This is a genomic window from Actinomyces urinae, from assembly GCF_900119695.1.
In the GTDB taxonomy this organism is placed as follows: Bacteria; Actinomycetota; Actinomycetes; order Actinomycetales; family Actinomycetaceae; genus Gleimia; species Gleimia urinae.
Genome location: NZ_LT632547.1, coordinates 1,326,445 through 1,384,115 on the forward strand (window position 1 = coordinate 1,326,445; position 57,671 = coordinate 1,384,115).

At 56.6% G+C, this 57,671-nt stretch carries 50 protein-coding genes and 4 tRNA genes (2 of these 54 only partly in view); 31 read left to right on the top strand and 23 right to left on the bottom strand.

Annotated features, from left to right (window positions below; all coding sequences use genetic code 11):
• A protein-coding gene (gene pgm / locus BQ7114_RS07365) for a phosphoglucomutase (alpha-D-glucose-1,6-bisphosphate-dependent) (RefSeq protein ID WP_072343877.1) crosses the window boundary here: on the bottom strand, positions 1 to 1,542 show its 5' portion. 135 nt of this gene lie to the left of the window's left edge; 1,542 of the gene's 1,677 nt are visible here — the first part of the coding sequence; its start codon is at positions 1,540 to 1,542; its stop codon lies beyond the left edge, outside the window.
• A 143-nt stretch (positions 1,543 to 1,685) separates the two neighbouring features.
• On the opposite strand from pgm, the gene BQ7114_RS07370 reads away from it, so the two are divergent.
• Positions 1,686 to 2,558 (top strand): DUF5926 family protein, encoded by an 873-nt coding sequence (locus BQ7114_RS07370; RefSeq protein WP_072343888.1) that lies wholly within the window; start codon positions 1,686 to 1,688, stop codon positions 2,556 to 2,558.
• A gap of 42 nt (positions 2,559 to 2,600) precedes the next feature.
• Positions 2,601 to 3,461, top strand: coding sequence for a glycosyltransferase family 2 protein (locus BQ7114_RS07375; protein WP_083431791.1), 861 nt, complete (start codon positions 2,601 to 2,603; stop codon positions 3,459 to 3,461).
• Here the strand turns inward: BQ7114_RS07375 and BQ7114_RS07380 are convergent.
• Complete coding sequence (locus BQ7114_RS07380; RefSeq protein WP_143236828.1) at positions 3,394 to 5,640, bottom strand: hypothetical protein; 2,247 nt, start codon at positions 5,638 to 5,640, stop codon at positions 3,394 to 3,396. The genes BQ7114_RS07375 and BQ7114_RS07380 overlap by 68 nt on opposite strands.
• 69 nt (positions 5,641 to 5,709) lie before the next feature.
• Between BQ7114_RS07380 and pheA the strand changes: the two genes are divergently transcribed.
• On the top strand, positions 5,710 to 6,684 hold the full coding sequence (gene pheA, locus BQ7114_RS07385) for a prephenate dehydratase (protein WP_072343898.1): 975 nt from the start codon (positions 5,710 to 5,712) through the stop codon (positions 6,682 to 6,684).
• Here pheA and BQ7114_RS07390 read toward each other — a convergent pair.
• Positions 6,681 to 7,499, bottom strand: coding sequence for an RDD family protein (locus tag BQ7114_RS07390; RefSeq protein WP_072343904.1), 819 nt, complete (start codon positions 7,497 to 7,499; stop codon positions 6,681 to 6,683). The two genes, pheA and BQ7114_RS07390, sit on opposite strands and share 4 nt — an antisense overlap.
• A gap of 33 nt (positions 7,500 to 7,532) precedes the next feature.
• Between BQ7114_RS07390 and BQ7114_RS07395 the strand changes: the two genes are divergently transcribed.
• The gene (locus tag BQ7114_RS07395; protein ID WP_072343908.1) at positions 7,533 to 8,513 is read left to right on the top strand and encodes a stage II sporulation protein M; all 981 of its coding nucleotides are present in this window, start codon (positions 7,533 to 7,535) and stop codon (positions 8,511 to 8,513) included.
• A 14-nt stretch (positions 8,514 to 8,527) separates the two neighbouring features.
• On the opposite strand, the gene BQ7114_RS07400 is transcribed toward BQ7114_RS07395, so the two are convergent.
• The 6 genes from BQ7114_RS07400 to BQ7114_RS07425 are packed head-to-tail and all read right to left on the bottom strand — an operon-like array spanning position 8,528 to position 14,767.
• The gene (locus BQ7114_RS07400; RefSeq protein ID WP_072343913.1) at positions 8,528 to 9,814 is read right to left on the bottom strand and encodes a DUF58 domain-containing protein; all 1,287 of its coding nucleotides are present in this window, start codon (positions 9,812 to 9,814) and stop codon (positions 8,528 to 8,530) included.
• Positions 9,811 to 10,767, bottom strand: a complete 957-nt coding sequence (locus BQ7114_RS07405) for an AAA family ATPase (RefSeq protein ID WP_143236829.1) — start codon at positions 10,765 to 10,767, stop codon at positions 9,811 to 9,813. Before BQ7114_RS07405 ends, BQ7114_RS07400 begins: the two co-directional genes overlap by 4 nt.
• Positions 10,764 to 11,915, bottom strand: a complete 1,152-nt coding sequence (locus BQ7114_RS07410; RefSeq protein ID WP_072343919.1) for a DUF4350 domain-containing protein — start codon at positions 11,913 to 11,915, stop codon at positions 10,764 to 10,766. Before BQ7114_RS07410 ends, BQ7114_RS07405 begins: the two co-directional genes overlap by 4 nt.
• Positions 11,912 to 12,538, bottom strand: coding sequence for a hypothetical protein (locus BQ7114_RS07415; protein ID WP_072343922.1), 627 nt, complete (start codon positions 12,536 to 12,538; stop codon positions 11,912 to 11,914). The genes BQ7114_RS07410 and BQ7114_RS07415 overlap by 4 nt, the downstream gene beginning before the upstream one ends.
• 1 nt (position 12,539) lies before the next feature.
• Positions 12,540 to 13,709: a glycerophosphoryl diester phosphodiesterase membrane domain-containing protein gene (locus tag BQ7114_RS07420; protein WP_083431792.1), complete on the bottom strand. Its 1,170-nt coding sequence runs from the start codon at positions 13,707 to 13,709 to the stop codon at positions 12,540 to 12,542.
• 29 nt (positions 13,710 to 13,738) lie between these two features.
• Positions 13,739 to 14,767: a diacylglycerol/lipid kinase family protein gene (locus tag BQ7114_RS07425; RefSeq protein ID WP_072343929.1), complete on the bottom strand. Its 1,029-nt coding sequence runs from the start codon at positions 14,765 to 14,767 to the stop codon at positions 13,739 to 13,741.
• A gap of 138 nt (positions 14,768 to 14,905) precedes the next feature.
• Here BQ7114_RS07425 and serS point away from each other — a divergent pair, with 138 nt between their 5' ends.
• The 6 genes from serS (at position 14,906) to BQ7114_RS07455 (ending at position 22,417) form a co-directional block, all read left to right on the top strand.
• On the top strand, positions 14,906 to 16,180 hold the full coding sequence (gene serS / locus BQ7114_RS07430) for a serine--tRNA ligase (RefSeq protein WP_034508618.1): 1,275 nt from the start codon (positions 14,906 to 14,908) through the stop codon (positions 16,178 to 16,180).
• Positions 16,173 to 17,078, top strand: coding sequence for an HAD-IIB family hydrolase (locus BQ7114_RS07435; protein ID WP_072343932.1), 906 nt, complete (start codon positions 16,173 to 16,175; stop codon positions 17,076 to 17,078). The genes serS and BQ7114_RS07435 overlap by 8 nt, the downstream gene beginning before the upstream one ends.
• Positions 17,079 to 17,316: 238 nt before the next feature.
• Positions 17,317 to 18,708: an ABC transporter substrate-binding protein gene (locus tag BQ7114_RS07440; RefSeq protein WP_143236830.1), complete on the top strand. Its 1,392-nt coding sequence runs from the start codon at positions 17,317 to 17,319 to the stop codon at positions 18,706 to 18,708.
• A gap of 65 nt (positions 18,709 to 18,773) precedes the next feature.
• Positions 18,774 to 19,760 (top strand): carbohydrate ABC transporter permease, encoded by a 987-nt coding sequence (locus tag BQ7114_RS07445; RefSeq protein ID WP_072343935.1) that lies wholly within the window; start codon positions 18,774 to 18,776, stop codon positions 19,758 to 19,760.
• Positions 19,753 to 20,697 carry a carbohydrate ABC transporter permease gene (locus BQ7114_RS07450; RefSeq protein WP_072344990.1) on the top strand — a complete coding sequence of 315 codons (945 nt, stop codon included), beginning with the start codon at positions 19,753 to 19,755 and terminating at the stop codon, positions 20,695 to 20,697. The genes BQ7114_RS07445 and BQ7114_RS07450 overlap by 8 nt, the downstream gene beginning before the upstream one ends.
• Positions 20,698 to 21,073: 376 nt before the next feature.
• Positions 21,074 to 22,417, top strand: a complete 1,344-nt coding sequence (locus BQ7114_RS07455; protein ID WP_072343937.1) for an AGE family epimerase/isomerase — start codon at positions 21,074 to 21,076, stop codon at positions 22,415 to 22,417.
• Between the two features lie 95 nt (positions 22,418 to 22,512).
• Here BQ7114_RS07455 and BQ7114_RS07460 read toward each other — a convergent pair whose 3' ends face one another.
• Positions 22,513 to 23,652, bottom strand: a complete 1,140-nt coding sequence (locus BQ7114_RS07460; RefSeq protein ID WP_072343940.1) for a zinc-binding dehydrogenase — start codon at positions 23,650 to 23,652, stop codon at positions 22,513 to 22,515.
• 114 nt (positions 23,653 to 23,766) lie between these two features.
• Here BQ7114_RS07460 and BQ7114_RS07465 point away from each other — a divergent pair.
• The 3 genes from BQ7114_RS07465 (at position 23,767) to BQ7114_RS07475 (ending at position 26,043) form a co-directional block, all read left to right on the top strand.
• Positions 23,767 to 23,853 (top strand) — tRNA-Ser (locus BQ7114_RS07465).
• 223 nt (positions 23,854 to 24,076) lie between these two features.
• Positions 24,077 to 24,166, top strand: a tRNA-Ser gene (locus tag BQ7114_RS07470).
• A 299-nt stretch (positions 24,167 to 24,465) separates the two neighbouring features.
• Positions 24,466 to 26,043 carry an SLC13 family permease gene (locus BQ7114_RS07475; protein ID WP_072343943.1) on the top strand — a complete coding sequence of 526 codons (1,578 nt, stop codon included), beginning with the start codon at positions 24,466 to 24,468 and terminating at the stop codon, positions 26,041 to 26,043.
• A 91-nt stretch (positions 26,044 to 26,134) separates the two neighbouring features.
• On the opposite strand, the gene BQ7114_RS07480 is transcribed toward BQ7114_RS07475, so the two are convergent.
• Positions 26,135 to 28,882: an ExeM/NucH family extracellular endonuclease gene (locus BQ7114_RS07480; protein WP_195906738.1), complete on the bottom strand. Its 2,748-nt coding sequence runs from the start codon at positions 28,880 to 28,882 to the stop codon at positions 26,135 to 26,137.
• A gap of 324 nt (positions 28,883 to 29,206) precedes the next feature.
• Here BQ7114_RS07480 and BQ7114_RS07490 point away from each other — a divergent pair, with 324 nt between their 5' ends.
• On the top strand, positions 29,207 to 29,599 hold the full coding sequence (locus BQ7114_RS07490) for a rhodanese-like domain-containing protein (RefSeq protein WP_083431794.1): 393 nt from the start codon (positions 29,207 to 29,209) through the stop codon (positions 29,597 to 29,599).
• A gap of 96 nt (positions 29,600 to 29,695) precedes the next feature.
• Positions 29,696 to 29,768: transfer RNA gene (locus tag BQ7114_RS07495), tRNA-Arg, on the top strand.
• A gap of 142 nt (positions 29,769 to 29,910) precedes the next feature.
• Here BQ7114_RS07495 and BQ7114_RS07500 read toward each other — a convergent pair.
• The 3 genes from BQ7114_RS07500 to BQ7114_RS07510 form a co-directional block, all read right to left on the bottom strand.
• On the bottom strand, positions 29,911 to 31,242 hold the full coding sequence (locus BQ7114_RS07500; protein ID WP_072343946.1) for an MFS transporter: 1,332 nt from the start codon (positions 31,240 to 31,242) through the stop codon (positions 29,911 to 29,913).
• A gap of 35 nt (positions 31,243 to 31,277) precedes the next feature.
• Complete coding sequence (locus BQ7114_RS07505; RefSeq protein ID WP_072343948.1) at positions 31,278 to 32,006, bottom strand: glycerophosphoryl diester phosphodiesterase; 729 nt, start codon at positions 32,004 to 32,006, stop codon at positions 31,278 to 31,280.
• A gap of 434 nt (positions 32,007 to 32,440) precedes the next feature.
• Positions 32,441 to 33,310, bottom strand: coding sequence for a fructosamine kinase family protein (locus BQ7114_RS07510; RefSeq protein ID WP_072343951.1), 870 nt, complete (start codon positions 33,308 to 33,310; stop codon positions 32,441 to 32,443).
• Between the two features lie 180 nt (positions 33,311 to 33,490).
• On the opposite strand from BQ7114_RS07510, the gene BQ7114_RS07515 reads away from it, so the two are divergent.
• Genes BQ7114_RS07515 through BQ7114_RS07525 form a run of 3 tightly spaced genes read left to right on the top strand, consistent with a single transcriptional unit; the run spans position 33,491 to position 35,450 of the window.
• Positions 33,491 to 34,387 (top strand): ABC transporter ATP-binding protein, encoded by an 897-nt coding sequence (locus BQ7114_RS07515; protein ID WP_072343954.1) that lies wholly within the window; start codon positions 33,491 to 33,493, stop codon positions 34,385 to 34,387.
• Positions 34,384 to 35,226: an ABC transporter permease gene (locus BQ7114_RS07520; protein ID WP_083431795.1), complete on the top strand. Its 843-nt coding sequence runs from the start codon at positions 34,384 to 34,386 to the stop codon at positions 35,224 to 35,226. Before BQ7114_RS07515 ends, BQ7114_RS07520 begins: the two co-directional genes overlap by 4 nt.
• Positions 35,226 to 35,450, top strand: coding sequence for a helix-turn-helix transcriptional regulator (locus BQ7114_RS07525; protein ID WP_034508659.1), 225 nt, complete (start codon positions 35,226 to 35,228; stop codon positions 35,448 to 35,450). Before BQ7114_RS07520 ends, BQ7114_RS07525 begins: the two co-directional genes overlap by 1 nt.
• 129 nt (positions 35,451 to 35,579) lie before the next feature.
• Here BQ7114_RS07525 and BQ7114_RS07530 read toward each other — a convergent pair whose 3' ends face one another.
• Positions 35,580 to 36,566, bottom strand: coding sequence for a diaminopimelate dehydrogenase (locus BQ7114_RS07530; RefSeq protein ID WP_072343957.1), 987 nt, complete (start codon positions 36,564 to 36,566; stop codon positions 35,580 to 35,582).
• A 378-nt stretch (positions 36,567 to 36,944) separates the two neighbouring features.
• Between BQ7114_RS07530 and BQ7114_RS07535 the strand changes: the two genes are divergently transcribed.
• Positions 36,945 to 38,462: an MFS transporter gene (locus tag BQ7114_RS07535; protein WP_083431796.1), complete on the top strand. Its 1,518-nt coding sequence runs from the start codon at positions 36,945 to 36,947 to the stop codon at positions 38,460 to 38,462.
• 78 nt (positions 38,463 to 38,540) lie between these two features.
• On the opposite strand, the gene gluQRS is transcribed toward BQ7114_RS07535, so the two are convergent.
• Together gluQRS and BQ7114_RS07545 are read right to left on the bottom strand one after the other, a co-directional pair.
• A complete protein-coding gene (gene gluQRS / locus BQ7114_RS07540) occupies positions 38,541 to 39,452 on the bottom strand; it encodes a tRNA glutamyl-Q(34) synthetase GluQRS (protein ID WP_072343960.1) in 912 nt (303 codons plus the stop codon).
• A 39-nt stretch (positions 39,453 to 39,491) separates the two neighbouring features.
• Positions 39,492 to 40,253, bottom strand: a complete 762-nt coding sequence (locus BQ7114_RS07545) for a hypothetical protein (RefSeq protein WP_072343963.1) — start codon at positions 40,251 to 40,253, stop codon at positions 39,492 to 39,494.
• 80 nt (positions 40,254 to 40,333) lie between these two features.
• Between BQ7114_RS07545 and BQ7114_RS07550 the strand changes: the two genes are divergently transcribed.
• From BQ7114_RS07550 to BQ7114_RS07570, 5 genes are all read left to right on the top strand, one after another.
• The gene (locus BQ7114_RS07550; protein ID WP_072343966.1) at positions 40,334 to 40,735 is read left to right on the top strand and encodes a fluoride efflux transporter FluC; all 402 of its coding nucleotides are present in this window, start codon (positions 40,334 to 40,336) and stop codon (positions 40,733 to 40,735) included.
• Positions 40,732 to 41,145 (top strand): fluoride efflux transporter FluC, encoded by a 414-nt coding sequence (locus tag BQ7114_RS07555; protein WP_072343969.1) that lies wholly within the window; start codon positions 40,732 to 40,734, stop codon positions 41,143 to 41,145. The genes BQ7114_RS07550 and BQ7114_RS07555 overlap by 4 nt, the downstream gene beginning before the upstream one ends.
• A 113-nt stretch (positions 41,146 to 41,258) precedes the next feature.
• Positions 41,259 to 42,248 (top strand): methionine ABC transporter ATP-binding protein, encoded by a 990-nt coding sequence (locus BQ7114_RS07560; RefSeq protein ID WP_072345007.1) that lies wholly within the window; start codon positions 41,259 to 41,261, stop codon positions 42,246 to 42,248.
• Positions 42,245 to 42,949: a methionine ABC transporter permease gene (locus tag BQ7114_RS07565; protein WP_072343972.1), complete on the top strand. Its 705-nt coding sequence runs from the start codon at positions 42,245 to 42,247 to the stop codon at positions 42,947 to 42,949. Before BQ7114_RS07560 ends, BQ7114_RS07565 begins: the two co-directional genes overlap by 4 nt.
• 100 nt (positions 42,950 to 43,049) lie before the next feature.
• Complete coding sequence (locus tag BQ7114_RS07570) at positions 43,050 to 43,886, top strand: MetQ/NlpA family ABC transporter substrate-binding protein (protein ID WP_072343974.1); 837 nt, start codon at positions 43,050 to 43,052, stop codon at positions 43,884 to 43,886.
• An 85-nt stretch (positions 43,887 to 43,971) separates the two neighbouring features.
• Here BQ7114_RS07570 and upp read toward each other — a convergent pair whose 3' ends face one another.
• Entirely contained in the window at positions 43,972 to 44,610 is a 639-nt protein-coding gene (gene upp / locus BQ7114_RS07575) for a uracil phosphoribosyltransferase (protein WP_072343977.1), read from the bottom strand.
• An 81-nt stretch (positions 44,611 to 44,691) separates the two neighbouring features.
• Between upp and tadA the strand changes: the two genes are divergently transcribed.
• The 4 genes from tadA (at position 44,692) to BQ7114_RS07590 (ending at position 48,205) form a co-directional block, all read left to right on the top strand.
• On the top strand, positions 44,692 to 45,330 hold the full coding sequence (tadA, locus tag BQ7114_RS07580) for a tRNA adenosine(34) deaminase TadA (protein WP_230206005.1): 639 nt from the start codon (positions 44,692 to 44,694) through the stop codon (positions 45,328 to 45,330).
• A 25-nt stretch (positions 45,331 to 45,355) separates the two neighbouring features.
• A tRNA-Ser gene (locus BQ7114_RS07585) sits at positions 45,356 to 45,441 on the top strand.
• A gap of 101 nt (positions 45,442 to 45,542) precedes the next feature.
• Entirely contained in the window at positions 45,543 to 45,692 is a 150-nt protein-coding gene (locus BQ7114_RS08920; protein WP_154665479.1) for a hypothetical protein, read from the top strand.
• A gap of 152 nt (positions 45,693 to 45,844) precedes the next feature.
• Positions 45,845 to 48,205, top strand: a complete 2,361-nt coding sequence (locus BQ7114_RS07590; protein ID WP_072343980.1) for a glycogen/starch/alpha-glucan phosphorylase — start codon at positions 45,845 to 45,847, stop codon at positions 48,203 to 48,205.
• Positions 48,206 to 48,291: 86 nt separating this feature from the next.
• Here the strand turns inward: BQ7114_RS07590 and BQ7114_RS07595 are convergent, their stop codons facing one another.
• The 4 genes from BQ7114_RS07595 to BQ7114_RS07610 all read right to left on the bottom strand — a co-directional run bounded on the left by BQ7114_RS07595 (position 48,292) and on the right by BQ7114_RS07610 (position 51,887).
• Complete coding sequence (locus BQ7114_RS07595) at positions 48,292 to 49,176, bottom strand: NAD(P)-dependent oxidoreductase (protein WP_072343983.1); 885 nt, start codon at positions 49,174 to 49,176, stop codon at positions 48,292 to 48,294.
• A gap of 27 nt (positions 49,177 to 49,203) precedes the next feature.
• Positions 49,204 to 50,637 carry a four-carbon acid sugar kinase family protein gene (locus BQ7114_RS07600; RefSeq protein WP_072343986.1) on the bottom strand — a complete coding sequence of 478 codons (1,434 nt, stop codon included), beginning with the start codon at positions 50,635 to 50,637 and terminating at the stop codon, positions 49,204 to 49,206.
• A gap of 204 nt (positions 50,638 to 50,841) precedes the next feature.
• A complete protein-coding gene (locus BQ7114_RS07605; protein WP_072343989.1) occupies positions 50,842 to 51,537 on the bottom strand; it encodes a FadR/GntR family transcriptional regulator in 696 nt (231 codons plus the stop codon).
• A gap of 158 nt (positions 51,538 to 51,695) precedes the next feature.
• Positions 51,696 to 51,887, bottom strand: a complete 192-nt coding sequence (locus BQ7114_RS07610) for a PspC domain-containing protein (RefSeq protein ID WP_070619194.1) — start codon at positions 51,885 to 51,887, stop codon at positions 51,696 to 51,698.
• A 211-nt stretch (positions 51,888 to 52,098) separates the two neighbouring features.
• Here BQ7114_RS07610 and BQ7114_RS07615 point away from each other — a divergent pair, with 211 nt between their 5' ends.
• Together BQ7114_RS07615 and BQ7114_RS07620 are read left to right on the top strand one after the other, a co-directional pair.
• Positions 52,099 to 52,857: an ABC transporter ATP-binding protein gene (locus BQ7114_RS07615; protein ID WP_072343992.1), complete on the top strand. Its 759-nt coding sequence runs from the start codon at positions 52,099 to 52,101 to the stop codon at positions 52,855 to 52,857.
• On the top strand, positions 52,854 to 55,367 hold the full coding sequence (locus tag BQ7114_RS07620) for an ABC transporter permease (protein ID WP_072343995.1): 2,514 nt from the start codon (positions 52,854 to 52,856) through the stop codon (positions 55,365 to 55,367). Before BQ7114_RS07615 ends, BQ7114_RS07620 begins: the two co-directional genes overlap by 4 nt.
• An 80-nt stretch (positions 55,368 to 55,447) precedes the next feature.
• Here the strand turns inward: BQ7114_RS07620 and BQ7114_RS07625 are convergent, their stop codons facing one another.
• A complete protein-coding gene (locus BQ7114_RS07625) occupies positions 55,448 to 56,077 on the bottom strand; it encodes a superoxide dismutase (RefSeq protein WP_072345012.1) in 630 nt (209 codons plus the stop codon).
• 244 nt (positions 56,078 to 56,321) lie between these two features.
• On the opposite strand from BQ7114_RS07625, the gene BQ7114_RS07630 reads away from it, so the two are divergent.
• Positions 56,322 to 57,671: the 5' portion of a DUF7059 domain-containing protein gene (locus BQ7114_RS07630; protein ID WP_072343998.1), read on the top strand. 159 nt of this gene lie beyond the right edge of the window; 1,350 of the gene's 1,509 nt are visible here — the first part of the coding sequence; its start codon is at positions 56,322 to 56,324; the stop codon falls past the right edge of the window.

The window sequence follows — 57,671 nt, forward strand, 5'->3', positions numbered from 1 at the left end:
CTTTGTAGTCACCTTCAAACCGCCAATAGCGTTGCCATCGCCCGGAGCATTCACCAAACGAGCCGTGATTTCCTCACCCGCAAGCTCCTGCGCCGCCACGTCCTCCGGCGCCAACTTCGCAAGCTTCGCCTTCTCTTCACGCGTAGCCGCATTGTCAATACGCGAGTAGGAGGACGCGCCGAAACGCTCCACCTGCTCTCGATGCAACTGCGACGGAGTTTTACCCGTCACCGCGATAATCTCTGCAGCCAGCAGGCACAGCAAGATGCCGTCCTTATCCGTGGTCCACACCGTGCCGTCCTTGCGGAGGAATGAAGCGCCCGCAGACTCCTCGCCACCAAAACCGATCGTGCCGTTCATCAGGCCAGAAACGAAGTACTTAAACCCGACCGGAACCTCAATCAGCTTGCGGCCAATGCTCTCAACCACGCGGTCAATCAGAGCAGAGGACACCAGCGTCTTGCCCACCGCCGTGTCCTTGCCCCAACCCGGACGATGCGTGAACAGGTACTCAATCGCAACCGCCAAATAATGGTTGGGGTTCATCAGACCATCCGGCGTCACAATGCCATGCCTATCCGAATCCGCATCATTACCAGTAGCAACATCAAACGGAGTCTTACCGGACGCATCCGGCTTCATGCGTTCACGAACCGACGCCATCGCGTAAGGGGAGGAGCAGTCCATGCGGATCTTCCCGTCCCAATCCAGCGTCATAAACCGCCACGTCGGATCCACCTTCGGGTTAATCACCGTGAGATCCAGCCCGTAACGCTCCGAAATCGCGCCCCAGTAATCCACGGACGCGCCGCCCAGGGGATCTGCACCGATACGCACACCCGCCTCGCGAATCGCATCAATGTCGATCACGTTTTCGAGATCATCAACATACTTCTTCAAATAGTCATAACGATGTACGTGCGGGTCCTCAAGCAAATCCTGCGAACGAGCGCGCTTTACCTTAGACCAGCCGTCCGTCAAAATCTCATTAGCGCGGTTCGCAATCCAGCCCGTCGCATCCGAATCTGCCGGACCGCCGCTTGGAGGGTTGTACTTAAAACCACCATCACGAGGCGGGTTGTGTGACGGCGTAACCACAATGCCATCAGCCAACCCCGGGCCGGACGTGCGCAGACCCTGCGGCGAACCTGCTCCGTTAGCCACGAGAATCGCGTGCGAAACCGCCGGAGTGGGCGTGAACGATCCTCGCGAATCTATCTGAACATCCACACCATTTGCCACCAGCACCTCAAGTGCCGACCTCCAAGCCGGCTCTGACAGCGCGTGGGTATCGCGACCGATAAACAACGGACCGTCAAAACCTTGACTTGCGCGGTACTCCACGATCGCCTGCGTCGTTGCAACAATGTGCGCTTCATTAAACGCGCCATCAAGCGATGAGCCGCGGTGCCCGGACGTGCCGAACACGACCTTTTGCGCGGGGTTATTTACATCGGGCTCAATCTCGTAATAAGCGGATAGAACCTCATCAACATCAATCAAATCTTCTGGTTTAGCCAGTTGGCCAGCTCTTTCATGCATACCTATAAGTGTGGCAGGTGTCACTGAAAATTTCATCCGTATTCCAGCAGATAAACATCGCCGGCCCCGCATGCTTTGTTTATTGGCTTCACGCCGGTAACTTTGGGCTAGATCAAAACCATTCACCAACTTAGGAGACCCACATGGGAAAGAAATCACGACGCAAAAAAGTAGCGCCCGGCAAACCGATTCGCCCCATCATCGCGCACGTCGCGCGCCCCTTCGAAGGTATGAGCGCCGAAGCTGACCTCGTTGCCATGCGTGAAATAATCCCCGCCGCCACCCTTGCAGCGCAGACCACGGAAGAATACGGATCCGAACCCTTCCTGTTCGCCTCCATCCTTCCCAACGCCGTTCCCGCTCTCGTACGCGAAGACGGACAGATCCTCATCGGCCTGCAAACCCGCTCCTCCAGCCGCGACATCGGCCACGACCTCGGCGTCGCACTCAATGCCGCCCTGGTACGCAAAACCAAAATTGAGCAAGGCGAAGCCAAATATGGCCCCGTGCCAGTGGACGTGCGTGACGCCGGCCCGCGCATCCCCGACATGATCGAAAGCACCCAACCGATGGAGCTACAAAACGACCTCGGATACTGGATTGCTGACGGCCAGCGCGACGAAGAAGTTGAAGCCGCCATCGCGCAAACCTCCGCCGAACTTATTCCCACGCGAGCCATTCCCGGCGTGGCCAACACCTACTGGCACGACATGGGCAAACACTTTGTGCGCTGGATCCGCCTCGAAGACGAAGACAAACTCTTCACCGCCCTCGCCCGCCTCCAAGCCGCAGGTGAACTCACCCTTGCCGGCGCACACTTCATCGGCGCATTCCGCGCCCTCGGCCTGTCCATCCCCGTATTCGAATTCGGAAACGAGGTAGACCCCGGCACCCTCACTGAACCTGTAAAGCAACTTGAACGCAAACTCGAAGCTGCGCTCGCGGCCACCCAGCCGCTAACGGACGACGAAAAACGCGCTCGTGCAGGCCTCGTATCCCGTCAAGTATCCCTGTAAAACTGGTCAAACCACGGGGTGGGAACGGACTAAACTAGACGCATGAGTAACTCCGGTCCCGCCCCCTCAACCAGTCGCGTCAGCGAATCACTCAAACAACAACCCGAAAAGCACAAAGTTGCGGTCATCATTCCCGCCCGCAACGAAGCGCGCCGAATCTCCCACACCGTGCGCGCATGTCGGGCGCTACCGGGCGTTGACCTCCTCATCGTTGTAGACGACGGATCTGAAGACAACACCGGCGACCACGCGCGTCAAGCCGGAGCCGTCGTAGTGCGACACTCCGTTACCCGCGGCAAAGCCTCCGCCCTTGAAACCGGAGTCAAAGTTGCCGCCATGCGCGACCTCGCCAATGGCCTACCCCGGCACCTGCTATTCCTCGACGCTGACCTGGGGGAAAGTGCGCTGGAAGCAACCTCCCTCATTGATGCCGTGCAACGCGGGATCTGCGACTGCGCCATCGCCACACTACCCAAACAAAAAGGAGCGGGCGGACACGGATTCGTAGTTGGGCGCGCCCGCAAATCAATTCGCCGCGCCACAGGCTGGCACGCCAACGCTCCACTTTCCGGGCAGCGCTGCATCACCCGCAAAGCCGTTAACGACATCATGCCTTTTGCCCCCGGATGGGGCGTTGAAGTAGCCATGACCATAGACCTTCTAGTCAAGGGCTACACCGTGCAAGAAATCCCCTGCGACTTCACGCACCGTGCCACCGCCAACGACCTCATGGGGTACATGCATCGCGCCGACCAATTCAAAGACGTCTGGAAAGCCACGGCGCTGCGCCGCATACACCGCCACCGAATTCCCGTTCGCGAGCGTGTGCAGGCAGCTATACGTCAAACCGCGGGCTCTCCGTACAATGCGTACGAGAAATTTGTAGACGACGAGCAAGAATAGACACCAGCGCGGGGCCCGCGATCGCAACGGTGTCCACCACAATCAGCAAACCTGAATCATTAATCGGTACGGCCACCAGCGCACCCACCGCTATGCCCGCCGCCACTGCGGCTAAACCCGGAGGAGTGGCTTCACGCAGGGTTTCCAAGTGCGGATTCGATGAGGGGGCCGGGGGGATCTGGCCGGTTTCGAGCGAGTTTTTTTGAGTATCTGCGGGTTGCTTTTCGGTGCCCTCGCGGGCTTCGAACAGCCTGCGGGCAAAACGCGCTCCAACCACCACGAGGATCGCCGCTGCTGTGACTGCCGCTAAAATCAGCGGATTTCCTGCGAACGTTGTTGCCATATCGCGGGCCTTGTCCGCTACCAAAGTGAGCGTTTCTGGCGAACCAAAATTCTTCCAGAACAGGCCGATGTGCGAGGGCGAAGTCGACCTTGCATCCAGGGCTCCCGCAAGAATCATTGCCACGATTGTCAGCACAACCCACCAGGCGGCGTGCCTCCACCTCGGGCGAATACCACGCACCATCAAATACGCAATCCCAAACCCGGCGATAATCCCCGCAGGTCCTCCAAAATCAGCGCCCCAAAACGGGAGCGCATCAATCGCCAGCACGCCCGCGCCCATAGCGGCAACGCCGCGCGCCGCCTCCTGCCTCTTCTGTGGGAAACGATCCGCAATCCAGGGCAGCGTTGCTATCAGCGCTGAAGCCAACAAGATCACATACGACCGGTTAGAAATGCCGTAAAACCGCCGGGATGCGAGCGTCATCGAACCGAAGAAACCATCGCGCTGCAAATGCGCACCCGACGCGATATCCACCGCCACCAGCAGCACAGTCAGCGCCGCAAGGACCGCCACCGGCTGACTCGACGAACGCGCCAACCCCAAAAGCGCCGCCGCGATGGAAAACACCAGCAAAATCGACAACAGCGGGTTAGTGGAAAGTCGCCACCACGGAACCAGGTTTGCGATCATTGCCGCCGGAACCACTGCGAAAGCCAGCGCATTCCACACTGCGATATTGCGCCAAATCCATGCCGGCCCCTGATCTTTTGCCGGCTTGCGCACAAAATGCGTCAGACCAGCCAGCATGCCAACCAAAAGGAACGCACCCCACCCAGCAAAAAATGGCGTCAACGAACCTCGCGCCGCCAACGCGTGGGTGGCCTCATCCATCAACTGGGCGTGCGCGGTGCTCATCGACTTTGGCTCCACCTGGACCGGCCCACCCGCAACCAAATCACGCACATCGCCCAACGTTGCCAAACCCGCCGAACGAGTCGCCGATGAGTAGAAGAGGCCCGGCGTAGCTGTTTCCGGGGCAGACGCGGGGCCGGTTGCTGAGGTTTCGGCGCCGGTGGTGGTTGGGGCAATCACAGCGCCAAACTGCAGCGCCGGGCCGGGCTCACTGCGACCAACAGAAGCGAGCACCAAGCGCACCGTGCCAGGATTCTGCCGCTCAAACTGCGTGTACGCCGCCAAAACCGCCTCGATCCGCGCATTCACCTCGTCTACCGACAAACCCGTAGGGCCAGCCGTAGTAGAAGTGCCGCCACCGTCAGCAACGTCAGAGGCACTGCCGGAAGGATCATTAGCGTTCGTTCCCGCTTTAGCCCACCCGGCATCAACAAACACATTGCCGTGCGACTCGTGAAGAGCCTGCAACACAACCGCGCCCAACTCATCCGCCCTGCCCGGCGCGGGCAACCATCTAGCGACCTCGCCGCTCTGGCTCGCAAGAGACAGGGCGGCTCCCGGACCAATCCCAACTCCGGCAGCCGGCTCGGCCGGCCACTTCACGTCCCGAGTTATCTGCTCAAAATCTGGCACCTTCGCCCTGCTGGGCGTGCCCGCCCCGTCCTCAACAATCACATCTAACAGCGGCCTGCAGGCACTACCGTCGGCCTGTCTGCCCTCATAATCAACCGCATTTCCAGGCGTGCGCATCGACATCCAACCATCAACCGGACACGTATCCGGATTCGACGTGCGCGTATGCAGATTCATCACCGCGGCGCCACGGTCCTCCAGTGCGTTCAATACGCCCGGCGACACATTACCGGCCTCAACACCCGCGACGCCCACAAACAACGTGCGAACCGGTTCCTGCGCCACCGCAAACGGTGACGCCACCAAAAACGCGAGAGTGAAAGCCGTAACAAACCTCAAAAAACGCACCAAAACCACCTGAAAATAAACAAGAACAAAACTAACTGTATAAGGTGAAAGCCGAGAAAAGGAGGCGCCGTGCACACCCACACCAACACGTCAAGCGCGCAAACGAAGCCACTCAAAATTGCTTTCCTTGGCCCATTCGGCACATTCACCGAACAAGCCCTGTGGCAAATCGCGCCCCAAAACGCTGAAGCGGTGCCGTGCACATCCGTGCCCCAAGCGCTCGACCTCGTGCGAAGTGGGCAAGCAGACCGGGCCGTCGTGCCCATCGAGAACTCCATCGAAGGTGGCGTCAACGCAACCATCGACTCGCTCTCACACGGATCTCCCCTCGTAATCGAAGCCGAAATGGTAGTCGAAGTATCCTTCGAACTCGCCATAAAACCTGCCGCTGATGGAAGCATCCCCAACATCCAACGCATCGGCACACACCCTCACGCATGGGCGCAATGCCGCAAATGGGTAGCCGCCAACTACCCCGATGCCGTACACGTGCCCGCCACCTCCACGGCAGCAGCCGCGCGCCTCATCGCCGAAGACGAAAACCCGGGCTTCGACGCCGCACTATGCGCCAAAACCTCCGTAGAACGATACGGCCTGCGTGCCCTTCACTCCAACGTCGCAGACAACCGGGGCGCAGTTACGCGCTTCGTCCTGGTTGCGCCCCTTGGAAACGTTCCTCCAGCCACCGGCGCGGACAAAACCACCGTGCAAGTGCGCCTACCCGACAACGAGGCCGGAGCCCTGCTCTCAATGCTTGAACAATTCGCAGCGCGTGGCGTCAACCTCTCGCGTATCGAATCACGACCAGCCGGAGGGCCCCTCGGCTCATACGAATTCTCCATAGACATCGAAGGCCACATCAGCGAAGAACGCGTAGCTGCCGCCCTCATCGGCCTGCACCGCACCTGCCCGCAAGTACGCTTTATCGGCTCCTACCCGCGCGTTGATGGGCAGCGCCCAACCATTAAAGTTGGCACCAAAGACGAAGACTTTGTAAATGCGCGGGCGTGGATAGCCGGCCTGATGAACGGAACCAACAACTAGACGCGCAAAAAAGAGCTTGCCAGCCTGCGATTACGCTCCAAGCGGGCGGCCTCACGGCGAGTACGCTCCGCTAACACGGCCGCAATAAACTCCTCGTCACCAACCCCCGGTGGCGGGCCCGGAAAAACATACTCGCGAAGCTCGCCCGCGATACCCGCCAACAACCTGGTGCGGGCCTGCTCATCAAACTGGGCGCCGCGCATCAACAACGAGCGAGCATTACGCGCCAGCTCCGGGGGCAACCTGCGCAAATCCGCACTTTGAATCCACGAGGGGGTAGCGGGAGCCTCATTCGCGTGAACAATCGCGTCAGCACGCTTACTCGCAGCCTCAACCGCACGCGCGCCAACCCGCTCCTTAATCACCACAGTGCCTGCAGCTAAATCACCCAAACGGCGATTCTTTGGATCAATCAGTGCGGCGGCTGCAGCAAGACCGCCCATCGTTGCCCAAATCTCAACCAGGCCGACCATCGCCCTAATCGCCGCCTGCTGCATACCAACGCGACGCAAATCCGAACGCACGACCCTGGTGCCAACCACAAAACGGCCCACAGACTTCCCGCCGGTAGCCGTCTCAATCAACACGGGAGCCACGAACACAGCGAACACAACTAACAAGATAAACAGCGCTTCTTGGGCGGCGGTGGTATCAGAAAACAACAAGTTAAACTGGGCGACCGCCACCCAAATCAAAATGGCTACCGACAACCCCACATCTATGAGGGCTGACACCATGCGCAAGCCAATGCCCGCAGGCACCACGTCCAGCGCCACGCCCTCACCAGTTATAACCGTCGTCGCCTGACTATCCATGACACAAACGATACCTTCTAGTAATCTTGGCGCATGGATTTGGACGCATTCGTCAGTGCAAACAAAAGTACTTGGGCCAGGCTCACAGTGCTTGCAAACAAGACCGTACTAACCCCAGACGAAGCTCGCGAACTCATCGACCTTTACCGCAGCACGTCCACACACCTGTCCATGATTCGAACAGGAGCGCCCGACCCTCAACTCGTCAAAGAGCTCTCCGCCCTTCTCATTCGCGCTCGCGGCAAGATGGCCGGCAAAAACAGGCGCGTCCTCACCTCTATCGCCGAATTCTTCACCACCACCTACCCTGCCGCTCTCTACCGATTTTGCGCCTGGTGGATCAGTGCCGGCGTTTTCTCCATGCTCTTTGCCCTTGCCGTCGGCTGGTGGATCTACGCGCACCCCGAGTTACATGAGCAACTTGGATCATCCTCATCAGTCCTGCAATACGTTCAAGAAGACTTCGAAAAGTACTACACCAAGGATCCTGACGCGGACTTCACGATGCTGGTGTGGTCAAACAACTGGTACGTTGCTGCATTGACACTCGCGTACGGAATCACCGTGATTGGCGCTGTGCAAATACTGATCAGCAACATGGCAAGCCTCGCCATCGCGGGAGCACTCATGACGTTCCACGGGTACGGCACTACTTTCTGGACGCTGATCCTGCCGCACGGCTTGCTAGAACTGACCGCTATGTTCGTATCTGCCGGCACCGGCCTGGGCCTTTTCTGGTCCATAATCCAACCCGGTTCGCGCACTCGCCTCGAATCCTTCGTCCGCACCGGACATCAGGCCATTCACGTACTGTTTGGCCTCCTGCTCACCCTCTTTATCTCCGGCTTCACCGAAGGCTTTGTCACCGCCTCGAAAGCGCCTTGGCAGGTGCAGGTCGGATTCGGAGTGCTCATCTGGGTCGCGTTCCTCATCTACGCCCTCGTTCTTGGGAAAAAGAAACAAGACTTGGCCGAATCAAGTTTGAAACTGCCTGAACAGGTAGCGGTCGAGTAATCCAAAGCGCGCGGCTACAACAGGCCACGTGACTTCAAATTCAAGTAGTGGTCCACAACCGCCATTGACAGTTTCGAGGGCGGGGCTTCAACCACAGTAATGCCCGCAGAGGCGAGGGCCTGGGCAGCCTTTTCCCGCTCGGCGCGCGAGAACTCTGTGGCGGCTACAAAGTACGGGTCCCCGATGTTAACTTCCTCTTCTGCTTTGTGAAGTTGTGGATCAGAGGCGTTTGCAATCACTACGCGCGTGTGCTTGGCAAGGTTCAACAACGCGGGCAGTAAAGACTCTTCCAGCACGGTCACATCAAGCGCGGTGAATAGAACCACAAGCGACATCTTGTTACCAAAAGCTGTTAGTTTCCCAGCAATCTGAGTCCAATCCGCTTCAACTAAAGCAGGGTCTAGAGGTGCCATCGCGGATGAAAGCTCACCTAGGACGGTTGTGCGAGACGGGCGGATCACCTGCGCCCTAATGGCCGCGTCGGCGGCGATCATACTGACCGAATCTCCAGCTTTTGCAGTCACGGCGCTTAGCAGAAGAGCGGCATCTAGATTCACGTCGAGGCGAGTTTGGTTGCCCAGCCGCTGCGCGCTCATGCGTGAAGTGTCGATAACCATCACAATGTGGCGGTCACGCTCCGGCCTCCACGTGCGAACAATAACGTCCTTTGAGCGTGCGGTTGCGCGCCAATCAATGGAGCGCTGGTCGTCGCCATCCACCCATTCGCGCAGGGAATCAAACTCGGTGCCCTGCCCGCGCGCACGCGCAAGAATTTGTCCGGTCATCTGCTGCAGTTTCGCTAGGGCTCCAGGCAGAAGCTGTTTTGATGGAAACTCCGGTAGTACGCGGATTGTGCCCGGCAGGTCGAACGTGGTTTGAATAGCGGCGAGGCCGAGAGGGCCCCACGAACGTACGGTAACCGCGTCAGCTTTCAGGATGCCTCGCCGGGTAGGAAGCAAAGCGGTAGAGAAATCCTCGGATTGGCCGGGTAATAGTTTGAACTTATGGCGGTTTGCCGTAGCTCCGGCGCTGGGCTGCCACGCGTCACGCAAAACCCCGCGCATCGTCCGATTCGCCCCCCTCACGTGGATAACCGAAACGGAGCGTTCATTGGCACGAACTGATTTAGGTGCCTGTCTGGTTATCTGAAGTTTGCGCGGCGAGGGAGCTAAAACCGCGTCAACGAGGGTGAGAACGATGACGAACAGTAACCACATTGCGAGGGTTCCAGGGGTGGGCGAAAGCACGATCGGGATGATCCCGATCGCAACTAGTGCCGCAACCCTGCTGGAAATTGTCATCGTGGTACCGCGATTGAGTCCATGACGGTTTGTAGGACGGAGGCGGCCTCAACGCCTTCCAGTTCGGCTTCAGGGCGAAGCATGAGCCTGTGCGTGATGGTTGCGGGAGCCATTTGTTTGACGTCGTCCGGAGTGACGAAGTCTCGTCCGGACAACCACGCCCAGGCCCTCGAGGTAGCCAGGAGCGCGATGGCGCCGCGTGGGGATAGGCCCAGTGAGAGGGAGGGTGCCACGCGCGTTGCCCGCGCAATGTCCACGATGTACTTCTCCACTTGGGGGTGCACTTCGACGGCGGCTACGGCTCGGGTTGCAGCCTCAATATCGGTGGCGGATGCAACGGGTGTTATGCCGGCGGCGTCTAGGTCCGAGGCGTCGAAGCCGTTCACGTGGCGGTTGAGGATCTCAGTTTCTTCCTCATAGCTGGGCAGATTCACCTGGACTTTCAACATGAACCGGTCCAGCTGAGCTTCGGGAAGCGGATAGGTGCCCTCGTACTCGATGGGGTTCTGCGTGGCTGCAACCATGAAAGGGGAGGGTAAAGGCTTAGATTCACCGTCAACCGACACTTGGTGTTCCGCCATGGCTTCAAGCAGTGCCGCCTGGGTTTTTGGAGGCGTGCGGTTGATTTCGTCAGCGAGAAGCAGGTTGGTGAAGATGGGGCCTTCGCGGAACTTGAACTGTGATGTCTCGCGGTCGTATAGCAGTGATCCAGTGAGGTCGCCGGGCATGAGGTCGGGGGTGAACTGCACGCGTTTGGTGTCGATGGATAGCGACTTAGCCAGGGCACGCACGAGGAGGGTTTTGGCGGTTCCTGGCACGCCTTCGAGCAGCACGTGTCCGCGCGTGAGGAGGCCAATGACGAGGCCGGCTACAGCGCCGTCGGATCCGACAACGGCTTTGGCAACTTCTGCGCGCACGCGCAGTAGGGCTTCCCTTGCATCTTGCTCGGTCATGAAACCTCCTGAATGAGCTGGTCGATCTTGTGTGATCGCTGGGTAAGTTCTTTTTCGTTTGAAACGTTTGCGTCGTATAGCAGTGTGTGTAGTTCGCTGGTTGGCGTGTTGAGTTTGGCGGCCAGAGTGTTGGTGAGTTCCTCTTCGTTGGCCCGATTAGGCAGGTAAAGGGCTCGGCGTAGTTTGCGGCGAGCGCGCGATTGGATGAGAGACATGGCCCAGCCGGCGTGTTTGCCTTCACGGGCGAGGTTGGCGCGCGCCTCTTCAGTTTCGCTGGCGCTGATGATGACGGGTAGCGGTTCGCGAGCGAGCGGGCCAAGCCGCCTACCTTTGGCAATCATGAGGGCGAGGGCGGCGAACAGCAGTGTCATGCCCGCCCAGAAGACCCACGGAGGAAGGAGTTGCCACAGCGGCGCGTTTGCAGGTGACTGCTGCTGGATGCTTGGCCGCTCGTAGTGGAACACGGCTTTGGGGTTGGCCCCGTAAAGAGTGAGGGCGAGGGCGGCATTGTCGAGGTTTTGCACGTTGGCGTTGGTAAACGCTGCGAGGTCCGAGACGAGGATGTATTCCGGGCCGTCTTCGGCGGGCCAAATGGTGAGGAAACTACCGTTATCGGTGCGGAAGCATTGAATCACGCCAGGGGTTTGATGTTCGCGCACGATGGTGACCGAGGCGTTCTTAGCTTTGCCGATGTAGGGCAGGCATGCACTACTGTTTTCGGTCACGCCAGGCATCGCAAGACCGTTGGTGTAGCTGTCAATGTCGAGGCCGAATTCTTTGAGGCGGTAGTCTTGCACGCCAAATAGGATCACGCGCCCGGCCTGCTGTGCTTTGGTTTTGAGGCCGTCGGTAATGTCAAACCAGTCCAGGCCATCATTTAGCAATACGAGCGTGGTGTCGCGATCGATGGCCCCGATGTCGCTGTCTTTGTAGGCGATTGTGGTTTGTATTCCATGCTGTTTAAGCACCTCGATGACGGCTTTGGTGCCGCTTCGCCCAGGGGATTCGGGCTCGTAGTCGCTATATTCGCCCTGCGTGTTAATCCCCTTGGCGGTGATGACGAGCACCAGCAGGATGAAGATTAGGATCAGCGGTAGCCAAGTTTTGCTGAAAGTTTTGAGCGTCATTCCGCGCGCGGTTGCGTTCATGCGCTCACCTGCGTACTTAGGCGTTTTTGGATTTCGTTGTCGAGGGCGAGCATGGCATCGACGTCTTGTGTGGTGACGGTGCCAACGGTTTCGAGCCGGTAGGTGGCGACGTCGAATTTGGATGCGCTCCGAGAAATGTCGCTTTTAAGGTCGGGATATTCGTGGGCGATGAGGCGGGTGATGTCGCCGGTGGTGCGTCCGGGTGCGGCGGTGGCCGCGGTTTTGTCGAGTCGCACGATGATGGCGCGGAACCCGGCTTTGAGGGCTTCGGTAGGGTCCGTGTTCTTGAGGTCGAGGGCGCGGCGGCGGTGTTCATCAGCGCTGAGGGAGGTGAGCTCCCGGGCCGCGCTGATTGTCTTTTGTTCGCGTCCAACTCGGGCGTATACGCCGATGATGAGGGCGATGATGACCACGACGATGATTGCAAGAAGCATCCAGTTGAAGGTGCCTTCTGCGGTGCGAAATACGGTTGTGCCGATTTTTTGCAGGATCCAGTCGAGGATGCCTTGCAGTCCGCGGCCTTCCAGGTATTCGCTTTTGCTGAGTTCACGGCGCAGAAGCTCGCGCGCCTCGTCCGGTGTGGGTTCGAGGGCGAGAGCTACGTGCGCCGCGAGCGTGTTCAAGTTAGAGAGTTTCCGCCTGCCCGCTGCGGGCTAGTTCGATGTCGTAGCCTTCTTTACGAATGCGCGTGTCTATGTACATGAGGGTGAGGGCGTAGACGGTGAGGGGCGCAATGAGAAGGTAGATTAGCGCGGTGGAAATAGAGGTTACTAGGGCCAGTAGTTTTGTAGATTCGAAAATTATTACCAGCCCACTAATCACGCCGAAGATCATGCCGAACGCGATGGTGATTGCCATTAGGGCCAGACCCATAAGTAGGGAAGTGCCAAGTAGCGGCCAGAAACGCTCGCGTGTGAGCTTCCAAGACCGCGATAGTGCGGGTCTCATTTTTTGGCCTTCGATGAGGATGATGGGGAATGCGAACATGAAGCGGATGGCGATCAGGTAGAACGCGATTTGTAGCACCGCTGCGATACCGAGGAACAAAACTAGCGAGGAAAGTCCGGGATCGATGAAGAGGAGGGGAATACCTATTGATACGGCTGTGATTAGTGGTGGGATTAGGAATGTTAATAGGGCGAGGAGGACGTAGCTACCGCGGTTTCCGCGCGTGAGTTCAACGGCTTGCTGCGCGCTGATTTTGCGGCCGAGTACGCCTTCCATCGCTACGAAGATGAGGGGCGCCGCCCCGAGTAGCAAAATGATGCCTGCAAGGCCTTGGGCAGAGAAGGTGGTGTAGTTGGTGATGATTTCCCAAGTGCCCTGCGTGGTTCGCAAATCCAGATCGATGATGGTGGATTGCACGAGGTATTCCAGGACGAATACGAGCAGCGCGATGATGGAACTGATCGCTAAGGTTGCGCGCGCGTTGAAGCGGAACGTACCAAACGAAGTGGAGACGATTTCCGAGGCGGTTTGGGGGCGCAGGATCATGGTGCCAGGCTTGATTAGGGGCTGCCGATATGGGGCAGGCGCATAGCCGGCTCCGTAACTCTGGTTTGGCTGACCGTAGCCCGGGGCACCATACCCTGGTGCCGCGTACTCGGGAGCCCCGTATGCGGGGGCTGTGGACTCTGGTGTCCCATTCCCGGGCACGCCGTACCCCGGTGCCTCCTGCTGCGGAGTTTCGGTTTCGGTTTGGCGGGCGGTGTCTGATCCGGACTGGCTACTTCCGGGCGAGTTAGGTGATTGCCAAGGGGTGTTCGGGTTTTCGTTGGCCATGTTTCCTCGCATTTTTGAGACTTTGGACGTTAGAAAATTTGTTATCCGTGTCGGATTTTAAGAGCTTTGTGGTCTACGCGCACGCGCATTTCTCGGGCGTTGCCAAGCGGGTCGCCGTCCACTTGGATGGGTTCGGCGTTTTTGACGAGGCTGTGAGCGGTGGTGGCTTGAATGAAGTCAAGCCGTCCAGATGTGCCTGGTAGCACGTCGTTTTTTATGCCCACTCCTTGCGCGGCGATTTTGGTGAAGAGGTCGGCCCAGCCTACAAGGCCGTCACTGGTTTCGAGGGTTGCCACGTCTAGCATGCCGTCGTCGAGTTTCGCGTCGGGCGCGAGGACTACGCCAAGCATAAGGGATGAGCAGTTCGCGAATAGGATGGAGCGGCCGTTGATCACGTATTTGCGGCCCGCGTCAAGTTCTAGGAATGTCCTCATTTTTGGGGCGGTGAGCGCTTTGACCCCGGCAACGACGTAGGCCCCCCAGCCCACGCGGCTTTTGAGGTTGGAGTTGGTCTCGGACATCATCCGCCCGTCCCAGCCTTGTCCGGCTATGACAATGAAAACGTATTCGTCTTCGCTGGGAGGGTTGAATCCGCGTTGTTCGAGGAATTCTCTGTGCTGCTTGGTGATGTACGTGCCTTCGGGAAGCAACTCGGGTTCGCCTTCGAAACCGTTTACTCTCATCCACGCAATGTCGATTTCATTTTCGAGGCCGAAGAAAGCGATGTCGATGGCTTCTTGGATGTTGTCGGCAGGCACGTGCAGATTGCGGGAGAGGAGGTTGCCGGTGCCGTAGGGCAGAATCGCCATGGGGGTGCCGGTGCCGGCGAGGCCTGCGGCTACTGCACGAACTGTGCCATCACCTCCGGCGGCAAGCACAAGGTCGGCTCCGTCCGCCACAGCCTGGGTGGCTTGCAGGGTTCCGGGTTGATCCTCGGTGGTTTGAATCCACACGGGCTCGTTTAGCCCTGCTTGTGTCGCCGCGACGGTCACCATTTTTCGCAGGGCGTGCACTTTGGCAACTTTTGTGGGGTTGTATATGACATACGGAGTCTGAGTTTTAGGGTCCACGACTCCCACCTCCGATCGAAAAGTTTCAAGGTAAACATTACCGGATCAGCAAATCTGGTGGCCCTTGTTGTTGGGATGCAGATTCTGGAAAACGGACGGCCATGTGACCGTGTTGAAATGCCGCGGTAGGCTTGGAGCATGATTGATCTTAAAGCTCTTAGGGAAGATCCGCAGCCGGCTCGTGATTCGCAGATTGCGCGCGGTGGTGATCCGAGTCTTGTTGATGAAATTTTGAAGGCCGATGAGGCTCGTCGCGTTGCGCTTCATGATTTTGAGGCTGCGCGTGCGGAGCAGAAGTCTGTGTCTCGTTCGATTGGTAAGGCTTCTGCTGAGGATCGCGAGAAGGTTTTGGCGCATGCGAAGGAGCTTGCCGCTTCGGTGAAGTCGCTGGAGGCGCAGGCCAATGAGGCTCGCGAGAAGGCCGAGCGTCTGGTTTGGTCTATGCCAAACATTGTGATTCCGGGCGTGCCTGCGGGTGGCGAAGAGTCGTTTGAGGTCTTGCGTTTTGAGGGCGGGGAGCCGCGTGATTTCGCCGCTGAGGGCTTTGAACCGAAGGATCATTTGGAGATTGCTGAGGGCCTGCGCGCGATTGATATGAAGCGCGGCGCGAAGGTTTCGGGAGCTCGTTTTTACTACATGACGGGCGTGGGAGCGCAGTTGGAGCTGGCTCTGTTGCGCATGGCGATGGATCAGGCGGTGGAGGCCGGTTTCACTCCGATGATGACGCCCACGCTGGTTACGCCAGAAATCATGGGAGGCACGGGCTTCTTGAATGAGCATTCGGACGAGATCTACTACCTGCCTGCCGATGACCTGTACTTGACGGGCACGTCCGAGGTGGCGCTCGCGGGCTATCACAAGGACGAGATTATTGATGTGGATTCTCCGAAGCGTTACCTGGGTTGGTCCACCTGTTATCGCCGTGAGGCTGGTTCGGCCGGTAAGGATACGCGCGGCATTATCCGCGTGCACCAGTTCAATAAGGCGGAGATGTTCTCGTTTGTTACCGCGGATGAGGCTGAAGCGGAGCACGCTCGTTTCCTCGCATGGGAAGAGCAGATGCTGGCAAAGGTTGAGCTTCCTTACCGCGTGATCGATACGGCGGCCGGTGACCTGGGCACATCTGCTGCCCGCAAGTTTGACTGTGAGGCTTGGCTGCCAACACAAAGTCGTTGGATGGAAGTGACGTCAACATCTAACTGCACGACGTTCCAGGCGCGTCGGTTGAATATTCGTGAGCGTACTGAGTCGGGCACGCAGACCGTCGCGACGATTAATGGCACGTTGGCAACCACGCGTTGGATTGTTGCGATTTTGGAAAACCATCAGAACGAGGATGGTTCAGTCACGGTTCCGCAGGCTTTGCGTCCGTACTTGGGCGGTAGGCAGAAACTGGAGCCTGTAGTTGGCTAAGTCGCTCCTCACGCCTCCGCCAACAACATTGGCGCCGATCCCGTTTGAGGATTTAGTTGCTCAGGCTAGCGCCGCCCTCCCAGATTCTCTGCAGGAGACCGGGCCGGGCCTGCTGGTTGCGCTTGATATTGATGGCACGTTGCTCACCGCTGATGGGGCTTCCCAGGTGGTTGTGGACACCATTGAGCGCCTGCAGAGCGCGGGCGTGAACGTTGTGATTGCAACGGGCCGCGGTGTTGGTGCGACTTTGCCGGTGCTTAGCGAGGTGGGGATTCACGACGGCTGGGCGGTGGCATCGAACGGCGCGATCGTTCTGCGTATTGTGGACGGCCAACACGAGGTGGTGTCGAAGCGCTACTTTGATCCGGGCCCGCTGATTGACCAGGTGGCACAGCATTTGCCGGAGGCGATTTTAGCGGTTGAGGACGACTCGCCCTACTACCGGGTTTCGCGCGAGTTTCCGCCGCGGGAGCTCATTGAGGATTTCCGGATTGATGACCTGGAAGGGCTGAAGTCGAAACCGGTTACGAAGCTGGTTGTGCGCATGCCGGAAATGAGTGTTGAGGATTTCGAGGCGCGCGTAAACGAGCTGGACATGTTGAACCTCAGCTATGCGATTGGCTGGACGGCGTGGATGGATGTGAATGCGCCGGATACAACCAAGGCGGGCAGTCTTGAGTGGTTGCGCGACGAGTTGGGGGTGCCGCTAACGGGCACTGTTGCGGTTGGTGATGGTACGAACGACATGGCGATGTTGCGGTGGGCTCATCATTCGGTGGCGATGGGCGGGGCTGTCGAGCAGGTAAGGGAGTGCGCTAACGCGGTTACTGGCCCGGTTGATTACGACGGGGCGGCAGCGGTCATGGAAGCAATTTTGAGAAGAACCGCTACCAACTGAAGCGGGTACCCAACGCGGGCTCGTCTGCCACAAGTGGCGCAACAATGCGCGGCTATTGGTTACAAAATGATCACATATGCGCACACGTGAACCAAAGCGGTTGCGCAGGTCACATTTATCGCGTTTGGTTATATGCATGGACGGCCTGATAAGCAGGTTAGAGGCAAACGTATACGAAGTCGTATCGCGTACGAGGTTGTGGTTTGTCAGTCCCAATTGATTAACACTGGAGGTTTAGATGCGTTCATCGCGCATGATTTCGACGAAGAGAACTCGATGGAGCGTTCTTGCAGCCGGCGCGGCGGCCACAGCAATGTTGCTGTCCGCATGCGGTGGCGGTGGCGACATCAGCGGCGGCGGTTCTTCTGGCGAAGCTAGTGGAGATACCGATTGTTCTGCGTTTGAGGAGTACGGCCACTTCGATGGCGAATCCGTTTCGCTTTTCTCGTCCATTCGTGAGGTTGAGGCCGATCAGCTTCAGCAGACGTTTGACAAGTTCACCGAGTGCACGGGCATTGAGGTGCAGCACAACGGTGTTGGCGAGTTTGAATCTCAGGTTGTTGTCCAGGTTGAGGGCGGTAACGCTCCTGACCTAGCGATCTTCCCGCAGCCGGGCTTGTTGCAGCGCATGGTCAAGGACGGTCACGTCATTGCGGCCCCTGCAGAGGTTGAGAAGAATGTTGACGAGGGCTGGTCTGAAGACTGGAAGGCTTACGGCACGGTTGACGGCAAGTTCTACGCTGCGCCGCTCATGGCTTCCGTGAAGTCGTTCGTGTGGTACTCACCGTCCATGTTCAAGGAAGGTGGCTACGAGGTTCCGCAGACCTGGCAGGAGCTTCTCGACCTGACCGAGAAGATCGCCAAGGATCATGAGGGCGAGGATGTGAAGCCCTGGTGTGCAGGTATTGAGTCCGGTGGTGCTACCGGCTGGCCGGCAACCGACTGGGTTGAGGATCTAGTTCTGCGCTCGGCTGGCGCTGACGCTTATGACCAGTGGGTTACCCACGACATTGCGTTTAACGATCCGGCTATCGAGAAGGCAACCGAAGAGGTTGGCAAGATCCTGCGCGATGACCGCTACGTAAACGGTGGCATTGGTGATGCTCGTTCGATCGCTACGACCTCGTTCAATGATGGTGGCCTGCCGATCCTTGAGGGCCAGTGCTACATGTACCGCATGGCTTCGTTCTACGAGGCGCAGTGGCCGGAAGGCACCGACGTTTCTGAGAACGGCGACGTATTCGCTTTCTACCTACCGGGCATGACTGCGGATGAGAAGCCGCTTTTGACCGCTGGTGAGTTTGTTGGCGCGTTCAATGACCGCGATGCAACGAAGGCAGTTCAGGCCTACATGTCCTCGGGTCTGTGGGCAAACACTCGTGTTGAGATCGGTGGCGTAACTTCCGCAAACAAGGGTGTTGACCCGGCACTTGCATCGTCTGACATTCTGCGTCTTGCAATGGAGCTGTTGCAGGATAAGGACGCGGTGGCTCGTTTCGATGGCTCTGACCTGATGCCTTCTGAAGTTGGTGCAGGCTCCTTCTGGACTGCAATGACTCAGTGGCTGAATGGTGAGAAGGACGTTCCGACTGTCCTTGGCGAAATCGAAGCCTCTTGGCCAGCTAAGTAACAGGTGCTGAGCATCTGATTTTCAAGAGCGGGGCGTACTAGTTACGTCCCGCTTTTGGAGGATTAATGGACTACTTTCTAAATACGAAGATTGGCCAGATGATCTTTGCGGTCATCTTGCTGGCAGTTGTTGTGCTGGTGCTACTAGGTTTGGCGTCACTGGCAGACAGGATGAAGGGGCGCGGGCGCACGGTTGCAAGTGTGGCAGTGTTCCTAGGTCCAGGTTTGCTACTGCTTGCACTCGGCCTCATTTACCCGGCTATCCGAACGATTCTCATGTCGTTCATGGATAGGCGTTCATCGCAGTTTGTGGGCTTTGATAACTACGCGTGGTTGTTTACGGCCACTGACTCCAAACAGGCGTTCATCAACACGTTCTTGTGGGTGCTTCTAGTTCCAATCATCTCCACTATTGTTGGTTTGCTGTATGCGATCCTTATTGACGGCAAGCGTTTTGAGAAGCTGGCGAAGTCGCTGTTGTTTATGCCCATGGCAATCTCGTTCGTGGGTGCGGGCATCATTTGGAAGTTCGTTTATGAATACCGTGGTGCTTCCCAAACTCAACGCGGTTTGCTAAACGCCATCATTGTGGGGTTGGGTGGCGAGCCCGTGCGTTTCTTGCAGGATTCACCTTTGAACACGATCTTCTTGTTGATCGTGATGATTTGGATTCAGGCTGGTTTCGCAATGGTGCTACTGTCCGCAGCTATCAAGGCGATTCCACATGACATTGTCGAGGCTGCAATGCTTGACGGCGTGAGCCGGTGGCAGATGTTTAGGAACATCACGGTTCCATCGATTCGCCCAACCCTCGTGGTGGTGCTGACAACTATTACGATCGCAACCTTGAAGATCTTCGATATTACGCAGACGATGACGGGTGCGAAGTTTGGCACGCAGGTGCTGGCGAACATGATGTATGACCAGTCATTTACGTACGGTAACAATGGGTATGGTTCGGCGATGGCGGTTGCCATCTTCGTTCTTGTTATTCCGATTGTTCTTTACAACGTGCGGCAGATGCTGATCAACAAGGAGGTGCGTGGTGCCTAGTTCTGTAGATGTTGCGCAAAGTCCTGCCGCGTTGGAAGTGAAGAAGCCGGTGCGAGGTGAGCGTAAGACTGCTTCTGCGGAGGCAAAGCGCGCCCTCTCGGGTAGGTTCGGATCGTTTGTTGCGGTACTAATCGCAGTCTTTTGGACGATTCCAACTTTTGGCCTGTTCATAACCTCGTTCCGGCCGGAGGCCCAGATTAAGAGTTCGGGGTGGTGGTCGTTCTTCGCTAACCCGGATTTCACGCTGGAGAACTACCAGACGGTGCTGTACGGAGCGAAATCGCAGGGTGATCTCGCCTCGTATTTCATTAACTCCCTGGTAATCACGGTTCCGGCAACTCTAGCGCCACTGTTGTTTGCGACGATGGCGGCGTATGCGTTTTCGGTGCTTAAGTGGAAGGGGCGTGACACAGTTTTCGTGATTGTGTTTGCCCTGCAGATTGTGCCGCTGCAAATGGCGCTGATTCCGCTCTTGCGCGTGTTTTCTGGAACTGCAGTTGCGAGTGCTTTCCCGTTCTTATCGATCTGGGTGGCGCACACTATTTTCGCCCTGCCTCTAGCTATCTTCTTGTTGCACAACTTCATGGCTGAAGTTCCTAAGGAACTCGTGGAGGCGGCGCAGGTTGATGGAGCGGGGCACGTGAAAACATTCGTGTCGGTCATGCTTCCCCTGATGGTTCCGGCGATCGCGTCATTCGCGATTTTCCAGTTCCTGTGGGTGTGGAATGACCTGCTGGTTGGTTTGACTTTCTCGGGTGGCATGGAGCTGACCCAGCCGCTGACTGCGCGCTTGGCTTCCATGGCTGGCTCGCGTGGTCAAGACTGGCATTTGCTGACCGCAGGCGCGTTCGTTTCAATGATTATTCCGCTGGCAGTGTTCCTAACTCTGCAACGCTACTTCGTTCGCGGCCTCATGGCTGGTTCCGTGAAGGGTTAGCGCGGGTAGGTGCCCTGAAAGTGGCAGATACGTTTAGAGCCCCGAGCTTTTGCTCGGGGCTCTAAACTATCCCATCAACACAGTGCGAGTTTCTTAGCCTCTGGAAAGTCCATGAAATCTCGAACTCTTCAACCGGTCGGTTAGCCGATCCGTCGAAGTTATTTCTAAATGTAGGTTTTGAATCTGTGTGTAGGTTGAAACTAATCTTAGAGTTTCCTGAAAATTTGAGAATTAAATGTGAGTCACATCTCGTTTAGAGAGTGTTGGGGCTAGTTTTTATGTTGAACTTAAATTCTCTTTGTGAATTAACTTAGGCGCAGACAGGGTAACCTCAAAGAGTTAGCAATGTTGCTTCTTTAATACCAGGGGGATTCACTTGGGTTGGATAGAGTCTGTTGAGCATAACCGCTGGCTGAGCCACCAGATGCAGGCCTTGATTTGCGCTGGCCGTAAGGCGATGGTTGAGACTGGCTTTGGTTTTGTTACATCCGAGGGCGAGATTGATACGTCTCGGCCAGTTGATCTTGCAATGACGGGGCGTTTGACGCACGTTTTCTGTCTTGCAACCCTTATGGGTTTGCCTGGTTCTCGTAAGTATGCGGATCATGGCATTAAGTGTTTGCGTAAATATTTTGTCGATCCGGAGCATGGTGGCTGGTATCCGGCTATCAAGCATGAGCTCGATGCGGACGGAAACGGAATTCCGTGTGAAGAGGCGCTGGAGTCGAAGTCGCAGTACGCTAACTCGTTCGTGATGTTGGCTGCGGCTTCGGGCGTAGCGGCAAACCGTCCAGGAGCGCACGATCTGCTGCTTGAGGTCATCCATGATCAAGAGGCGCACTGGTGGGATGAGACCGTAGACCGTGTCCGCCACCGCTATTCCAGAGATTATTCTGAGGTTGCGAAGTACTTCGGCATGGATTCGAACTTGCACACCACCGAGGCATACCTTGCGGTTGCAGAAGTCATGAATGATCCAATATGGATTGACCGCGCCACCTCGATTCTGAAGTTTGTTTACGACGAGGCCGGTCGAAACGATTGGCGCATTGGTGAGCATTACGACGAGAACTGGCGTCCTATGCGCGAGCATTACGGTCATTCGCGTTTGGATAAGTCTGTGCCGTACGGCGTAGTGATTGGCCACCAGTTTGAGTGGTCCAGGTTGGCGCTGCACGTGCGTGCCGCTAACCGCACGCTGGGTAGGCAGAGCCCGGATTGGCTGCTGGAGTTTGCGCGCGAGATGTTTGAGCGCACTCGCGTGGACGGTTGGCGTCGTAACGGCAAGCCCGGGTTCTTGTACACGGTTGATTTTGAAGGTAACCCGGTGTCTACGAACCATATGTACTGGGTGGCTGCGGAAGGCATTGCTGCAACGGTGGCTTTGCGCCGCGCGCACCTTGATGATGGTGCCAGCTTGGGTGAGGTGGAGCATTACGACCACTGTTACCGCTCGTGGTTGGACTTCATTGAAGAGTTTATTATTGAGGAGCCGGGCCAGTTTAGGCGCGAGCTTGATGAGAATAATGAGGTTGTGGAGTCGAGCTTGCCGGGATTGCCGGATAACTACCACGCCGTGCAGGCTTTGTTGATTCCGAGGTTACCGTTGTGGCCGCCGTTTGCGTCCGCACTTTCGCGCGGATTGCTCGATCATCCGCAGGAGCCACCAAAGGATCGCAAGGGGTTCAACCTGTTCAAGCGTCGTGACGCTGAAGACTGATTAGGTAGGCAAATGAGTGGTGGTCATCTGGAAATCTGGGTGGCCACCACTTTTCTGCTCGGCTAGGGATTGTGCGGAAGGTTAGTCGGGATTCGCTAGAGGATTATCGCGATCTTGCCGAAGGTGGAGTCCTCGCGCCCAGCAATCGCCTTGTGGGCGGCGGCGATTTCTTCGAGTGGATAGATCGCTCCTATGACGGGCTTGATCTTGCCCGCTTCAATAGCTGGCCACACGTGTTCGCGCAGTTGTTGAAGGATCTCGATCTTGCGCTTTTGTGTTTGGGAACGCAGGGTTTGCGCGGTAATAGAGGCGTTCTTGGCGAGGAGATAGCCCAGGTTTAGCTCAGCCTTTGCCCCTTGGAGCAGGCCGAGAACAGCGAGGTGTCCGTATCGCGCGAGGGCTTTCAAATTGGTGCTCAGGCCGCCCGCTCCAAGTACATCCATAATGACGTCCACGCCGCTTGGTTGAAGCTCATTCAGTTGCTCAAGCCACGCGTCGTGGTAGTCAAAACACTTGCTGGCGCCAAGGTCTTGCACTCGCTCGCACCGCTTGGGCGTGCCTGCGGTGGCGTACACAGTGTTGCCCATTAAGTCGGCTAGTTGCACAGCAATGGAACCGACACCGCCTGATGCTCCGTGGATAAGAACGGACCGGCCAGGGTTTGACGCAAGCTTGCAGATGTTTTCCAATATCATCCACGAGGCCGCCGCTGATTCCACCAGGCCCATTGTCGCTACGAGTGCGCCAAGGTCCGGGGCGCTCGTGGGCATAAAGGTCGAGGGCTCCTGCATGCCTGGTGTGGCGTTTGCCTGGTTAACCTCGGCTTGTATGGCAGTGATTGTGGAGGCGGGTAGCTTGGGAATGGGCAGCACTTGCCTGGCATCAACAACGGCATAGTCGGCGTAACCGCCACCCTCTAGCAGTGCGCACGCAGTGGCCCCCTCATGAATCCACGAACACCCCGGTAGGGAAGTGACCTTGCTGCCAACTTGGTCGATGATTCCGGCACATTCGAGGCCGAGGATCCGGCTGGCACCCCGCGGGGCGGGGTAGGCGCCTTTTGATTGCAACACGTCAGCGGGGTTCACTGCGGTTGCGAGCACCTTGATGCGGACCCGGTTGGGTGCCGGGGTTGGAGGTGCAATATGGATCAGCGAAAGGCGGTCGCTAAGCTTTGCCTCGCCACCGGCATTCGCAAAGTGGGGTTGGTCTGCGGCGCTGATGATTGCTCTCATGATTCCATAATGCCCGTAGGGGCGGACAAAAATTTGAAAACAGGTCTGTGGCGCACTTTGCAAAACATCAGTTTCAGGGTTGAAGCGAAACCGGGTTACACTAGGGAATCGTCGGGAGGGTTGACCGAGCGGCCGAAGGTGACGGTCTTGAAAACCGTTGTGTCCTCACGGGCACCAAGGGTTCAAATCCCTTACCCTCCGCAACAGACCCCGGTATTTCATTGAAATACCGGGGTTTTCTAGTTCTCGTCGAACCTTCGAGGTTTGAGCTGTAGGTCTGCAAGTGGGCGCGCCGCCCGACGAGTGTAGTAGTTTCCGGCATGCGAAGAGTCCTGAGGTGGCCGGGCTTGAGGTGTGGTTTTGGCCCCCATTTAGCGGATCGTTTGGAAACGCATCGCCCTACCCTTTAAGATGGGTTGAGTCTGGAGCTGTCGCATAGTGGCCTAGTGCGCCTCCCTGCTAAGGAGGTTGGGGCGTTCGCCCCTCGCGGGTTCAAATCCCGCCAGCTCCGCCAAGTGAAGTCTCGCGACAAAGCACCCGCTGCGTCGCGAGACTTTCTTATTGCGCGAGGGGGCAGAGGTCCTGCGTGTGGGCGCCGGCCCGAGATTCGTTTCAGAGCTAATGAACGTTTGCCCGAATTGTTGAAGTCATATACCCCGAGGGGTATCGTGGTCGATAACTCGTTCTCGAGAGTCCCTAAAGACGAGATGTAAAGCTCCTTATCGTGAGATGAGGCCGTCTGGGGCTCTAGGTTACGAGGAAGACCCCTGTCCTAATCACGCGAGTGCAAAGATGCACTCGAAGGAGATACTCATGAGCTCCCAGACGAAGAACTCTTCTTGGATGCCTCAGGAGATTCTCGATTCAGCGCCATCTGCTCTTGAATGGAAGCGTCGCTGGATCGGACTCCTGCTAGGTGTTGTTCTAGCCGGCATCGTCTATCTAATATTCCCATCGAGCGGAGCCGACCTGGTGAACGCTACCGTTACCGACGGAGAAACCGTTTACAGCCTGACCTCACTTAAGCTCACCGCTGCAGGTGCGGTACTGATGGGAGTTTGGTGGATGACAGAGGCGATCCCGCTGGCAGCCACCGCACTTGTCCCGCTGGTTTTGTTCCCGACCTTCCAGATCATCGACTTCAAGGACATCGCAGCTCCGTACGCGTCCTCGACAATCTTCTTGTTCATGTCCGGCTTTATCCTGGCTCTTGGCATGCAGCGTTGGAACCTCCACCGCCGCCTGGCTCTGCTAGTTGTGCGCACGGTTGGAACCAGCCCGAAGCGCCTCATCGCGGGCTTCATGATTGCCACCGGATTCTTGTCAATGTGGGTTTCCAACACGGCTACCGCAGTTGTGATGCTACCGATTGGCCTGTCCGTCCTCACGCTCACCGCTGATCGCGTGGGCGGGTTCAAGAACCAGAAGAACTTCTCCACTGCGCTTATGCTCGCAATCGCGTACTCTGCATCGATTGGATCGCTGGGCACCGTGATTGGTACGCCGCCCAATGCGCTGTTGGTTGCATATCTATCGGAAAACCACGACATCCACATCGGATTTGGCCAGTGGATGCTGGTTGGCGTGCCACTATCCGTGGTGTTCATGACGCTCGGCTGGCTACTACTAACCACCATTTTCAAGCCGGAAATGGAGACGATTCCGGGCGGTCGCGAGCTGATCGGTGACGAGCTGAAGAAAATGGGGCGGATGACACGCGGCGAAAAGATGACCGGCGTGATCTTCCTACTGGCAGCACTATCTTGGGTATTCGTTCCAATCATCCTGAAGATCACCGGATCTAGCCTCAACATTGCTGACGCCGGTATCGGTATGACTGCGGCGCTACTCATGTTCCTCATCCCCGTTGATGCACGCCGAGGAATCCGTGTTATCGACTGGAAGACGGCTGAGCACATCCCGTGGGATGTCCTCCTGCTGTTCGGTGGCGGCCTCGCCCTGTCGAAGATGTTCACCGAGTCTGGGCTGTCCATTTGGATTGGCCAGGTTGCGCAAGGACTATCGGTGCTGCCGACCCTGCTCATTGTTGTTGCGATTACTGCGCTCATCATCTTCCTCACCGAACTCACGTCCAACACGGCAACCGCAGCCGCGTTCCTACCGATCATTGGTGGCGTGGCCGTGGGCATCGGCCTTACGGATGGCGCGCCGCAGAACGTCATGCTGCTAACCATCCCGGTGGCGCTTGCTGCGACCTGCGCGTTCATGCTGCCCGTGGCAACGCCTCCGAACGCCATCGCGTTTGGTTCCGGCTATGTGAAGATCGGCGAGATGGTGAAGGGCGGCCTGTGGCTGAACCTGATCGGCATCGTCCTGATCACGATCACCACTTACGCTCTCGCGGTTCCGGTGTTCGGCCTCGTCCTGTAATCACCAGCCGCTTAGATAAGTGAGTCCCCCGATGGGTAAACCATCGGGGGACTCACTTTCAGTTGCTATAGCGCTGATTTGTGAGGTGGGATCACTTCACCCGTGAAGCGCGAACTGCGCCCATACCAACACTTGCAAGCATGAGGGCGAAGAGGGCAAGAGCCCCAGTTTCCACACCCGTCTTAGCCAGTGGCTTGCTGACAACCGTGTTGTCACCGGGAACCTCACTAGGAGTAGCTGATTCAGACGGGGCCGGAGTAGGCTCAGTCTGCTCTGGCGTCTTCTCGAACGTCTTTAGCCCCATCTTGAGCGGGTTGTGGTCAGACGAACGGTACGGCGTCAGGTCGAACAGCTGATCTGCCTTAACGTTGTAGTTGTAGCGCGAGTATTCGAATGCCAGCGGCTCCATCGCGTTCACGTCCCAAACGTCAGCGCCAACCACCAGATCTTTCGCAAGATCATTTGCGAGTCCGTGATCGAGCGAGCCAACGCGTGCGCCGTACAGGTAGGAAGAATTCTGGATGTTGAACATGTCAGCAACCGAAGTGTAGCCGGCCTCCTCGATGGTAAGAACCGGATCTTCCCTCGAGTAGGAGTTCAGATCGCCAAGCAGAATGGCTGGTTTTCCAGCAAACTTAGCGGCCACCCAGTTGGTGACTTCCTGAGCCTGCGCAATGCGTAGCAGGTTGTTGTTGCCCTGCCACTGGTCTTCGTCGTTTTCGAACTTCTTCGCCAGGGAACCCTTCGACTTGAAGTGATTAACAACGGTTACGAACTCAGTGCCAACCGGCTGCCCCTCGTCAAGTGCCTGCCATTCTTGGGCCAGCGGCTCGCGAGCGTAACCCGTGAACCATTCGCTACCCAACAGGATCGAGGAATCCCCAATCGGGGTTACCTCTGCCGGCTGGTAGATGTAGGCCAAGCGGATGACGTCCTCATTTGTGGGAACGTCCTTAGGGGAAGGAACAAAAGCCCACTTGTCGGCACCAGCCGCCTTGTTCAGCTCTTGTACGAGTTGCTTTAGTGACTCGTCGCGATCGTGACCGAACTTGGCTGAGTTTTCAATCTCTTCCAAGCCAACGATGGAGGAATCCAGCTCGTTAATAGCGGCAACAATTTTTGCCTGCTGACGTTCGAAAGCAGCCTTGGAGTATGCGCCGCGAACGTTGCAGTAGTTGGCGGTCACGGGCCGAGCCTCGCGATCCTGGTAGTACTTACAGCCGGCCTCGTTTTCACCCAGGTCGGTGAAGTAGTTCAGGACGTTGAAAGAGGTGAGGGTCAGGTTAGCGCCGGCCTCGCTGAAATCGCCGGGCGCTGCCGGCCGCTCGTTGTTGGTGATGTCGATCCACTGATCGGTGTTGTCCACGCCCTTAACGTTGACTGGCTCGGTTGGTTGGTAGTTCCACTGGAAGCGGAAGTCTAGAACCACCGGCTTCTTGATGGTGACCTTAGAACCTACGCGCAGCGGGTCATTTACGTTCAAGTACGGAACTGGAATGAGGTGGTTCGGGTGCTTGAAATTGGTGTAATCCGTAGATTGGCCATCATCGAGAGCGATAATAGAGGCCTTGTTAGCTGCTTCGAGTGCCGCAATCTCGTTGGGATTACTTGCCGGATGGTAAACGTCAGATGGTTGGCGTAGCGGCTTATCTTGCGTGGTGAGTAGCACTGTGCCGTAGCGGTTTGTTCCGTAGTTATCGGTAACCGTATGAGCCTTGGTGATCTTCAAAAGCATGCCCTCGAGAGCCTCGCGGCCTTCCTCGGTATCTGGCGCTGCTTCGAGCTCCAGGGGCTGGATTGTTTCCACGCCCTCGGGACGATCAATCTTCTTGAAGGAGGTAGCGGAAATTTGCGTGGAAGAGGTGGCAGCGCCCTTGGCCTGGTATTCGCTTACCTTGCCGGTGACCTCAACGAAATCGCCAATCTGGAACTGCTTGGCGAAGTCCTTCGAGTAAATGAAGACCGCATCCGAAGCGTCCGGGTTGGTGCCGTTGAACTGAATGTAAGCTCCGTTGAAACCGCCGGTGGGGTAGATCGCGGTGACTTCGCCACGCGTGGTTACCGTCTGGTCCACCATTGTTGAGGCCGGTCCGGTGCCCTGGATTTCCTCAATCGAAACGATGTTGGCTACCGGCTCGGGGTTTTGCGGATCAGACGGCTCTGGGGTCGGCGGATCGGTAGGTTCTTCAGGGATAACCGTACCCTTGCTGTTTTGCGGGGTAGGGGCGGATACCGAGAAATCGGACGTGTTGTTATTAGTGTCCGCGCCGTTAGCGCGTTGGAACGATTTGTCGCCCTTCGAATTGTTTGCATTTGCAGCGGACTCAAAAACCTTCGTGGCACCCCAGCCAAAGGCGTCAACTACATTTGCGTCTGCGGAAGTATCGCCCGCAACCGTTAGAGCCTCAGTGCCTTTTGCCAGGACGATGCTTCCATCATTTCCGGCAAGGCTGAAGTTGCCCTGAGCGTCCGGATTGTACTTTTGGAAGGCTTCGTGTTGGCCATTCTTGTCTGCCGAGTTTCCAGCAACCAAGAAATATCCTTTGGCAGCAATCTTTCCTTGCAGAGGAGAGACGCTGGCTTTTACAGCTGTTAGGTTCTTTTTGCTGAAGTACTGAAGTGACATGCCGTCAAGTGAGATCGCTTCAGCTGTTGGGTTGTACAGTTCAACAAAGTCACGAAGCGTGCCATCGGCACTGTCTCCGCGCGTGTAAACTTCGTTGATTACTACGTTGTCGCCCGCTGGGGTTGCCAGGGACGGCACGGGGGTGAGCGGGGTTAGAATCAGGGCACCCGCAGCGGCTACCGCAATCCCACCCGCAAAGCGTTTGAGCTTCACCATAAGATTCCTAGTCTCTTGAGATTTCTTATTCACTTCAGTGCCGAGGCAAATATGTACGTCTTTGTAACAGCGGCAACGCATAACTTCGGCAGCGCCGTTTGAGCGCGCGTTGTTCAAGGCGTTTTGCTCTTGGCTAGCCGGCTGGGAGGTCATCCCAACTGGGCTTGCCGTTTAATGCTACTAAACAGAAAGGGTGTACTTTTCACATTCAGTGCTTGACTTTTCAGCGTTGCGTCGTTGATGTCCAACTAGACAACTGTTGTTCATACCGGCAAGCTTTTGTTAAACAATCATTTCCGTATCGGCGTATTGGAGGATCGCGTGAAGAAGTTGGTTGCACAGGCGCTCGCGATGTCGCTCGCGGCCTTCGCTTTAGCTGGATGCGCTGGGGATAGTCAGACTCAAACGAAAGAAAATGAGGGAGTAACTATGGAGAGCGTTGTTGAAGCTGGCACTATCTTGGACGTGCGCACGCCGGCCGAGTACGCGGAGGGCCACTTGGAAGGCGCAGTTAACATTGACGTTACTGATCCGGGGTTCGAGGATGCCATTGCCTCTCTGGATCCGAATGGGGCTTACTCCGTTTACTGTCGTTCCGGTCAGCGGTCCGGCAAGGCGGTAGCAATCATGGAGCAAAAGGGTTTCACGAACGTAACTAATGTTGGCGGGGTCCAGGATGCCTCGGCGACGTTGGGGATCGATATCGTCAAGTAGCGGTTTGCCTGCCGCTTGGACTGTGGCGAGTATGACAACCTGTTGATTTGGTTGTTTACCGGAATACCCACTAAACTTGTTCAGGTAACAACCAATGCGCTCGTAGCTCAACGGATAGAGCATCTGACTACGGATCAGAAGGTTGGGGGTTCGAATCCCTTCGAGCGCGCGAAAGCACCCACTCGGTGAGACCCATCGGCTGGGTGCTTATCCAATTGCCCAGCATATTAATCGGCACTGGCTTCGGGCAAGCAGAGGGGCGCCCGGCTGATGCCAAGCGCCCCTCTCGGTGGACAAACTCAAATGATGGTTTACGCAGCTACCTCAGCTTTGCGTGCGATCCGCCTGTTGGTGTAGTCCAACGCCCACGCGGCAAGCGCACCAACAACCGAAGCGCCCACGGTAATCATGAACACCTGCTGGTATCCAGCTGCGGGGTTGCCTGCCTCGGTTGCGCGATCCACAAGGCCAGCCGTGGTGGGGTTGCCCCACAGGATCGAGGCGTAAGCGAGGAACGAGCCTACAGCCATTGCGGAGCCGTTGATCTCGTCAGGAAGGTTCAACTCGGCAATCGGGGCGAGGATAACTGCCTTACCCATGAAGACGCCGAACGCCATGATGAACAGCAGAACCATCGCAACCCAAATGTTGGTGGGCGGAAGCATGAAGATCGCGATCGAACCAATAGCCGTAACGGATAGTGCCACGGCCATCATGCGAGTGGAGGACTTGAATACGTAATCCGCAAGAAGGCCGGCTACCAGGCCTGCGAAAATGCCGACGAGACCCGTGTTGAAAATGCCGAACGCGCCAGCCTGCGCATCCGTTGCCTTGAACACCAGGGAAAGGTATGGGGCGGAGGAGTAGATCAGGTTGACGTACGACCAGTAGACGCACAACGCAGCGATGCCAGCTGCCCAAACACGTGGGCGAACAAGAACGTGGATGAGGCCGCGAAGCGCAGCCTTGTTCTGCGTATCGCCTTCGCTTTCAGCCTGTGCAACAGCGTTCTTAGGTACCCAACGCAAGATTGCGAAGATCAGCGGGATCAAAATGACCGTGTACAGGATTGCCATGATGCGCATGACGCTGGTGGCGTGGTCGGCAAATACTGCCAGTAGGCCAACAACGATGAGGTTCATCAAGAACTCGGCGGCGCGGCGGATGGACTCAAGCAGACCCATTGCAAGGCCGCGACCCTCTTGATCTTCGTCCTTAGAAATAAACGCAACACCGTTAACCACTGCGGGCCAGCCGATGGCGTCCCAAACACCCCACGAGATCGCGATTGCGATCATTACGTTGAAACTAAGGCCGGGAATCAAGAAGAGGATTAGCGCGGTGGCGCAACGCCACGCGGACCAGGCAACTAGGAGTTGGCGGATGGTGAATCGGTTATTCACCCAGCCTCCTGGCACGTAAAGGAACATTGCGATTCCCAACCAGCCCATGAGGATACCGAACTGGCCAATCGAAATGCCAAGGACGTTGGTCAGCGGGATCATCAGTGATCCCTTGAAAGCCTCAAATGCGGAGTATGTTAGCTGACCGGCCATTACCACCGTTAGGAACGGGGCGGCCTTGCCACGGCGCAAAAATGCCGGGAGGCGGCTCTTCTTTCCAGAAGCTGCTGCACTTTCCATTTGTATTTCTTTCTAGTAGTTGAACTTAGATGGGTTTACTTCTTTAACATCTGGTGTGCGACGTCGGTGAAAACACCGGTTACGCCCCAGTTGAAAAGCTCATTTGCTCGCGCGGGGGAGTTCACCGTCCACACGTTCACCCCGTATCCGGCCTCGCGGAATGCTTGCACCTGGGCTCGGGTCAGCGTGGAATCGTCAGGGTGAATGTAGTCGGCGCCCACGAGCTCAAGGATGGACTTCCAGTCATCCCACAGATTTTCAGCCACGAACAGTGCGCCAACGCTGTGTTGAGGTGCTTTGTCCTTGAAGATTTTCAGCAGGACGTGGTTGAACGAAGAAATGATCACCTGCGGACCGTCTAGGGCCTCGAGTTCCTTCAAAATCGCGTCAACTAGTTGGAGGCTCATTTGCGCTCCGGCCTCGTTTGATTTGATTTCGATATTCGCGTTGAGGCCCGTCTCGTTCATGAACGCTACGAGCTCGGCCAACGTGGGGATTCTTTCGCCTGCGTACTCCGGGGAGAACCAGGAGCCCGCGTCAATGTCATCCAGGTCGGAAACCGTGAGGTCGTAGTAGCTACCAGACCTGTTCGTTGTGCGATCCAAAGACGAATCATGAATGAGGATTGGTGTTCCGTCCTTTAGGACGTCTACATCCGTCTCAATCCAGGTGGCGCCGGCCTCGACCGCTTTCTTAAAAGCGGCCATGGTGTTCTCGGGAGCGATAGCACTGGCCCCGCGGTGAGCAAAAATTGTCTTATCCATTTTGAAAAACCTCTTTGTTAATCGATAAGGGCTTCAGATTACCGCCAAATCGAGTAAGCAAAATCAGAGGTGTTGGTTTGAGGCGTTTAATGACCAAAATGTTCGGTTTTTCAAGCGTGTCTTGCGGCTTAAGGTGGAAGAAAACAAACGCGACCAATGTGAATTCTAAGTGTCAAACATGTTAATAAAAGGTTAACAAAGTGACCTGGAGCACAAGCCTGCGCAGAGTTTTAGATTGTCAACTGCTTGTCCGACGTCTGTTCAAATGTTGGCTAAATGCTGGTTCGGTATTTCTGAGGGCTCTCTGCTCGCTAGAAAGGACGCAATTTGTGTTGCTCGACCTCTGGCTTAATGTTTGAAAACTGCTGGCGTGTAAGTGTTCGGAGCGGCACTTGCATATTGTGCTTTCGTACCTCTTTCCGAGGGGCTTGCGGTTATGCGTAACGCTTGCAGGTCGCTATCACCTGGTCCCCGTACGAGCCTCCGAACAGCTCCGCGTGGATGATCAGAATGTGAAGCTGATGCAAACCAACGCGTTCTTGCCAACCGGGTTCAAGTTTAGATTCGGCCTCGTAACCGGCGTAAATGTCACCCAGGTAGGGCTGGCCGAAGACGCTCAGGTCAGCCAAATCCTTCTCCGCGTGACCGCCGCATGCTGCCGGGTCTATCAACACTCCAACGGTGCCCGGTAGATCTTGGCGCGTGGTGCCGAGTCCGGCATTTGTGGGTGCCCAGTCCAGCAGGTCTGAGCGCGACCACAGCACGTTGCCGCTCCAAAGATCGCCGTGAATTCTGGACGCAGGTGTTTTGACGAGGGCAGGCTCGGGCGCATCAAAACCGCCGTCGCGAAGCCGTTCGCAAACCTGGTCAACAACCCGCATGTATCCGCGCGGAATCGCGCCGTTGTTAATCGCTGCCGGAAGGTGCGGCAAGATGCGTTCTTGCGCAAAGAAATCGCCCCACGCGGAGTATTTTCCGGGCCTTGTGAATGACAGGTTAGCCATCCCCATCCAGCCGCGACCCTCCCAGCCCAGAGGAGCCTGCCCGTAGTAGTCCGCCCCCTGTGCGTGTGTTAGCGCCAAAGCTCGGCCAAACTGGAACGCCGCTTCTTGCGTGACCGAGCCGTTTTGCACCGCCCTCGTCGAAATTTCTCCGTCTTTAACGCTGACGACGGGCACTACGTGCGCTCCGCCAAACTCCATGGCTTCACCAAGCCACTGCAAGCCCAACGCTTCGAGTTGCGGTGCGTCTGGGTTTGCTGAATCAGTTTTGACAAACACGTTGTTATTGCGGCGAATGCTCATGGATCCACTATTGCAAAGCAGGCGTGGATGCGCGAGTGGCTGGGGTGCGATTGGTGTGGTTATGCAGGTTCGTAGGCGTAGAAGTTTCAATTACCAAGAGTAAAGTAGCTGAGGTCTTGTCAAATATAGTAGAAGTGCTACATTTAGAGATGTAAGTTATATAGATTATTGGGAGGGTGCATGGCTGCCTTGATAGAAGCGCACGATCTGCATTTTGCTTACGGGAAAGTGCAGGCCCTGCGTGGCATTGACCTGTCGATCAGCCGAGGCGAGGTGGTAGCTATCCTCGGCCCAAACGGCGCTGGTAAAACAACCTTCGTCGAAACCCTCATGGGCTCCATTCGGCCAGACGAGGGTGACATAAAGGTATTCGGAAAGCATCCGTCTGAGTTTTCTGCCCGTGAGTGGACGCGGATCGGCCTCGTGCAACAACACTGGAAAGATCACGAAAAGTGGCTCGTAGAAGAGCACCTGAAGTGGATCCAATACGCACATGAGAGTATCGGCGCAGACACGTATGACCCGTTCGAGCTGTTGGCAAGCCAGGGTCTGGGGGATAAAAGAAAAGCGAAAATGAGTTCTCTATCTGGCGGTCAACGCCGGCGCGTAGACTTCATCGCCGCCATGATTTCCAAGCCCAACCTGCTCTTGCTCGATGAGCCAACCACCGGCCTCGACCCGGAGGCGAAGGCGATGATCCATGACATAGTGAGTGCCTCCGCAGACCTTGGAGCAACCGTTGTGCTAACAACGCATGACCTGCATGAAGCTGAAAAGCTGGCGTCGCGCATCCTCATTATCAAAGACGGCAAGCTCATCGCGGATGCCAGCGTACCTGAACTTAGTGACCAGCTTGTAAAACCTGCACAGATTACGTGGAAACAAGACGGCAAACGTTTTGTTCACGCTACCAATCAGGTGGAAGCGTTTGTGAAAACGCTGGATCTAGACGCTATAACCGGCCTATCAATATCGCGGCCCACGTTAGAGGATGCCTACCTTGCCCTCGTCGAGGACAAGAGAAATGACGATGCGGCGGAAGTGAAACCAGCCGAGGCGAAGGGAGGCATGCTGTGAAAGTGTCTGGATTCTTGAAAATGATCGGCATGCATGTGAAGGCCGAAATGCGCATAAACCTATTGGGCGCTGCTATCTTCAATCTATTCTTCACACCCCTGGTGATTTTAGGTGTTGGCAAATGGATAGATGGCAAAGTCTTGGAGCAGATCGGGACCTCGATCGGCAGGTACATGGTCATTTCGATGACTGCGGGACTATCTATGCTAATCATCATTCAGCTGACCTCGGAGATGATGATGGAACGTAGTTCCGGGGTTTTGTTGCGCGCCAGATCACTACCGAATGGGCCGATGGCGTGGGCGATCGGTAAATCAATTTCGACCGGCATAGTTGTGCTACTTATGCAGATCCTAATTCTGATTGGCGGATTCGTTTTCTTTGATATGAGCCAGTTAGGCATGGGAACCACACTGCTGGTAGTGCTGGTTATGCTGTTCGCTGTTGCTACGCACGCTCCCATTGGGTTGATTCTCGGAAGCCTGGTCCGCGAAATGTATGGAAATGTCGTGATTACCCTGGGCGTGCTCGCTTTGTTTGGGACTTCTGGGATCGCGTTTCCTTTAGATCTTTTGCCCCGACCGGTGCAGGCGGTGCAGCTGGTTTTGCCAACGTTCTGGTCTGGCCACCTTGTGCGCTCCGTGGTGATGCCCGCCCAGGCCGGCACCGCGGAGGTAGTTGGATCGTTCCAGCCCTTGCTAGCCTCGGGTATTCTTGCTCTGTGGCTCGTAGCCGGGTTTTTCGTTGCATCGTTCTTGATCAAACGCTTCTTCCGTCACGAGTCCATAGGAGCAATGCAGAAAATGCAAAACAATCTTCGTAGTCAATTGGGTGCGTAATGGCTGAGGATCGAGTTTACAACCGCATCGCAGTTATGCGGGCAGACAGGGGAGTCTCGCGACGCGAACTTGCCGATGCCCTTGGCGTGCACTACCAGACGGTTGGCTACTTAGAGCGCGGCGAGTATGCCCCCTCGCTTGCCCTTGCACTCCAACTGGCTGCGTTCTTCGACGTTCCAGTTGAGTCCCTGTTTTCTTTAAAAGAATTCCCGCCTTTGCGCTGATTTGTTATTCGCCGGTGAGGCTGTTGCAACCGGCCGCCGATAGCAAACACAGTAGGAGAGTAGATGGGAGGCCGGCCCCTGCACGCGCAGGGACCGGTATATTTATCTGACTGCCTCGCGCTTTGCGGTTTAGAGAAGTTCCTTGCGAAGCTGCGCGGGCGTTTTTGGCGAGTAGTAGGCCGGCGGAATGTCGAAAACGGTTGCCGCCCCGCGCTTGCCAGCCTCGAACAGGCGTGCGGTTGCCCGTGCGGTTGCGGCAACCATGGCGCCCGTGAACTCCGGGTTAGAATCGAGGGCGAGGCTGTATGAGATCGCCTGGTGTGTGCCCGGGGACGTCTCGCCGGCTCGAATCACTTCGCCGCCGTGGGGCATGCCCGAATGGTCACTGGCCATCTGTTCGGCGCTAATGAACTCAACGGTGGTGTCGTAGTCTGCAAAATAGGCAGGCATAGTGACGATAGCTTCGCGAATCGCGTCCTTGTCAGCGCCTTCTTGCGCAACCACGTAGACCAGGCGCGTGTGCTTGTCCCGCGTGGAAAGCTCAGTGTTCTCGCCGGCGCGAACGCTCTCTTTTGCGGCTTCTACGGGAAGCGTGTACTGGACGGCGTTAGCCACGCCCTCGATGCGGCGAACCGCCTGCGAATGCCCTTGGGATACTCCCGGCCCCCAAAAGGTTGTAGTAGAGCCGTTTGGCAGTACAGCCTCCGCCATGAGGCGGGTCAGGGAGAACAGGCCGGGATCCCAACCGGAACTGATGACGCTCACGTGGTCCGCGGATTTGGCGGCCTCGTCGATCGAATCAAAATAGGCGGGAATATTGGAGTGGTTGTCGTAGGAATCAACCGTGTTGAACAGGGCCGCAAACTGCGTGCCTTGATTTACGAGGTCGGTGGCAGAGCCCCCGCAGTTCACACAAACATCCACCTGGCCAACGTACTTGGGGGCGTCCTCAGTGGACGCTGCCGGGGCGAACTTGGTTCCCAAGCTTGCTGGGTCGCGGCGGGTGAAAATGGCAACGAGCTCCATGTCGGGGCTTTCATGCACGGCCAGCTCAACTGCTCGCCCCAGGTTTCCGTACCCGTTAATGGCAACTCGGATCTTTCGTGATTCTGACATGACCTCTCCTTTCGTTGCCTATAGTGTTCCGCGTTTACCACGCCCCGCGCATCCGCAGTTCATCATGTGGTTCAACAAACGGGGCAGGTGGGTTTCATTCTTCTTGTGCATGTGGGTTTACCTTATCGCCAGGCAAGCGATTAGTGGGTTTCAAAAATGGAGGCTCGGCACCCAAGCAACAATAGCTAGGGGCCTAGGAGCGCCGCTACCCTTGAAAGACCCGAAAGGGTGGAAGGCGCGTTGCAGCACGCCTCCCGGCCGGGCGCACAAACGGAGCCTTTACAACGAGTGTCTGCACAACGGCTGCCTTATGCATCCACCCGGGCGGATGCTTATATTTAACAATGTTGGCGAAGTTAGGAACGCAGGAGGAAAGCGGTGGCTGCCAGTTTCACCCCGGGAGACTCATTTGACGGAGAAATCCGCGTGCCCGGCGTAGACCGTGTGTACAAACCCCGCAAGATCCTCGCAGTCCTCCTCATCCCCCTAGCCATGTCACTAATCGCAGTGTCATCCGTCAACGTAGCCCTCGCTACCATCGGCGTAGGCCTGAACGCCAGCGACTCCGACCTCCAATGGGTGCTCTCGGGCTATGCCCTCGCCATCGGCATCGTGCTAGTGCCAGCCGGGCGACTCGGCGACCTCATCGGACGCGGCACTCTCTTCCAAATCGGCCTCATCACCTTCGTAGTTGGCTCCATCCTCTCCGGACTCGCCCCAAACCCAACCTTCCTCAACATCGCCCGCATCATTCAAGGCATCGGCGGCGGCCTCTTCTCACCCCAAGTCATGGGCATTATCCAACAAACCTTCAAAGGCCAAGCCCGCGCCAAAGCCTTCGGCCTGTTCGGCATGACCGTGGCCGTCGCCGTCTCCATCGGCCCCGTCCTCGCCGGCGCACTCATCACCCTAATCGGTGAGGAACACGGCTGGCGCTACACCTTCTTCATCAACGTCCCCTTCGGCATAATCGGCTTCATCCTCGCCCTCTACTGGCTTCCCTTCGCCAACGAACGCAGACGCGCCGCCGCGCGCCGCGAACGCCGCCAAGCCAAGAAAAACGGGCAACGCCTCCCCGCCAGGCAGCGGCAAAAAATCGACCTCGACCCCATCGGCATCATCCTGCTCGTCACCGCCGTACTCGGCATCATGTACCCATTCACCGTCCGGCCACTCCGCTGGCAGCTCGCCCTCATCTTCGCGCTCGCCGTCGCCCTCCTATACGCCTGGTGGCAATGGGAAGCCCACTACACCAAACGAGGCAACTACCCCCTCGTCAACCTAGGCCTACTAAGAATCCCATCATTCTCCATGGGCACCATCGTTGCCGGCGCCTACTTCCTCGGCTCCACCACCACGTACACCATCATCGCGATGTACCTCCAAATAGGGCTCGGCGCCTCCGCCATGGTTGCAGGCACCATCGCCCTACCCAGCTCCTTCTTCTCCGCAGTAGCCGCCCGCTGGGCATCAAACCGCGCCCTAAAAGCCGGCCGGAAAGTCGTGCAAATCTCTCTCATCCTCATGATCGTAGGGTCACTACTCACCGCCGTTTCAGTGGCCCTCATCGCCAGCCACGGTATCAACCTGTGGTGGATGGCCGCGCCCCTCTCCCTCTTCGGCTTCGGCCAAGGCGCATTCGGAGCCGTCAACCAAACCCTCGCCCTCCAAGACGTCCCCATCCAACACGGCGGCACCGCCGGCGGAGTCAAACAAACCGTGGAGCGCATCGCCACCGCCATCGGCAACGCGATCATGACAGCCATCTACTTCGCCACGGCCCCCATGTACGGGTTCCACAACGCCGTCCTCGTCGCCTTTATCGCGATCATCACCGCGCAACTCTTCGCCCTGCTAATCGGCTACCTAGACCTACGCCGCGCCCGTAAGGCATAACAACCATTCACGAGGAGGCCACCAACCCCTCAAAACACGCGCCTTCCCACTGGTTAACGCGAGCCGGCGTCCGCGCCCTCAACTATGAGCGCGGCCAGCCGCAGGAGAGAACACCCACGGAGTGCGCACCATCTTGCGCTGATCAAACACGTCCAGGAACCGTTCCGCCGACCTCGCCTCAAACCCCAGCGACCCCGCGATCTTGCTCACCACGTCCGCAACAGTCCAACCCAAATCCAAGAACTCGCGCAACGTAACCGCGCCATCACGCTTAGCCAGCCTGTCACCCGCCTCATTAATCACCAGAGGCACGTGCGCATAACGCGGCTGCGCAAGCCCCAAAGAGTGTGCAATATAAGCCTGCGCTGGCGCAGACGACAGCAAATCATCAGCCCGCACCACCTGATCCACACCCTGAAACGCATCATCCACAACCACCACCAGGTTGTACGCCAACGTGCCATCACCGCGCTGCAACACCACGCAATCAATCGGCTCCGTCACCGCGCCAAACAAGTCATCCTCAACCGACCACTCATCAACCGTCGGATTCAACCGCAAAGCAGGACGCCGGCCCACACTCGCCAGCTCCGCCCTGCGCCGCTCCCGCTCGGCTGGCGACAAATCGCGACAAGTTCCCGGATACGACCCGGGCCGCACATGCGGAGCGCTCGCGGCCTCCTTAATATCCCTACGCGAGCAATAACACTCAAACAACAACCCCGCCTCGCGTAGCTGCGCAATCGCAGCCTCATGCGCCGGCCTGCGAGTGCTCTGGAACAGCACATCGCCATCCCAATCAATACCCAGCGTCGCTAAATCCTCAATCTGGCGCTGCGCCGCGCCCTGTTTCACCCGGTCAATATCCTCCACGCGAAGCACAAAATCACGGCCCGACTGCCGCGCCCACGCCCACGCCAACAACGCCGTGCGCAGATTCCCAATGTGCATATCACCCGACGGACTCGGCGCAAACCTACCAGCAGCCACGCGGCCTCCCCTCCACACGCTCAATGCGTAAAAACAAGCCTACCGCCGCAAAAACCATGGCAACGAAATCATGACCACACCCAAAATGCCAACCAAAATCGCATACAGCGACACTCCGTCTACCGCGAACGAAGCCACCGACAGAGCCGCAAACCCTAGGCCAGCCACCAGCAGAATCCGCGCATTCGGGCGCGCATTATCCGGGCTCTTCAACACAAACTCAGCCGCCACCTGCCACGGGTCGCCAAGCGCTTCCTGCAACTCCAACCCAGCCTCATCTGCGCTCGCGGTTGTAGACTCCACTGCCTGCAGCACCGCCTCATCAGGCCACGAATAATACCGAGACAACAGGGCCGACAGCTGCGCCTGCCACGCCTTGTCACCGCGCGGAGCACTAGGCCAGCGCGCATTAGACGCCCGAAACGCCATCACCGTTGAAGCCGCTCCCAGCAACGCTAAAAGAGGGCGCGGCAAGCCAACCGTCACCACATCCAAATGCGAAACCTCAGCAAACGCGCGCACAAACACAACCGTTGCCACCAGCCAGCCCAATACCACCAGCACCGCGTTGGAATCACGACCAAATGCCCACTCTCGATGCGCCACGGGAGCCGCGAACAGCGCCATCGCCACCACCGACGCAAACATCAAATAGCCCGGCTTTGCCACCGCGTCAGCCGTCAGCGACCCGGTTGAAAACACCGCCAAGAAGAAGGTGAAAAATGCCAGTGCTGCCCAAATCGTCTTCGGATTCGACCACAGCCCAGAACGCGTCTCGCCGGGCAACTCACAACAAGACATGACCGCAAACCTCCCCAAAATCCCGTCCATCACTAAGAGTAGACTGGCTGGCGGCACCAATCACAGCAAGCGGAGACATCATGTACGAGATTAAACCCGGCCTCCTCGTGTTCCTTGGCGCAGCGCTGGGAACCCTCTCGCGTTCCCTCATCGACAGTCTCATTGCAAGCACCTTCGTAGGGATTAACGTGTCCACCGTTTTTGTGAATGTGCTTGGTGCATTCCTTATGGGCGGCCTCATCACCACGTGGGGTATTCGACGCGGTATGCACCCCCTGTGGGACCGCATCAAAATCTTTGCCGGTACCGGTTTCCTTGGAGCCTTCACCACATACTCCGCCCTCGCCCTCGCTATTGCGCGCGGCACTAACCTTGTCCTTGCACTAGGCGCGGGCGCCCTCACCATCCTTGCCGGTGTTGCGGGGGCGTGGTTTGGAACTCGTCTTGCGAAACACCTCGCAGCCAAAGGAGTGCAAGCATGACCTGGCTCTACCTGTCCCTCGCCGGCGGCCTTGGCGCCTATGGGCGCTACCGCACCGACCTCGCTCTCCAAAACCAGCTCAAACGCCGCGGCCTGATCCCCGTTAAACCTGACGCCGGCCTGATTCGTCGCACCGCCCTGGCCTGGCCCATCATCACGATAAATATCATCGGGTCCTTCCTTACCGGCCTCCTAGTTGGACACCTCAGCGCCGAAACCTGGCTGATCATCGGCACCGGACTACTGGGAGGTTGGACCACTTTCTCCACCGCGATGGTTGACGTTCTCAACATCCTCACCCTGCCCGAGGCCCGAAAAACGAGCATCATATCCGGCGTGATCACCGCAGCATTTGGCCTGCTCACCAGTGTTGCCAGCGCCCTCCTTGGCCTTGCAATCAGCGGGATGTGAGGTAGACCTCGCGCCAAAAGGTGGACACGAATAAGGGATTCTAGGCAACTCGCCCTAGAATCGTAGACATCCTCAAGAACGTCGCACATGAAGGAGGGGGCATGAGCCAGCCAATGATCAAGCTCGAAAACCTCTCCAAAACTTATGTCCTGCGCGGCGGAAATGAAGTGCGCGCCCTGAGCGACGCAAACCTGACCGTAAATGCGGGGGAAATTCACGGCATCGTTGGCCAATCCGGAGCGGGCAAATCAACTCTGATTCGTTGCCTCACCGGCCTTGAACAGCCCACCGATGGCTCCGTATACCTGGATGGTACAAACCTATCTGGCCTTGGCCACTCGGCGCTTCGCAAAGAGCGCCGCAAGATCGGCATGGTCTTCCAATCCGCTAACCTAATGGACTCGCGTACCGCCCTTGAAAACATCGCATACCCGCTCAAAATTGCGGGGGTGTCCAAAAAAGAGCGTATTGAGCGAGCAACAGAACTACTTAAAGTTGTCGGCCTTGAAAACCGCGCCGGCTCCTACCCCTCCCAACTTTCAGGCGGACAGCAACAACGCGTAGGTATTGCGCGCGCCCTCGCCACCAAACCAGCCGTGTTGCTGTGTGACGAGCCCACCTCCGCCCTCGACTCTGAAACCACGAGGCAAATTCTGTCGTTGCTACAGCAAATCAGGGACGAAGTTGGCGTAACCATTGTCATCATCACGCACGAAATGGGTGTTGTGCGTGAGATCTGTGATTCCGCAACCATGCTTGAACACGGGCGGATCCTCGAATCCGGTCCCGTACACGAGATCGTTGCAAACCCTAAATCGAAACTTGCGCGTGAACTCGTCCCCATGCCGTCCGTTGACGAAACCGAAAAGGACGCCAACTCGACGATTCTTGACGTCATGTTCACGTCAACCCCCGGCGTCCCAACCGGAGCCACCGTCCTTGCAATGGCATCACGAATGGGTGGCGACGTAGCGGCAGGAACATTTGAAACCCTGTCCAACGTCCAAGTAGGACGCCTTGCTTTAACCGTGCCAACCATGCACCTAAAGCAAATCATGGAAACTTTGGAACAAAACGACGTAGCAGTGGAGGTGCGATCATGAGCGTAGCAACAGCGCTAGTCGCTCTCGCTGCTGACGGCCAGTGGCTAGACAACCCCGCCATTAAAGAGGCGTTCTGGCCATCCGTCTGGCAAACATTAGGCATGACCGCGTTGGCAACTGTAATCACCGTAGTGATTGGAACCCCGCTCGGCCTCTTCCTGGTATCTACAGCCCGCGGTGGCCTCACCCCAAACCGAGTAGCAAACCAAATACTCGGATTCATCGTTAACGTTGGCAGGTCAATCCCATTCATCATCCTGCTAATTGCAGTTCTTCCATTTACTCGCTTCGTTGTAGGCACCACCCTCGGCTGGAAGGCCGCAGTGGTACCGCTCAGCGTTGGCGCGATCCCATTCTTCGCACGCCTCGTAGAAACGAACGTGCGAGGCGTAAGCGCCGGCAAGATCGAAGCCGCCCACATGATGGGTGCCAGCAGGTGGGAAATCATGTTTGGCGTACAGGTACGCGAAGCCCTACCTGCCCTAATTGACTCCGTAACCGTTCTTGCAGTCACCCTCATCGGCTACTCCGCAATCGCAGGCGTGCTGGGTGGAGGAGGCCTCGGCCAACTCGCAATGAACTACGGCTACAACCGATTCCAAGGAGACGTCATGCTAGTTTCCGTGGTGGGAATCGTAATCATCGTTCAAATAATCCAAGTTGTTGGAGACATGCTGAGCCGGCTGGTGGATCACCGCTGAGCTCTCCACCAGCCGGGATAACAATCCTGGACTTCCCGGGCAACACGTTTGCCAGCACCCCAACAAATTTCAAACTTGAACACAGAAAGACTTGATTACAATGCGTAAGACCCGTGTATTTGCCGCAGCAGCAGCTGCCCTAGCTCTAACCCTCGCAGGATGCTCTTCTTCGGGAGGTGAAACCAGCACTGAAAGCCAGGCGGCTTCCGAACAGGGTGCCACTACCCTCACGGTTGGAGCTTCCCCCGCGCCTCATGCGCGCATCCTGAAGTTCATCAAGGATGAGCTAGCAGCTGACGCTGGCATTGATCTCAACATCGTCGAATACACTGATTACATCATTCCCAACCAGGCGCTAAAGTCTGGTGATATTGACGCTAACTTCTACCAGACCTTGCCGTACCTCGAGGGCCAGAAGAAGGAACTGGGCGTTGACTTCTCGAACGGTGAAGGTATCCACTTGGAGCCCCTCGCGGTTTACTCCAACAAGATTGAGAAGCTAGATGACCTCAAGGATGGCGCCAAAATCGGTATCATCAACGACACGCAGAACCAGGGTCGCGCCCTCGAACTGCTGGCCTCCGCTGACATTGTGAAGCTTCCTGAAGGTGAAGACCCAACGATCTTCAACGTCGAAAAGGTCAAGAACGTCGAGTTTGTTGAGGTGGAAGGCCCGCAGCTCGTGCGTTCCCTCCCGGACGTAGACATTGCGGTGATCAACGGCAACTACGCCGAAGAGGGTGGCCTGTCCTCTGCACAAGATGCGCTTCTGGTAGAAAAGGCCGAAGGCTCCTCGTACGCCAACGTCCTCGTATGGCGCGCAGAGGATGACAACAACGAGGCCATCCAGACCCTTGAAAAGCTCCTGCACTCGCCAGAAGTTGCACAGTTCATCAAGGACACCTGGACCGACGGCTCCGTTATCCCCGCGTTCTAACAACGCGAGAGAAACTGACTGAATAGGTAGAAGTTGAGCCCGGATCGTTTGATCCGGGCTCAACTTCTATTTCAATAAGAAACGATTAGTCCAAAACGCCGTACAGGCGATCTCCCGCATCACCCAAACCGGGAACAATGTAAGCGTTCTCGTTCAAGCACTCATCCACAGCTGCGGTTACGATCTGCACATTAGCGCGGTCGCCAACAGCCTCCTCAACCGTCTTCAAACCCTCGGGTGCGGCCAGCAGACACAGGCACGTCACATCGCGCGCACCGTGGTCAAGCAAGTAGTTGATTGCGGCAACCATCGTGTGGCCGGTAGCCAACATTGGATCCAAAATGAAGCACTGGCGCCCCGACAGGTCATCGGGCAGGCGATTCGCGTAAGTCTCAACCTCAAGCGTCTCGTGGTCGCGCTTCATACCCAGGAAGCCAACTTCAGCGGTTGGAAGCATCCGCGTCATGCCTTCCAGCATGCCCAAACCGGCACGCAAAATCGGCACAACCAGCGGACGCGGGCCAACGATCTGCTTACCAACAGTCTTAGTAACCGGAGTCGTAATTTCGACGTCCTCAACCAAGACGTCGCGAGTGCCTTCATAGGCAAGAAGCGTAACGAGTTCGTCAGCAAGAAGACGGAACGTAGCAGACGGCGTTCTCTCGTCACGCAAAACAGTCAATTTGTGAGCAATGAGGGGGTGTTCAGCAACATGTAAACGCATGCTTATACCGTACCTTGACCAGGTACGAGGAAGTTAATCTTTGCGGCATGGTTTGAAAATAGTTCGCTAAAATCTAGCATTATGGCTGATCATTCATTTCCGAGTCGGGTAGAGATACACGGCACCCAAAATCTCAAAGCACACCTTGCTAAAGCCGAACAACAGGCCCTGACTAAGGCTCAGCTGGCCAAGCAAGAGGCGCGAGCCGAGGCTCTGAGTGCACGCGGGGAGTGCAGGACCCCGCCCGCGCCCTCGGAAATGAAATCCATCTACGAAAACGCTATGAGTCGCGCCCTCTACCTGGCTGATCGCGCGCGAGCCGCGGGAGACGTGCCCGTTGGGGCCGTTGTGATCGACGAATGGGGAACGATCCTGGGGGAGGGGTGGAACACCCGAGAAGCGGAATCCGATCCTGCCGGCCACGCCGAAATCAGTGCGCTACGCGATGCCGCGAAACTCCGCGGCACGTGGAGGTTAGATGACCTCACCCTCGTTGTCACTCTTGAGCCGTGCACAATGTGTGCCGGGGCTATAGTGAACGCGCGCGTAAAACGTCTAGTTATGGGCGCGTGGGATCCAAAAGCAGGGGCTGCAGGATCAATTCGAGACGTGGTTCGCGACTCGCGTCTCAACCATCAGGTGGAGGTAATTCCCGAGATTTTGCGCACGGAATGCGAAATTCAACTCCGCGGGTTTTTCTCAACGCGCCGCACCATGTAGTATGAGGGCCGGATGAAAGTCCAAAGGTAGCGTGTCCGAGCGGCCGAAGGTGCAGCACTCGAAATGCTGTGTGGTTAATAGCCACCGTGGGTTCAAATCCCACCGCTACCGCTGAATGAAATCTCGCGACATGTGTTCTGCATATGCCGCGAGATTTTTGTGTTTTAGCTTTGATCGTCCCGCTGATCTGCTGTAGCCGTGAAATAGAATAGGTGGAACAAGCACAACGCAGAAGAGAAGCGGCCCCCATGTTCGCCTACTCACTGATGCTTGCACCGGCGTGGATTCTCATCATCATTGTTCGGTTATTTATCGACATATTCATTAACAGCGGTGACATTCCAGGCCCGTACAATGAGTGAGCACTTCTTACGAGTGTTTTTGAGCACAGAACGGGACTTTATCCCATTGGAGAATTCGAGCAATGGGCGCCATCTCGATAAACTAGCGACGATGTTCAAGCTCGTTTGGCTGAAACGGTTTGGCGAGTCTGCTCACTTTGGAAGGATAACGAATGACCGACTTTACGACGGCATCCGCTGGAGCGGTTCGCGCCGTCTCTGGAAGGCCCCCGGCAGTTTCAACTCCGATGGAGTTCTGGCAAGGACTATCCGCATCAGTGGTAGACCAGATTGCTGACAACTGGTACGCAACCAAAGAGCTCTACCGCAAGGGCAGGCGCCAGCACTACTTCTCCGCTGAGTTTCTCATGGGCCGCGCCCTCCTTAACAACCTCCTCAACCTTGGCCTGGTAGATCAGGCCGAAGAGGCTGCAAAAGCATTTGGTCAAGATCTGTCGCAGATCCTCGAAGAGGAACCCGACGCTGCCCTCGGAAACGGTGGCCTTGGACGTCTAGCAGCATGCTTCCTGGATTCTTGTGCAACCCAGGACCTCCCCGCAGTTGGTTACGGCATCCTCTACCGCTACGGACTTTTCAAGCAAGAGTTCCGCAATGGTTTCCAGACCGAGCACCCCGACTCCTGGATGGAAGAGGGATACCCGCTGGTCATTCGCCATGAGGAAGAGATGCGTATCGTTGACTACGCCGACCTCAAGGTAAGGGCTGTTCCATACGATATGCCGATCACCGGCTATGGCACGAAGAACGTTGGCACGCTCCGCCTATGGAAGGCCGAGCCGATGGAAGAGTTTGACTACGACGCGTTCAACTCGCAGCGCTTCACCGACGCTATCGTGGACCGCGAGCGCACGCACGACATTTCTCGCGTGCTCTACCCGAATGACACCACGTATGAAGGCAAGGTGCTGCGCGTACGCCAGCAGTACTTCTTCGTCTCTGCTTCGCTACAGGAAATCGTTGAGAACCACCTGGAAGTGCACGGCACGTTTGAGAGCTTTGCACAGTACAACTCGGTGCAGCTGAACGATACGCACCCGGTGCTCGCCATTCCAGAGCTTATGCGCCTGCTGATGGACGAGCATGGCCTCGGTTGGGTGGAAGCTTGGAAGATTGTTTCTAAGACATTCGCCTACACTAACCACACTGTCCTTGCTGAAGCGTTGGAGACTTGGGAGATCTCGATTTTTGATCGCCTGTTCCCGCGCATCATGGAGATCGTTTGGGAGATTGATCGTCGCTTCCGTATGGAGATGAAGGAGCTCGGCCTGGATGACGGTCGAATCAACTACATGGCTCCCGTATCTAACGGTGTTGTCCACATGGCGTGGATTGCGTGCTACGCGTCCTACTCCATTAACGGCGTTGCGGCCCTCCACACGGAGATCATCAAGCGGGAAACGCTTGGCGAATGGCACGACATTTGGCCGGAGAAGTTCAACAACAAGACCAATGGTGTAACGCCGCGCCGCTGGCTGAACCAGTGCAACCCGCGCCTCGCCGCCCTCCTCACTGAAGTGACTGGCGGAGACGAGTGGGTGCGTGACCTCGATGTGCTGAAGAAGTACGTTGACGCCGGCAATGACGAAATCTACGACCGTCTGAACGAAATCAAGCACGCAAATAAGATTGATTTCGCGAAGTGGATCAAGAACCGTCAGGGTATCGACATTGATCCGGACGCGATCTTTGACGTGCAGATCAAGCGCCTCCACGAGTACAAACGTCAGTTGCTGAACATCATGTACGTGCTTGACCTGTACTTCCGTCTAAAGAATGACCCGAAGGCAGATATTCCGCCGCGCGTATTCATTTTTGGCGCTAAGGCGGCTCCCGGTTACGTGCGCGCTAAGGCAATCATCAAGCTGATCAACGAAGTTGGTCGCCTGGTCAACAACGATCCTGAAGCTTCTAAGGTCTTGAAGGTTGTATTCGTTGAAAACTACAACGTTTCGCCCGCTGAGAAGATCATCCCGGCAGCAGACGTTTCAGAGCAGATTTCTACCGCAGGTAAGGAGGCGTCCGGCACCTCGAACATGAAGTTCATGATGAACGGCGCTCTGACCCTCGGCACGCTCGACGGTGCAAATGTGGAGATCGTGGATTCGGTTGGCTACGACAATGCTTACATCTTTGGTGCGCGTGAGGAGGAGCTCCCCGAGCTTCGTCGCACTTACGACCCGCGCCACCAGTATGAGAGCGTTCCGGGCTTGCGCCGCGTGCTCGACGCATTCACCGACGGCACTTTGGACGACGGTGGCACCGGAATGTTCCACGATCTGCGCTGGTCCCTTCTCAACACGAACGGATATGAGCCGGCCGACATGTACTACCTGCTCGGCGACTTTGAGGATTACCGTAAGGTGCGCGACCAGATGGCTAACGACTACGCGGACCGCAAGAAGTGGGCGGCGATGACTTGGAAGAATATCACCGAGTCCGGTCGCTTCTCTTCTGACCGCACCATCCGCGACTACGCGAACGAAGTGTGGAAGATCGAACCAACCAAGATCTAACACGCGAAAATAGTTTAGGCTCTCAACCCAACGGTTGAGAGCCTAAACTATTTAGATTTCAACGAAGAAACATTCGAGCTAACGTGTTAAGTCTGCGGTGCCACCACGCGGATTACAGACGAGTCATCTTTTGCGGCCATGCCCTGAGCAACCCCGATGAGGTATTCCTGCTGCGCCGCTGCCGCCACCGGAACGGCCAAACCTACTGATTTAGCGGCATCCGTTACGATTCCCATGTCCTTCACAAAAATATCGAGGCGCGATTTAACTTCAACGTCCTCTTCTTCGTATGCCCGCAGCATCCGCTCGCCGCGGTCTCCGAGCATAAACGATGCTGCCGCGCCTGACATGAGAGCATGGAGTGCCTGGGGGACATCAAGCTCAAGCTTTCGCGCCAGCGCGAGTGCCTCACCAGCCGCTGCGATATGAACGCCGCAGAGTAGCTGGTTTACAGTCTTCATGGCCTGACCCTTGCCGGCCTCGTCTCCGACTTTAACGAGAGTTCCAGCCATCTCTTCAAGTACCGGTAGTGCCCTCTCGTATACCTCGGGCACCGCGCCGACAACTACCAGAAGATCTCCCTCACCTGCGCGCACCGGGCCGCCTGACACGGGAGCATCGACCAAACCGATACCCTTTTGTGAAAGGGGTTCCTGGGCATTAGAGGCGACGTCGACACCGACAGTTGAAGTCAAGATGATGGTGGCGCCCTCGTTGAGCACCGCTACCACGCCATCCTCGCCGTAAAGAGCGTTGTCAAGCTGAGCCTGATTGCGGACAGCTAATACAACGAAATCCGCTCCATTGGCCGCCTCGCGTGCCGATGAAAACGTGGCGATACCGGCATCTGCAGCAAGTGCGGTTCGCTCTGCAACGGGGTCGAAACCGGTAACCGTAAACGTTTTGCTCAGGTTAGTGGCGATGGGCAGGCCCATAGCGCCAAGTCCCAAAACAGCGATTTTCTTAGACAATTTTGATCTCCTTTGATCCTTAGAAGATTAGTTTGAAAGTTTTTCCACGACGACGGCCAGTGAAGTTTCGTTGCCCACATTGCCTGCGAAAACGATGTAAGGAATGCCGCGAGCAGGTTCGTTCTGTCCACTCCAAAGTGAAACAATTCCGGGAAGCATGGGGCCAATAACGGTTGCGCGTCTGATGCCCAATCCCTTCGAAGCCACGTCGGATGAAGTGATTCCACCTTTAGCAATCACGAATCGAGGAGTGGCACGCCCAACGATTCCTCGCACAACATCGACAACAGCTGCAGATACCCGCCGGGAGATTTCAAGTGACGAAGCACCATCGTTACCTCGCACCAGTTTGCGTGACGTGCGAACAACTACATGACCGTTTTCCAAGCCGGAGATTGCGCTATTTACGATGGCTTCGATATGAGAATCTCTGGCGTTAGCATCGAGAACTTCATGAACGTCGATCTCATACTCTTCCAGTTCAACGTTGTCGCGCAAATAGTTCAACTGACGAGTGGTTAGATCTACGTGGCTTCCGATAACGATCAGCCCGCCTGGCACAGTGCTTCGTCCCTGTCGGGATTCTTCCACCTCTTTTGTTGTAAGCGGGGACTTAGGATCTTGTCCGATGCGGGCCCTAACAAATGGGGGGCCAACTCGGTATATGAAGCTTGAACCGGACGCCTCCGCACGATTCAACGCAAGTGAAAGTAGCCGCAGGTCATCTTCAGTGACTGAATCACAAATTATCGGCTGCCTGTTTTTTGCGCTCCGCAACTTCTCGACCACGGCGTTCAGATCGGTTCGGAGTGTAGTCAAATCGATCGCAATGACCTCGCTGGTCTTTGTGGCTCCGCCCGTCTTTTCTTCAATCCATTCGGCTAAGGAAGAGGAGTTAAAACCAAACGTTGCGTCTTTGGCGAACTCGGTTTCACCTACGGGTGTGAAACCGTTAGCTTCAGAGCCTGCATAGTGGATCCCGTCAACCGTGATCCGGCCGGCATCGGCGAACGCGGGAAGGACAATGATACCGTCAACGTCGCGCCCCGTCTGTTTTTTCATCGCGTCAGCAAGAGTGTTTGGTTCAAGGGGGAAGTGGCCGCGTAGCGTTGAATCGGAGCGAGAGACGAAAGTGATCCTCAGGCCATCGTGTTTCTTGATTGCCTTGTAAGCGGACTCGACTACTTCTCGATTTATCTGCTCCGCATCTTCAGGAGAGAGGGAACGGGAGTTTGTCATAACGTAAATCGCGGGTTTGCCCGTACTGAATCCCCATTCGAGATCTTCGGGATCCCAGGACGTGAGCACAGGCAAGTCGGAAACAGACTGCGTGCCGGTAGGGTCGTCGTCGAGCACCACGAGGATGGGCGGCGAAGTCCGAGCGTTCTCCTCACGCACTCGTTGCGCGTCGACGTTTACAGCGGGCGGATGTGCCGCAGTTAGTTCAGCTAGCGTCTTCATGCAACAACTCCTTTGTTGAAACCCTAGAGACCTTAGACGTCAGAGGTCTAAGACAATTTAAGAATAGGATCACCCGATTCAGGTGTCAAGGTTTCAATAGTGGGGCTTAACCAGTGCAAGCAAAGGGACGCATTGCCATCCGACCGTAACAGGCGTGAAAGCAGCAGTCGGGTGCAAACAAGCGCTTTTGGGGCCTCTTACTGGTTAATCAGACAAGTGTGTCTCAATGTCAGAACTCGTCTGAGTCATGTGAGCTCGCATCGCATCCTTCGCCCTTTGCACATCGGATTGTTCGATGGCCTCCAAAATCTCAAAATGATGATGCCTAGCCCGCTTGCGAATCTGGGGAACAGAGGTCGTGAGAAGCCGAGAATCATGGAGCGCGGTAGAAAGTGGGGTCATGATCGAAGCTAGGAAAGGGTTTTTTGAGGCGCTTAAGATGGCTTGATGGAACTCGAGGTCGGCGCGAGTAGCAGCCTCGATATCGCCCTGCTCGCTGGCGGCATCATACTCAGCTAGTTTTTGTCGCAAGTGCTCTATATCGGTATCAACGCGGCGTTCTGCAGCTAAACCGCATGCGCCAACCTCTAGCATTCGACGAACTTCCGAAAGGTACATTCCCAGCTCTTTTGGAGACGACGTTTGCGAGATCCACCAAATAATCGAGCTGAGGTCCGTCCACTTGGCCGGATCAACTACAAACGTTCCACGGCCGTGCACCACGTTTACTACACCACGCTCAGTAAGTGTTCGCACAGCCTCCCGCATCGTTGGACGCGCAACTTGCAACCACTCCGCAAGCTCAATCTCAGGAGGGAGGGCTTCACCAACTTTGAACTTCTTTGAAACGATTGCGTCAAGAATCATCGTTGTCGCTCGTTGGACGCGGTCGCTAGGCATGAATAGTTACCTCAGTGAAGAATGGGTTATTGCCCAATTAAACAACGAAATGAACCAAGATATCTAATCTTACGCTAGAACGCGCATCAGCTGATCGTAAAACAAGGGTGCGGAACTCTGGAAGAGCCCCACACCCTTGTAGGCGAAACGAAGGGATGTCAGTACGCAGGTTCAAGCGGGACGATCGCCCACAAAATCAGATATACAAGCAGGCCCGAACCCATGCCTAGAATTAGCAGTAGCGCAACAATTCGTACAAGGGTGGGATCCCAGTTGTAAGTCCTAGCAAGGCCACCGCACACGCCACCGATGTAGCGGTCCGTGCGCGAACGGTAAAGACGTGGTGCCATGATTTCCTCCAACCACTAGGTTTTTCGTACTTCCATTATGGAATTAGGCGGATTGTAAAACTATCGGGGATCACCCTGATTTTTAACCACGATTCCGCAGATATAGACGGCTTCGTCACTCAGGGATAAACCAGGGTGTTACCGGATAACGCGAAAACTTGGCTGTCGATAGTTTGGAAACAACGATTTAAACCTATCGAAAGAGGAAGCAATGTCCGCCCACACAATGCCGGTTGCAAGGCACGCAAGTAGCCAACGCACGCCGATCGTACAGTTACGTTCCGTTACAAAAATCTATGGTCGAGACGACACTCGCGTGGTAGCCCTCGACAACGTGGACCTCGACATTTTTGAGGGCGAGTTCACCTCAATCATGGGGCCATCCGGGTCCGGAAAATCGACGCTCCTGCACTCGTTGGCCGGCCTTGATTCAGTAACACGCGGCACTGTTACCATCGCCGGGCGAGAGATCACCAGCATGAACGACCGCGTACTAACCCACTTCAGGCGCGACAACATCGGCTTCGTCTTCCAAGCCTTTAACCTCGTTCCCACAATCGATGCGCAGGCAAACCTCACCCTTCCTATGCGGCTTGCCGGCAAGCGCGTTGACAAACAGTGGATGAGCCAAATCGTGCGCAACCTACAGCTCGAAGACCGTCTCACGCACAAACCTCACGAGCTTTCCGGCGGCCAGCAACAACGCCTCGCTGTTGCCCGCGCACTCCTGTCCCGCCCAGCCGTCCTCGTAGCAGACGAGCCAACCGGCAACCTCGACTCCGCCGCCTCCGCCGAAGTTCTCAACATGCTTCGCAGCGCCGTAGACCACCTCGGACAAACCGTAATCATGGTCACCCACGACGTGAACGCAGCCTCAATCGCGGACCGCACGTTGGTTGTAAGAGACGGGCGCATCGTTGCCGACATCGCGCAGCCCACGCCCGAAAAGATTGGAGACGTGACCCGGTGAAAGGCTTACTATCCGCAAACATGAAGTCGCACGGTTCGCGCTACCGGGCGACAGTAATAGCCGTGGCGCTCGCGGTAGCGTTCATACTCACCGCATTCGGACTAGCTGGTGCGCTCCAGTATTCTGCCAAAGTTTCAGTCGCATCGAATGTACTAGGCGCTGACGGAATCATAAGTGACGTCGTGTACCAGGACCTTGATGACTCCGTGCAAAATCCGACGGACAAAATCTGGGAACACCTCAAAAACGATCCAAAAGTTCACGGCGAACCAATATATGTCGGCATTGAAGAAGTGACCGTTCCCGGCGGGGCCGATAGCGGTTTTCTCAGAATCGCGCAGGTGCGACCCGAACCGTTTGGAAACCCGAAACTAGCCGAAGGTAAGCTACCAGCCGCATCAGATGAAGTGGTGCTTCCCGAGTTCGTTAAAGCCAACCTGTCCGTGAAAGTGGGCAGCAAGGTCAAAATGACTGGGATAGACCGCGAGTTCAAGATTTCCGGCTTCACTGAAGTGGAGAACGGGATTAACTCGGCGCCAAGCATCCTGTATGCCGCCGGCCAAATCCCGAAGCTGTATGAAGATCGCTATGTGTCCGAGGTTGTCTTCAATGTTGATGGCAAGAAGGGTGATGCTGCAGTTGAATACGTACGCGCAGAAGCCCACAAAATCCTGCCAGATTTGGATACCGAGGAGACTGTCCTATCCTCTGAAGAATATGTTGAAAAGCAGATGGAGGACATCGCGGAGGGCATGCCTGCCGTGCTTGCGGTAGTCCTGGTTTTCCCTGGTATTGCAGCCGTTACCGCTATCATCGTTATCTCAACTACCTTCCAGGTGATGTTGGCGCAGCGGAAGCGAGAACTTGCTCTTCTGCGAGCTATTGGCGCGGATGCCCGGCAGATTCGCGGCCTCATGATCAAAGAAAACCTGATTGTTGGTCTGCTGGCCTCAATCGCGGGCCTGTTGCTTGGTGCGGTTAGTTCAACGCTTCTAAACAAGTTCACAAAAATTGTTCCTGAGTGGGCTGACGCGTTCTTGGCTATCCCGCTCTGGGGCTATGCTTCAGCCCTAGCGATTGGCGTACTCATAACCCTTATTGCAGGTATTCGCCCGGCATTCCAAGCAGGAAACCTTTCGCCAATGGTCGCTCTAGAGCCGGTTGATAGTGCTGCCGTGCAGAAGAACAAGCGGCTCACCCGCCTGATCTTCGGCATCGTAATCACGGGTATCGGCCTTGCGTGCATCACCATTGCCACCGTGAGCCCCGACTTCGGAAAAGAAGCGGCTCAGTTTGGCCTCGCATTCCTCGGCGGCGTAGTCAGCTTCATCGGTGCGCTCATGCTTCTGACCTGGCTGGTTCCATACATTACGCGAGGCATTGGGAAGCTCATTGGCAAGAACAGTGTTACCTTCCAAATGGCCGGTGAAAACACGTGGCGTAACCCCGCCCGCACCGGAGCTACCGGAACTGCCCTCGTTCTTGGAATCACGCTGGTGACCATGATGATCGTGGGTGCAAAATCGGTGGAAACCTCCGTTTTGACGGAGATTGACGAGAAGCGTCCGATTGATCTGATTGTCAGTACTGAAGATAATCGCCCTTTGACGGATGCGGAAATCACGGCCATTAACAAGACTGAGAATGTTACCCAGGTTGCAGTTACCAAGGCTCTTCGAGTTCCGGCCGGTGACGAGGCTGATCCTATGGGCAACGGCTATATGCAGATCAACGAGGCCGCAGACCTCTCGAAGGTTGCTCACACTGATGTTGCCACGCCACCTGAAGGCACCGTTGCGGTGGACGGATGGCTGTACGACCCGGATGAAGGAACAAAACAGTTCAGCGCGGGCGACAAGTCAATGACGTTTGCCGTGCAGGCTGCTCGCACCCCGAACTACACGCTATCGTCGAAAGATTTCGAGGCGGTGCGTGCAATGTACGGCGAGGAGGCAGTGGACTCGTCCGTGGCATTTGTGAGGATAAAAGACGGGCTTTCCATCTCGCAGGTGCTGGAGACGAGGAACAACCTCATGGACAAAGTCCAGGCTCCGCAAGTAGGAGGTAGCGCCCTAGAGCGTGCGGCAATGGTTTTGGCAATCAAATCAATGCTGATCGCAACCGTTGTCATGCTGGCCGTATCGGTATTGGTGGCGCTTGTGGGCGTTACCAACACGCTCGCCCTGTCCGTGGTTGAACGCCGACGTGAGAATGCGATGGTGCGAGCACTTGGTATGACCAAGGGCGATCTGCGTCGCATGATCACCTGGGAGACCGTGCTGATTGCGGGCGTTGCCACCGTCGTGGGCGTGGCCATGGGAATCGGCTATGGGGCGCTTGGCCTGCACGCGCTTCCCATTGGTGAGGCTACTCGCCACCTGGTTATCCCGTGGGATCAAGTGGCAGTTGCTGCTTTGATCTCGTTCCTAGCGGCCCTGTTGGCGTCGATTATGCCGGCTCGCTTGGCCGCAAAGGCGTCCCCGGTAGAAGCCCTCGCCGATGTCGGCTAGAAGACCGCTACTTAGGTAGAGTTTCAGCCCCGCTCCAAATCACGGAGCGGGGCTGAAATGAGTTTTGCCAGGCGGTTAACTTAGGCGTTAACTACCAGCAGGTCACCGAACTTGGCGCGGGCGTTGTCGAAGCGCTTCGCAACGTCCTCCCAGTTAACGACGTTCCACCAGGCCTTCACGTAGTCAGCCTTCACGTTCTTGTAATCCAGGTAGAAGGCGTGCTCCCACATGTCGAGCATGAGGAGGGGTACAACGCCTACCGGGATGTTGCCCTGCTGATCGGTCAGCTGGTAGGTGACCAGGCGGCCCGAAATCGTGTCATATGCGAGGATTCCCCAGCCCGAGCCCTGCAGGCCAAGTGCTGCGGCGGCAAACTGTGCCTGGAACTTCTCGAAGGAGCCGAAGTACTCGTCAATAGCGGCTGCGAGTTCACCCTCTGGGCGGCCCTGACCGTTTGGCGTCATGTTCTTCCAAAAGACCGAGTGGTTTGCGTGGCCGCCAAGATTGAAGGCCAGGTTCTTTTCCCACAGGTTGATTGCGGCAAAGTCACCGTTTTCGCGTGCCTCTTCAAGCTTTTCGAGGGCGGTGTTTGCGCCACCTACGTAGTTTGCGTGGTGCTTGGAGTGGTGTAGCTCCATGATCTGCGCCGAGATGTGCGGCTCAAGAGCCGCGTAATCGTAATCAAGTTCTGGCAGGGTGTAGACAGCCATGTTCAACTCCTTGGTTAAGGTCGGTGTCAACTTCGATAACTGCATCGGATTTCCCGTTGCGACACTTCGACTCTACCGAAGGCTGTAGTGCCTCGCATGCCGGTGAGACCTATATCTCCGGCGCGTAATCCTACAAGCGAAGGTGGGTTTATTTGCAAATTAGCGTTCGTTTCGTTGATATATTGCGCTTTTATGGAAGAATGATTGAGGCTCATTACATGACATTAAGGTTGAGTAAATAAATATGCCCGCTCTATTACTTGAACCAGATTTGATCCGCCGTTTACGAAAAGATCTACTTGCCGCACGATTTTTTGTAGATGATGTGAATGCCTTATTTGGCGAGGTTGCAGCTAACGCTCTGCTGCGAAACGAGCGGGTGCCGGCGTTGCTGGCGGCTCGCGGCGGACAGGGTGATTTGAGCGTATTGGCGCGGTTGTTTGTGCTTTGGGATGAGGTTTCCACCGCTGAGGTGGCTAGGGCACTGCCAACGGTGGGCGTGGATGGTTTGGTGCGTTTGGGCCTTGTGGAAGAACGCGAGGAGAAGGTGCGCGGCCTTGTTCAGTTGCAGCCGCATGAGGCGGTGACGAGCCAGGCCGAGTTCAACTGGTGGATAGCGTCGGACCTAGGCGAGGGGCTGACTGGTACGGCGCCGCGTCGCGATCATGTGCTGGGAATAGGCGGCGCTACGCGCGCGCTCTTGCAGCTGACGCCGCGCGATCGAGTGGACAGCGTACTGGATTTAGGAACGGGTTGCGGCGTGTTGGCAATGTACGCAGCGACGCATGCAAACCGCGTGGTGGCAACGGATTTGTCGGGCCGGGCGCTTGATTTTGCGCGCTTCAATTTCGCGTTGAACGAGCTGGACATTGAGGCTCGTGAAGGCTCCCTCTATGACCCGGTGGAGGGCGAGCAGTTCGATCTGATCATGTCTAACCCTCCGTTTGTTATCACCCCGGATTCGCTACGCAGCGCCGGTCTTGTGGAATATCGCGACGGTGGTCGCAAGGGCGATGATTTGATGAAAGAGGTGGTTACGGGCGCGGCGGATCATCTGAAGTCGGGCGGACGCGCTCTGCTACTAGGAAACTGGGAGATCTCGGGGCAGTGGGATAGCCATCCGCGGGCGTGGCTTGAAGCGGCGGGTTTGAATGGCTGGGTGGTGCAGCGTGAACAGTTGGATCCGGCTCAGTATGTGGAAATGTGGATGCGTGATAATGGTGCGCGCCTGGCGATGAGCCCCGCTGAGTATGAGGAGGCCTTTGCCCTGTGGATTGCAGATTTTGAGCGTCGCGGTGTGCAGGCCGTGGGGTTGGGCATGGTAGCGCTGGAGCGCGGCCCAGAAACCCCCTCAATTGTCTGTGAACAGGTGGTGACTTCGCAGAGCGCTTCGGGCGACTACATTGGCAGCGCAATGAGCGAAATATTCCGATTTGAGATAGCGCCAAAAACCTCTGAAAATGCTGTGTTTGTGCGGGAAAGTGATGTGCGCGAGGAACGCCATTACGAACCGGGAGCCACGGACCCGCAGGTGATTGTCGCAACGCAGGGAGGCGGGTTTGGCAGGCGAATTCAGTTGAACTCGTGGATGGCG

Bases quoted from the DNA above. Each gene is read 5' to 3' on its own strand.
- BQ7114_RS07370 (WP_072343888.1), top strand. From the start codon at position 1,686: ATGGGAAAGAAATCACGACGCAAAAAAGTAGCGCCCGGCAAACCGATT.
- BQ7114_RS07375 (WP_083431791.1), top strand. From the start codon at position 2,601: ATGAGTAACTCCGGTCCCGCCCCCTCAACCAGTCGCGTCAGCGAATCA.
- BQ7114_RS07390 (WP_072343904.1), bottom strand. From the start codon at position 7,499: ATGGATAGTCAGGCGACGACGGTTATAACTGGTGAGGGCGTGGCGCTG.
- BQ7114_RS07395 (WP_072343908.1), top strand. From the start codon at position 7,533: ATGGATTTGGACGCATTCGTCAGTGCAAACAAAAGTACTTGGGCCAGG.
- BQ7114_RS07400 (WP_072343913.1), bottom strand. From the start codon at position 9,814: ATGACAATTTCCAGCAGGGTTGCGGCACTAGTTGCGATCGGGATCATC.
- BQ7114_RS07405 (WP_143236829.1), bottom strand. From the start codon at position 10,767: ATGACCGAGCAAGATGCAAGGGAAGCCCTACTGCGCGTGCGCGCAGAA.
- BQ7114_RS07410 (WP_072343919.1), bottom strand. From the start codon at position 11,915: ATGAACGCAACCGCGCGCGGAATGACGCTCAAAACTTTCAGCAAAACT.
- BQ7114_RS07420 (WP_083431792.1), bottom strand. From the start codon at position 13,709: ATGCGAGGAAACATGGCCAACGAAAACCCGAACACCCCTTGGCAATCA.
- serS (WP_034508618.1), top strand. From the start codon at position 14,906: ATGATTGATCTTAAAGCTCTTAGGGAAGATCCGCAGCCGGCTCGTGAT.
- BQ7114_RS07440 (WP_143236830.1), top strand. From the start codon at position 17,317: ATGCGTTCATCGCGCATGATTTCGACGAAGAGAACTCGATGGAGCGTT.
- BQ7114_RS07445 (WP_072343935.1), top strand. From the start codon at position 18,774: ATGGACTACTTTCTAAATACGAAGATTGGCCAGATGATCTTTGCGGTC.
- BQ7114_RS07460 (WP_072343940.1), bottom strand. From the start codon at position 23,652: ATGAGAGCAATCATCAGCGCCGCAGACCAACCCCACTTTGCGAATGCC.
- BQ7114_RS07475 (WP_072343943.1), top strand. From the start codon at position 24,466: ATGAGCTCCCAGACGAAGAACTCTTCTTGGATGCCTCAGGAGATTCTC.
- BQ7114_RS07500 (WP_072343946.1), bottom strand. From the start codon at position 31,242: ATGGAAAGTGCAGCAGCTTCTGGAAAGAAGAGCCGCCTCCCGGCATTT.
- BQ7114_RS07505 (WP_072343948.1), bottom strand. From the start codon at position 32,006: ATGGATAAGACAATTTTTGCTCACCGCGGGGCCAGTGCTATCGCTCCC.
- BQ7114_RS07510 (WP_072343951.1), bottom strand. From the start codon at position 33,310: ATGAGCATTCGCCGCAATAACAACGTGTTTGTCAAAACTGATTCAGCA.
- BQ7114_RS07515 (WP_072343954.1), top strand. From the start codon at position 33,491: ATGGCTGCCTTGATAGAAGCGCACGATCTGCATTTTGCTTACGGGAAA.
- BQ7114_RS07525 (WP_034508659.1), top strand. From the start codon at position 35,226: ATGGCTGAGGATCGAGTTTACAACCGCATCGCAGTTATGCGGGCAGAC.
- BQ7114_RS07530 (WP_072343957.1), bottom strand. From the start codon at position 36,566: ATGTCAGAATCACGAAAGATCCGAGTTGCCATTAACGGGTACGGAAAC.
- BQ7114_RS07545 (WP_072343963.1), bottom strand. From the start codon at position 40,253: ATGTCTTGTTGTGAGTTGCCCGGCGAGACGCGTTCTGGGCTGTGGTCG.
- BQ7114_RS07550 (WP_072343966.1), top strand. From the start codon at position 40,334: ATGTACGAGATTAAACCCGGCCTCCTCGTGTTCCTTGGCGCAGCGCTG.
- BQ7114_RS07555 (WP_072343969.1), top strand. From the start codon at position 40,732: ATGACCTGGCTCTACCTGTCCCTCGCCGGCGGCCTTGGCGCCTATGGG.
- BQ7114_RS07560 (WP_072345007.1), top strand. From the start codon at position 41,259: ATGATCAAGCTCGAAAACCTCTCCAAAACTTATGTCCTGCGCGGCGGA.
- BQ7114_RS07565 (WP_072343972.1), top strand. From the start codon at position 42,245: ATGAGCGTAGCAACAGCGCTAGTCGCTCTCGCTGCTGACGGCCAGTGG.
- BQ7114_RS07570 (WP_072343974.1), top strand. From the start codon at position 43,050: ATGCGTAAGACCCGTGTATTTGCCGCAGCAGCAGCTGCCCTAGCTCTA.
- upp (WP_072343977.1), bottom strand. From the start codon at position 44,610: ATGCGTTTACATGTTGCTGAACACCCCCTCATTGCTCACAAATTGACT.
- tadA (WP_230206005.1), top strand. From the start codon at position 44,692: ATGGCTGATCATTCATTTCCGAGTCGGGTAGAGATACACGGCACCCAA.
- BQ7114_RS07590 (WP_072343980.1), top strand. From the start codon at position 45,845: ATGACCGACTTTACGACGGCATCCGCTGGAGCGGTTCGCGCCGTCTCT.
- BQ7114_RS07600 (WP_072343986.1), bottom strand. From the start codon at position 50,637: ATGAAGACGCTAGCTGAACTAACTGCGGCACATCCGCCCGCTGTAAAC.
- BQ7114_RS07605 (WP_072343989.1), bottom strand. From the start codon at position 51,537: ATGCCTAGCGACCGCGTCCAACGAGCGACAACGATGATTCTTGACGCA.
- BQ7114_RS07610 (WP_070619194.1), bottom strand. From the start codon at position 51,887: ATGGCACCACGTCTTTACCGTTCGCGCACGGACCGCTACATCGGTGGC.
- BQ7114_RS07615 (WP_072343992.1), top strand. From the start codon at position 52,099: ATGTCCGCCCACACAATGCCGGTTGCAAGGCACGCAAGTAGCCAACGC.
- BQ7114_RS07625 (WP_072345012.1), bottom strand. From the start codon at position 56,077: ATGGCTGTCTACACCCTGCCAGAACTTGATTACGATTACGCGGCTCTT.